This is a genomic window from Kribbella sp. NPDC050124 (assembly GCF_044460355.1).
Lineage (GTDB): Bacteria > Actinomycetota > Actinomycetes > Propionibacteriales > Kribbellaceae > Kribbella.
Genome location: NZ_JBITJU010000010.1, coordinates 1 through 55,687 on the forward strand (window position 1 = coordinate 1; position 55,687 = coordinate 55,687).

58 protein-coding genes, 1 tRNA gene and 1 pseudogene (1 of these 60 cut by a window edge) are annotated in these 55,687 nt (G+C 68.3%); 33 read left to right on the forward strand and 27 right to left on the reverse strand.

Annotation, left to right across the window (positions count from 1 at the left end; translation table 11 throughout):
• Positions 1–480: 480 nt before the first annotated feature.
• The 3 genes and pseudogenes from ACIBL3_RS22885 to ACIBL3_RS22895 all read left to right on the forward strand — a co-directional run.
• Complete coding sequence (locus ACIBL3_RS22885) at positions 481–2,400, forward strand: tetratricopeptide repeat protein (protein WP_396355546.1); 1,920 nt, start codon at positions 481–483, stop codon at positions 2,398–2,400.
• Between the two features lie 45 nt (positions 2,401–2,445).
• Positions 2,446–3,081 carry a hypothetical protein gene (locus tag ACIBL3_RS22890; RefSeq protein WP_396355547.1) on the forward strand — a complete coding sequence of 212 codons (636 nt, stop codon included), beginning with the start codon at positions 2,446–2,448 and terminating at the stop codon, positions 3,079–3,081.
• Positions 3,082–3,689: 608 nt separating this feature from the next.
• Positions 3,690–4,560, forward strand: a pseudogene (locus ACIBL3_RS22895) (IS256 family transposase); the annotation flags it as partial.
• Positions 4,561–4,566: 6 nt separating this feature from the next.
• On the opposite strand, the gene ACIBL3_RS22900 reads toward ACIBL3_RS22895, so the two are convergent.
• The 3 genes from ACIBL3_RS22900 to ACIBL3_RS22910 all read right to left on the reverse strand — a co-directional run bounded on the left by ACIBL3_RS22900 (position 4,567) and on the right by ACIBL3_RS22910 (position 5,933).
• Positions 4,567–4,647: transfer RNA gene (locus tag ACIBL3_RS22900), tRNA-Leu, on the reverse strand.
• Between the two features lie 234 nt (positions 4,648–4,881).
• Entirely contained in the window at positions 4,882–5,430 is a 549-nt protein-coding gene (locus ACIBL3_RS22905) for a peptide deformylase (protein WP_396355548.1), read from the reverse strand.
• Positions 5,427–5,933, reverse strand: coding sequence for a glycine cleavage system protein R (locus ACIBL3_RS22910; protein ID WP_396355549.1), 507 nt, complete (start codon positions 5,931–5,933; stop codon positions 5,427–5,429). The genes ACIBL3_RS22905 and ACIBL3_RS22910 overlap by 4 nt, the downstream gene beginning before the upstream one ends.
• A 104-nt stretch (positions 5,934–6,037) precedes the next feature.
• On the opposite strand from ACIBL3_RS22910, the gene ACIBL3_RS22915 reads away from it, so the two are divergent.
• The 4 genes from ACIBL3_RS22915 to ACIBL3_RS22930 are packed head-to-tail and all read left to right on the forward strand — an operon-like array spanning position 6,038 to position 9,797.
• On the forward strand, positions 6,038–7,162 hold the full coding sequence (locus ACIBL3_RS22915) for a sensor histidine kinase (protein WP_396355550.1): 1,125 nt from the start codon (positions 6,038–6,040) through the stop codon (positions 7,160–7,162).
• Complete coding sequence (locus ACIBL3_RS22920) at positions 7,159–7,818, forward strand: response regulator (protein WP_396355551.1); 660 nt, start codon at positions 7,159–7,161, stop codon at positions 7,816–7,818. The genes ACIBL3_RS22915 and ACIBL3_RS22920 overlap by 4 nt, the downstream gene beginning before the upstream one ends.
• A gap of 17 nt (positions 7,819–7,835) precedes the next feature.
• On the forward strand, positions 7,836–9,359 hold the full coding sequence (locus tag ACIBL3_RS22925; RefSeq protein WP_396355552.1) for a GH92 family glycosyl hydrolase: 1,524 nt from the start codon (positions 7,836–7,838) through the stop codon (positions 9,357–9,359).
• A gap of 15 nt (positions 9,360–9,374) precedes the next feature.
• Positions 9,375–9,797, forward strand: a complete 423-nt coding sequence (locus ACIBL3_RS22930; protein WP_396355553.1) for a GNAT family N-acetyltransferase — start codon at positions 9,375–9,377, stop codon at positions 9,795–9,797.
• 20 nt (positions 9,798–9,817) lie between these two features.
• Here the strand turns inward: ACIBL3_RS22930 and ACIBL3_RS22935 are convergent, their stop codons facing one another.
• Complete coding sequence (locus tag ACIBL3_RS22935; RefSeq protein WP_396355554.1) at positions 9,818–11,125, reverse strand: NAD(P)/FAD-dependent oxidoreductase; 1,308 nt, start codon at positions 11,123–11,125, stop codon at positions 9,818–9,820.
• A 260-nt stretch (positions 11,126–11,385) separates the two neighbouring features.
• The gene (locus tag ACIBL3_RS22940; protein WP_396355555.1) at positions 11,386–12,393 is read right to left on the reverse strand and encodes a hypothetical protein; all 1,008 of its coding nucleotides are present in this window, start codon (positions 12,391–12,393) and stop codon (positions 11,386–11,388) included.
• Positions 12,394–12,449: 56 nt separating this feature from the next.
• Here ACIBL3_RS22940 and ACIBL3_RS22945 point away from each other — a divergent pair, with 56 nt between their 5' ends.
• Positions 12,450–12,665, forward strand: coding sequence for a hypothetical protein (locus tag ACIBL3_RS22945; RefSeq protein ID WP_396355556.1), 216 nt, complete (start codon positions 12,450–12,452; stop codon positions 12,663–12,665).
• Between the two features lies 1 nt (position 12,666).
• Here the strand turns inward: ACIBL3_RS22945 and ACIBL3_RS22950 are convergent, their stop codons facing one another.
• On the reverse strand, positions 12,667–13,857 hold the full coding sequence (locus tag ACIBL3_RS22950; RefSeq protein WP_396355557.1) for a GNAT family N-acetyltransferase: 1,191 nt from the start codon (positions 13,855–13,857) through the stop codon (positions 12,667–12,669).
• 252 nt (positions 13,858–14,109) lie between these two features.
• Here ACIBL3_RS22950 and ACIBL3_RS22955 point away from each other — a divergent pair, with 252 nt between their 5' ends.
• Together ACIBL3_RS22955 and ACIBL3_RS22960 are read left to right on the forward strand one after the other, a co-directional pair.
• The gene (locus ACIBL3_RS22955) at positions 14,110–14,853 is read left to right on the forward strand and encodes a DUF4118 domain-containing protein (RefSeq protein ID WP_396355558.1); all 744 of its coding nucleotides are present in this window, start codon (positions 14,110–14,112) and stop codon (positions 14,851–14,853) included.
• A 260-nt stretch (positions 14,854–15,113) separates the two neighbouring features.
• The gene (locus ACIBL3_RS22960; protein ID WP_396355559.1) at positions 15,114–15,959 is read left to right on the forward strand and encodes a Bax inhibitor-1/YccA family protein; all 846 of its coding nucleotides are present in this window, start codon (positions 15,114–15,116) and stop codon (positions 15,957–15,959) included.
• Between the two features lie 139 nt (positions 15,960–16,098).
• Here the strand turns inward: ACIBL3_RS22960 and ACIBL3_RS22965 are convergent, their stop codons facing one another.
• Positions 16,099–16,329 carry a DUF4287 domain-containing protein gene (locus tag ACIBL3_RS22965; protein WP_360534161.1) on the reverse strand — a complete coding sequence of 77 codons (231 nt, stop codon included), beginning with the start codon at positions 16,327–16,329 and terminating at the stop codon, positions 16,099–16,101.
• 115 nt (positions 16,330–16,444) lie between these two features.
• Entirely contained in the window at positions 16,445–17,473 is a 1,029-nt protein-coding gene (locus ACIBL3_RS22970; protein WP_396355560.1) for an SGNH/GDSL hydrolase family protein, read from the reverse strand.
• Between the two features lie 76 nt (positions 17,474–17,549).
• Between ACIBL3_RS22970 and ACIBL3_RS22975 the strand changes: the two genes are divergently transcribed.
• Positions 17,550–18,920 carry a cystathionine beta-synthase gene (locus ACIBL3_RS22975; RefSeq protein WP_396355561.1) on the forward strand — a complete coding sequence of 457 codons (1,371 nt, stop codon included), beginning with the start codon at positions 17,550–17,552 and terminating at the stop codon, positions 18,918–18,920.
• Positions 18,921–19,315: 395 nt separating this feature from the next.
• Here the strand turns inward: ACIBL3_RS22975 and ACIBL3_RS22980 are convergent, their stop codons facing one another.
• Both ACIBL3_RS22980 and ACIBL3_RS22985 read right to left on the reverse strand, forming a co-directional pair.
• A complete protein-coding gene (locus tag ACIBL3_RS22980) occupies positions 19,316–20,773 on the reverse strand; it encodes a flavin-containing monooxygenase (protein WP_396355562.1) in 1,458 nt (485 codons plus the stop codon).
• 35 nt (positions 20,774–20,808) lie between these two features.
• Positions 20,809–22,038 (reverse strand): lactate racemase domain-containing protein, encoded by a 1,230-nt coding sequence (locus tag ACIBL3_RS22985; protein WP_396355563.1) that lies wholly within the window; start codon positions 22,036–22,038, stop codon positions 20,809–20,811.
• A 179-nt stretch (positions 22,039–22,217) separates the two neighbouring features.
• Between ACIBL3_RS22985 and ACIBL3_RS22990 the strand changes: the two genes are divergently transcribed.
• Complete coding sequence (locus tag ACIBL3_RS22990) at positions 22,218–23,618, forward strand: FAD-binding oxidoreductase (RefSeq protein ID WP_396355564.1); 1,401 nt, start codon at positions 22,218–22,220, stop codon at positions 23,616–23,618.
• On the opposite strand, the gene ACIBL3_RS22995 is transcribed toward ACIBL3_RS22990, so the two are convergent.
• Complete coding sequence (locus ACIBL3_RS22995; RefSeq protein ID WP_396355565.1) at positions 23,607–24,167, reverse strand: hypothetical protein; 561 nt, start codon at positions 24,165–24,167, stop codon at positions 23,607–23,609. The two genes, ACIBL3_RS22990 and ACIBL3_RS22995, sit on opposite strands and share 12 nt — an antisense overlap.
• A 224-nt stretch (positions 24,168–24,391) precedes the next feature.
• On the opposite strand from ACIBL3_RS22995, the gene ACIBL3_RS23000 reads away from it, so the two are divergent.
• The gene (locus ACIBL3_RS23000; protein WP_396355566.1) at positions 24,392–25,291 is read left to right on the forward strand and encodes an NUDIX hydrolase; all 900 of its coding nucleotides are present in this window, start codon (positions 24,392–24,394) and stop codon (positions 25,289–25,291) included.
• Between the two features lie 153 nt (positions 25,292–25,444).
• Here ACIBL3_RS23000 and ACIBL3_RS23005 read toward each other — a convergent pair whose 3' ends face one another.
• Entirely contained in the window at positions 25,445–26,230 is a 786-nt protein-coding gene (locus ACIBL3_RS23005) for a DinB family protein (protein ID WP_396355567.1), read from the reverse strand.
• Between the two features lie 131 nt (positions 26,231–26,361).
• Here ACIBL3_RS23005 and ACIBL3_RS23010 point away from each other — a divergent pair, with 131 nt between their 5' ends.
• The gene (locus tag ACIBL3_RS23010; protein ID WP_396355568.1) at positions 26,362–27,831 is read left to right on the forward strand and encodes a M28 family metallopeptidase; all 1,470 of its coding nucleotides are present in this window, start codon (positions 26,362–26,364) and stop codon (positions 27,829–27,831) included.
• Between the two features lie 49 nt (positions 27,832–27,880).
• Here ACIBL3_RS23010 and ACIBL3_RS23015 read toward each other — a convergent pair whose 3' ends face one another.
• Positions 27,881–28,705, reverse strand: a complete 825-nt coding sequence (locus tag ACIBL3_RS23015; RefSeq protein ID WP_396355569.1) for an alpha/beta fold hydrolase — start codon at positions 28,703–28,705, stop codon at positions 27,881–27,883.
• A 148-nt stretch (positions 28,706–28,853) separates the two neighbouring features.
• Here ACIBL3_RS23015 and ACIBL3_RS23020 point away from each other — a divergent pair, with 148 nt between their 5' ends.
• Positions 28,854–29,387, forward strand: coding sequence for a DinB family protein (locus ACIBL3_RS23020; RefSeq protein ID WP_396355570.1), 534 nt, complete (start codon positions 28,854–28,856; stop codon positions 29,385–29,387).
• 49 nt (positions 29,388–29,436) lie between these two features.
• Here ACIBL3_RS23020 and ACIBL3_RS23025 read toward each other — a convergent pair whose 3' ends face one another.
• Complete coding sequence (locus tag ACIBL3_RS23025) at positions 29,437–29,769, reverse strand: hypothetical protein (protein ID WP_396355571.1); 333 nt, start codon at positions 29,767–29,769, stop codon at positions 29,437–29,439.
• Between the two features lie 173 nt (positions 29,770–29,942).
• Here ACIBL3_RS23025 and ACIBL3_RS23030 point away from each other — a divergent pair, with 173 nt between their 5' ends.
• Positions 29,943–30,788, forward strand: a complete 846-nt coding sequence (locus ACIBL3_RS23030) for a BTAD domain-containing putative transcriptional regulator (protein WP_396355572.1) — start codon at positions 29,943–29,945, stop codon at positions 30,786–30,788.
• On the opposite strand, the gene ACIBL3_RS23035 is transcribed toward ACIBL3_RS23030, so the two are convergent.
• The gene (locus tag ACIBL3_RS23035) at positions 30,727–32,094 is read right to left on the reverse strand and encodes an FAD-binding oxidoreductase (RefSeq protein ID WP_396355573.1); all 1,368 of its coding nucleotides are present in this window, start codon (positions 32,092–32,094) and stop codon (positions 30,727–30,729) included. The genes ACIBL3_RS23030 and ACIBL3_RS23035 overlap by 62 nt on opposite strands.
• Positions 32,095–32,202: 108 nt before the next feature.
• On the opposite strand from ACIBL3_RS23035, the gene ACIBL3_RS23040 reads away from it, so the two are divergent.
• From ACIBL3_RS23040 to ACIBL3_RS23050, 3 genes are all read left to right on the forward strand, one after another.
• On the forward strand, positions 32,203–32,883 hold the full coding sequence (locus ACIBL3_RS23040; protein ID WP_396355574.1) for a winged helix-turn-helix transcriptional regulator: 681 nt from the start codon (positions 32,203–32,205) through the stop codon (positions 32,881–32,883).
• A 63-nt stretch (positions 32,884–32,946) separates the two neighbouring features.
• Entirely contained in the window at positions 32,947–33,447 is a 501-nt protein-coding gene (locus ACIBL3_RS23045) for a GNAT family N-acetyltransferase (protein WP_396355575.1), read from the forward strand.
• A gap of 17 nt (positions 33,448–33,464) precedes the next feature.
• Positions 33,465–34,061 (forward strand): DinB family protein, encoded by a 597-nt coding sequence (locus ACIBL3_RS23050; protein ID WP_396355576.1) that lies wholly within the window; start codon positions 33,465–33,467, stop codon positions 34,059–34,061.
• Between the two features lie 15 nt (positions 34,062–34,076).
• Here the strand turns inward: ACIBL3_RS23050 and ACIBL3_RS23055 are convergent, their stop codons facing one another.
• A complete protein-coding gene (locus ACIBL3_RS23055; RefSeq protein WP_396355577.1) occupies positions 34,077–34,436 on the reverse strand; it encodes a YciI family protein in 360 nt (119 codons plus the stop codon).
• Positions 34,437–34,781: 345 nt separating this feature from the next.
• On the opposite strand from ACIBL3_RS23055, the gene ACIBL3_RS23060 reads away from it, so the two are divergent.
• The 5 genes from ACIBL3_RS23060 to ACIBL3_RS23080 all read left to right on the forward strand — a co-directional run bounded on the left by ACIBL3_RS23060 (position 34,782) and on the right by ACIBL3_RS23080 (position 37,998).
• Positions 34,782–35,714 (forward strand): DUF4333 domain-containing protein, encoded by a 933-nt coding sequence (locus ACIBL3_RS23060; protein WP_396355578.1) that lies wholly within the window; start codon positions 34,782–34,784, stop codon positions 35,712–35,714.
• 60 nt (positions 35,715–35,774) lie between these two features.
• On the forward strand, positions 35,775–36,422 hold the full coding sequence (locus ACIBL3_RS23065; protein ID WP_396355579.1) for a histidine phosphatase family protein: 648 nt from the start codon (positions 35,775–35,777) through the stop codon (positions 36,420–36,422).
• Between the two features lie 70 nt (positions 36,423–36,492).
• The gene (locus ACIBL3_RS23070; RefSeq protein ID WP_396355580.1) at positions 36,493–36,702 is read left to right on the forward strand and encodes a bacterioferritin-associated ferredoxin; all 210 of its coding nucleotides are present in this window, start codon (positions 36,493–36,495) and stop codon (positions 36,700–36,702) included.
• Positions 36,689–37,177 carry a bacterioferritin gene (gene bfr, locus ACIBL3_RS23075; protein WP_396355581.1) on the forward strand — a complete coding sequence of 163 codons (489 nt, stop codon included), beginning with the start codon at positions 36,689–36,691 and terminating at the stop codon, positions 37,175–37,177. Before ACIBL3_RS23070 ends, bfr begins: the two co-directional genes overlap by 14 nt.
• Before the next feature lie 59 nt (positions 37,178–37,236).
• Entirely contained in the window at positions 37,237–37,998 is a 762-nt protein-coding gene (locus ACIBL3_RS23080; RefSeq protein WP_396355582.1) for a class I SAM-dependent methyltransferase, read from the forward strand.
• Positions 37,999–38,054: 56 nt separating this feature from the next.
• On the opposite strand, the gene msrA is transcribed toward ACIBL3_RS23080, so the two are convergent.
• Both msrA and ACIBL3_RS23090 read right to left on the reverse strand, forming a co-directional pair.
• On the reverse strand, positions 38,055–38,693 hold the full coding sequence (msrA, locus tag ACIBL3_RS23085) for a peptide-methionine (S)-S-oxide reductase MsrA (protein WP_396355583.1): 639 nt from the start codon (positions 38,691–38,693) through the stop codon (positions 38,055–38,057).
• Positions 38,694–38,914: 221 nt separating this feature from the next.
• The gene (locus tag ACIBL3_RS23090; protein ID WP_396355584.1) at positions 38,915–40,354 is read right to left on the reverse strand and encodes a PLP-dependent aminotransferase family protein; all 1,440 of its coding nucleotides are present in this window, start codon (positions 40,352–40,354) and stop codon (positions 38,915–38,917) included.
• 62 nt (positions 40,355–40,416) lie between these two features.
• On the opposite strand from ACIBL3_RS23090, the gene ACIBL3_RS23095 reads away from it, so the two are divergent.
• The gene (locus ACIBL3_RS23095; protein ID WP_396355585.1) at positions 40,417–41,076 is read left to right on the forward strand and encodes a YitT family protein; all 660 of its coding nucleotides are present in this window, start codon (positions 40,417–40,419) and stop codon (positions 41,074–41,076) included.
• Positions 41,077–41,169: 93 nt separating this feature from the next.
• Here the strand turns inward: ACIBL3_RS23095 and ACIBL3_RS23100 are convergent, their stop codons facing one another.
• Positions 41,170–43,329 carry an MMPL family transporter gene (locus tag ACIBL3_RS23100; RefSeq protein WP_396355586.1) on the reverse strand — a complete coding sequence of 720 codons (2,160 nt, stop codon included), beginning with the start codon at positions 43,327–43,329 and terminating at the stop codon, positions 41,170–41,172.
• 110 nt (positions 43,330–43,439) lie between these two features.
• On the opposite strand from ACIBL3_RS23100, the gene ACIBL3_RS23105 reads away from it, so the two are divergent.
• From ACIBL3_RS23105 to ACIBL3_RS23115, 3 genes are all read left to right on the forward strand, one after another.
• Positions 43,440–44,027 (forward strand): TetR/AcrR family transcriptional regulator, encoded by a 588-nt coding sequence (locus ACIBL3_RS23105; RefSeq protein ID WP_396355587.1) that lies wholly within the window; start codon positions 43,440–43,442, stop codon positions 44,025–44,027.
• 36 nt (positions 44,028–44,063) lie between these two features.
• Positions 44,064–44,363 (forward strand): DUF1905 domain-containing protein, encoded by a 300-nt coding sequence (locus ACIBL3_RS23110; RefSeq protein WP_396355588.1) that lies wholly within the window; start codon positions 44,064–44,066, stop codon positions 44,361–44,363.
• A gap of 94 nt (positions 44,364–44,457) precedes the next feature.
• A complete protein-coding gene (locus ACIBL3_RS23115) occupies positions 44,458–45,678 on the forward strand; it encodes an endonuclease/exonuclease/phosphatase family protein (protein WP_396355589.1) in 1,221 nt (406 codons plus the stop codon).
• Here the strand turns inward: ACIBL3_RS23115 and ACIBL3_RS23120 are convergent.
• The 3 genes from ACIBL3_RS23120 to ACIBL3_RS23130 form a co-directional block, all read right to left on the reverse strand.
• A complete protein-coding gene (locus ACIBL3_RS23120) occupies positions 45,675–46,055 on the reverse strand; it encodes an ArsR/SmtB family transcription factor (protein ID WP_396355590.1) in 381 nt (126 codons plus the stop codon). The genes ACIBL3_RS23115 and ACIBL3_RS23120 overlap by 4 nt on opposite strands.
• The gene (locus tag ACIBL3_RS23125; RefSeq protein WP_396355591.1) at positions 46,045–46,476 is read right to left on the reverse strand and encodes an SRPBCC domain-containing protein; all 432 of its coding nucleotides are present in this window, start codon (positions 46,474–46,476) and stop codon (positions 46,045–46,047) included. Before ACIBL3_RS23125 ends, ACIBL3_RS23120 begins: the two co-directional genes overlap by 11 nt.
• 459 nt (positions 46,477–46,935) lie before the next feature.
• Entirely contained in the window at positions 46,936–47,283 is a 348-nt protein-coding gene (locus tag ACIBL3_RS23130) for a hypothetical protein (protein WP_396355592.1), read from the reverse strand.
• Between the two features lie 102 nt (positions 47,284–47,385).
• On the opposite strand from ACIBL3_RS23130, the gene ACIBL3_RS23135 reads away from it, so the two are divergent.
• Positions 47,386–47,772, forward strand: a complete 387-nt coding sequence (locus ACIBL3_RS23135; protein WP_396355593.1) for a hypothetical protein — start codon at positions 47,386–47,388, stop codon at positions 47,770–47,772.
• A 6-nt stretch (positions 47,773–47,778) separates the two neighbouring features.
• Positions 47,779–48,477 (forward strand): hypothetical protein, encoded by a 699-nt coding sequence (locus ACIBL3_RS23140; RefSeq protein ID WP_396355594.1) that lies wholly within the window; start codon positions 47,779–47,781, stop codon positions 48,475–48,477.
• Here the strand turns inward: ACIBL3_RS23140 and ACIBL3_RS23145 are convergent.
• Positions 48,474–49,055 carry a hypothetical protein gene (locus tag ACIBL3_RS23145; protein ID WP_396355595.1) on the reverse strand — a complete coding sequence of 194 codons (582 nt, stop codon included), beginning with the start codon at positions 49,053–49,055 and terminating at the stop codon, positions 48,474–48,476. The genes ACIBL3_RS23140 and ACIBL3_RS23145 overlap by 4 nt on opposite strands.
• Positions 49,056–49,239: 184 nt before the next feature.
• Here ACIBL3_RS23145 and ACIBL3_RS23150 point away from each other — a divergent pair, with 184 nt between their 5' ends.
• Genes ACIBL3_RS23150 through ACIBL3_RS23160 form a run of 3 tightly spaced genes read left to right on the forward strand, consistent with a single transcriptional unit; the run spans position 49,240 to position 53,047 of the window.
• A complete protein-coding gene (locus ACIBL3_RS23150; protein ID WP_396355596.1) occupies positions 49,240–50,394 on the forward strand; it encodes a cystathionine gamma-synthase in 1,155 nt (384 codons plus the stop codon).
• Positions 50,395–50,397: 3 nt separating this feature from the next.
• On the forward strand, positions 50,398–51,759 hold the full coding sequence (locus ACIBL3_RS23155; protein WP_396355597.1) for a glutamate mutase L: 1,362 nt from the start codon (positions 50,398–50,400) through the stop codon (positions 51,757–51,759).
• A gap of 31 nt (positions 51,760–51,790) precedes the next feature.
• Complete coding sequence (locus tag ACIBL3_RS23160) at positions 51,791–53,047, forward strand: AI-2E family transporter (protein WP_396355598.1); 1,257 nt, start codon at positions 51,791–51,793, stop codon at positions 53,045–53,047.
• A 56-nt stretch (positions 53,048–53,103) separates the two neighbouring features.
• On the opposite strand, the gene ACIBL3_RS23165 is transcribed toward ACIBL3_RS23160, so the two are convergent.
• From ACIBL3_RS23165 to ACIBL3_RS23180, 4 genes are all read right to left on the reverse strand, one after another.
• The gene (locus tag ACIBL3_RS23165) at positions 53,104–54,285 is read right to left on the reverse strand and encodes a hypothetical protein (RefSeq protein WP_396355599.1); all 1,182 of its coding nucleotides are present in this window, start codon (positions 54,283–54,285) and stop codon (positions 53,104–53,106) included.
• 8 nt (positions 54,286–54,293) lie between these two features.
• Positions 54,294–54,875, reverse strand: coding sequence for a hypothetical protein (locus ACIBL3_RS23170; protein ID WP_396355600.1), 582 nt, complete (start codon positions 54,873–54,875; stop codon positions 54,294–54,296).
• 81 nt (positions 54,876–54,956) lie between these two features.
• Positions 54,957–55,289: a hypothetical protein gene (locus tag ACIBL3_RS23175; RefSeq protein WP_396355601.1), complete on the reverse strand. Its 333-nt coding sequence runs from the start codon at positions 55,287–55,289 to the stop codon at positions 54,957–54,959.
• A protein-coding gene (locus tag ACIBL3_RS23180; protein WP_396355602.1) for a hypothetical protein crosses the window boundary here: on the reverse strand, positions 55,286–55,687 show its 3' portion. Its footprint extends 192 nt past the window's final position; only the last 402 of its 594 coding nucleotides appear in the window; its start codon lies beyond the right edge, outside the window — the gene reads right to left on this strand; the stop codon is at positions 55,286–55,288. The genes ACIBL3_RS23175 and ACIBL3_RS23180 overlap by 4 nt, the downstream gene beginning before the upstream one ends.

Below are 55,687 nucleotides of genomic sequence, written 5' to 3' on the forward strand. Positions count from 1 at the left end.
GTTCGAGAACGGCAAACTCGTCGAACGACCCGACGAATCAGGAGGTGATCAACAAGCTGCGTGACACGCCAATCCACAGGTCTTGACTATTCCTCGCGTGCCGGACCGTCCCTTCCATGATTGCTAGCGGGGCGATGCGGGAACCCAGCAACAGGCTGGCGGCGAGCGTCTGGACCCAACGGCGCGTGGGAGTAGCCGGCCGTTTCGGCTTTTGCTCGTCATATGCGTGTAGCGCTTGGTCACTGCCAACCGCTCAGGCTCGCGCAGGGTGCACTGCGGGTGGCACTGGCAGCGCCTGCCCAGGAGTGGGAAGCGTTGGCTGACGCGTTGACACCGAACGAAGCCTGTGTCGGAATATGTCATGAAGGCACCCATCCGTGCTTCTCATGAACCTACCGCGAAGGCGACTGCTGGGGAATTGAGTTCGCAGTTGGCCTCCGAAACAGGTACCACGCGAAGAGCATTCAGGGGGACCTCGAAGTGTATGCCAAAGTGCCGGGTTTCGTTGCCGACAATGCCATCCTGTGCGCTGGAATTGTCACATTGCTGCTTGTGGGCTTGGCGTGCTGGCACCTGGAGGCTCGACGCCACGAAAGCGACTTCTGGGCAGGTATTACGGCGGGCCTCTTGATGATCTTCGTGCTGGCGCTGCCGGCCTGGCTTGCATTCTGGGAGCAGACGCTAAGCCCCGCAGTCTTCTGGTGGACCTTCGGGCTGATCGCGCTCGCCTTTTGGATCGCCGCGACCGAATGGCTGCGGCGAGCGCTTCGAGTTGCTGCTCTATTTGCCGTGGCCGCAATGTCGATACTATTGCTGAACATAGGGCAACCGGACGCTAGCTCTTCATGGACCACGGCCATCCAGCAAGGAGCAGATAAGGTCACGTCAGCAGCCCTGAAATTGCTTCCGGGCCTTACGACACCGAACAAATGGCTGTACATCTTGATCGGCGTATCCGTTCTCGGACTCTGGAGACTGGTGGAGCGAACGAGCAATTCGGAGGTTGCTGGTCCGGCCCACGTCAGTTTCACCGGCGCGGAACGGACAAAATCGGCAGACTCCAAGGACACCAATGATCCGGACAAAGCAGCCCAGGAAGCCCTATTCACCACCGCCCTAAGCAAGAACCTCCGAGAACCAGGGTCTACGCCCGGAGCCACACCAGCCTCGACGCTAACCGATCTCGAAGAGATAGGAACTGTCGAGCCAACCAAGATCCTGAAGGCGATCGTGACCGCACTCAGGAACACACTCAACGCTCCCCGCGGCAGCAACGTACATGCGCAGGTGCTCACTCCACTTGATGGACGCCAGAGCTGGCGCGTCTGGGTGCGCGTCGCGGACACATCGACCGGCCGGTCCGTTTCTTCCAAGGAGGTCACAGGAGATTCGCTCGCCGCTGCATGCGGAGCGGCAGGTTACTGGGCCGCAGCGACCATTCTGAGTGATAGCTCACGTATTCCGGTCTGGGCACGGTGGTCTCCCTCAACCGCAGAGGCGTTCTCGCAGTACGACACCGCCGTCGAACCCTCAGAGGCAGACCTCCGCGAAGCCCTCGAGAAGGCTCCTGCCAGCGGGCTCATCCTGCACAAGCTGGGAGACACCTTAGCGATGCGAGGTAATTCCGCGCCGGCACTCGAGCTCTACGCCAGAGCAGTAGCCATCGACCCTACTCACCAAACCGCCACCTACCGCCTTGCGGCCACGCTCGCCGCGCTGTCTCACGACTCAGAGGACTGGTCGCACTTACCTCAAAGCAGTCGGCACCGACTGATCGCATCGGTGAACCAAGCCTGCGGTCAAATAGGTATCAAACCGACCTTGACCAATGCCGCTAAGCCTGATGATCTCAAGCGCATCGCGTTTAAGGTCTTCAACTATCTCCAGCGAGATTTGAAGATAGGGATAACGCTGCGCACATACTTGCGCCGGGATCAACGTGAAGCGATCGGTCCTCTCCGTTCCGTGCTCTCCGCATACGGCGACAGAAGACGTACCCGCTTTATGGTGCGCGCTGCCGCGCTAACGGTGTACGCGCGTGACCGCGGACGGATGACCAGACTGCTCCTGCGCATCCAGAAGGCCGATCTGCAGACCCGCGACAAGCGGCACAAGCGCATTGCCGAGAAGAAGGAGGAAAGGGAAGTAAGGAGAGTAGAAGCCTTCGCTGCGAAGCCGCGCTCCGGCTGGCAAACGTGCTACAACCTCGCATGTTACTTCGCATTGAACAAGAGAGAACAGGTTGCAATCTACTGGCTTGAGCGAATGATAACCAGGCCCGGGATCGAGCAACTGGCCGGCAAATGGATATCACGAGATCAGGACCTCGTCTCACTTCACGGCCTCCCGCGCTTCACGCATATCGTCCAATCAATTTCCAAGACGACAGAGAAGGTATGACATATGGACGATCACCTGGCCGATAGAATGGGTAGAGTCTGGACTGTGATCGAGAAAGCGTTCCAGGACGGGGCCAAGAAACACGCCTTGCCAGACTTTCTGCGGGTCGAGATCAATGAAGAAGCCGAGCCAGTCCGAGCTAGCGTTGCATTTCCACCTGACCTTGACCAACTCGTCACGGCACCTGCGAAAACAGTGGTCGCATTTCGATTTGCCCGAAACCTAACCATCGATCCAATCGGTGACGGGAACGACGCGCTACGCGAGAATGCACATGAGTTCGGTGATAAAACATCCGCACACTATATATCCGTGGTTCTCCTACATCTGGTGAGCGAGGCTGGCTCGACTCCGGGCCTCATACCAGACGAGCGTGAGCTAGCGGATCGAGCGGATAAACTCGGGCCACCATGTCGCCTCATCGCTGGCAGGAAGATCTTCAGGCAATTTGAAAAATGGTCGGATGACACCATCGAAAAGGTGAAGCACGCTCACGGTTGGCCTGATACTAGGGCACTGCTCATGTCGACTCGCTCAGGGCCATGGATCGAACAGCTTGAGACGACATTCGACCTCTCCTGGATGGCCTCAGACGGCGATCCAAAGATCCAGAAAGTTGACCTGACCGCCGCACGCCGACTGTACATTAACAACCCGAAGAGCGGCTACCGGTATGGCTGAGAACCATAACGGACGAATCAAGGGTTGTAGATCTCATTTGGCGCAATCAGCCTGCTCTCGGGTATCCCTAGACTGTACGTCGGATTGGTTTCTCACAGGCTGTGGCCCCGCTATCTTAACCATCACTAACACCTGACGGACGGCTTGTCGTACGTCACCCGACGGTGGGCAGGTATCGACGGTCCCCCTGTCGTGACAGGACATCCCCTGTCGCCTGACAAGCTTCTCTACGTCTTCAAGACGGGCCCTCCAGGGCCCGAGAGCGCGCCGCCACCACAGGGCGGGCCGCCTGGCCGCCGCTCCGCTAACGCTCCGCTAACGCTCCGCTAACGCTCCGCTAACGCTCCGCTAACGCTCCGCTAACGCTCCGCTAACGCTCCGCTCTGGGCGCGTCCCTTGGCTAGGCGCGCACGTGCCAATTGGGCGCCGGTCGACGACAGCAGAACTCGCCATCGATGCCGGACACCTTGTCTGTGGCTGCTCGCCGAAACAGTTGAGCAGAGTGGTGTACGACGAGATCCCGGTGGCGCGTCGCGGGGAACGTGAACGCGGTCATCGGGTGATCCTTCGAGTGATCTCTCACAACCGACTCGAAGAAGGAAACCGCGATGACCGCTGGCTCCAGTATCGACCCTGCTGAGTTCTTGCACGAACACCTGACTGAGGCGAGCCCTGATCTGCTCCGGGAGTTGATGCAGGGCTTCATCAACACGCTGCTGTCTGCCGATGCCGACAGCGTGTGCGGAGCGGCGTATGGCGTCCGCGACGAAGCGCGGACCGGTCGCCGCAACGGGTATCGGCACCGCGAGCTCGACACCCGCGTTGGGACGCTCGACGTCGCGATCCCGAAGCTGCGGGAGGGCACGTACTTTCCCGAGTGGCTGCTGGAGCGGCGCCGGCGCGCGGAGGCGGCGCTCACGTCGGTAGTGGCGACGTGTTACCTGCTCGGGGTGTCGACACGGCGAATGGATCGGCTGGTGCAGTCCCTGGGGATCACCGGCCTGTCCAGGAGCCAGGTGAGTGTGATGGCCAGGGATCTGGACGAGTTGGTCCGCGACTTCCGCGAACGGCCGCTGAACGATGGGCCGTACACGTTCCTGGCCGCGGACGCGTTGACGATGAAGGTCCGCGAAGGCGGCCGGGTGATCAAGATTGCGGTCATGGTCGCCACCGCCGTGAAACGCCGACGGGTTCCGCGAGATCCTCGGCGTCGCCACCAGTACGGCCGAGTCCGGGGCCGGCTGGAACAGCTTCTTCAAGGATCTGGTCGCCCGCGGCCTGAACGGCGTCGCGCTGGTCACCAGCGACGCGCACGCCGGCCTGGTCGACGCGATCGGCGCGGCACTACCAGGAGCCAGTTGGCAGCGGTGCCGCACGCACTACACCGCGAACCTGATGAGCATCTGCCCCAAGCACGCCTGGGGTGGGGTCAAGGCAATGCTGCACTCGGTCTTCGACCAGATCGACGCCGCCGCGGTGAGGAAGTGCCCGGGACGGGATTCGAACCCGTATGCCTTTCGGCCGCGAGGTTTAAGCTCGCTGCGTCTGCCGTTCCGCCACCCGGGCTGTGCGGCAAGGACTGACCTTACAAGCTGAGTGCGCCCGATGGGTGGTTCCGAGGGTAGCGGGGGCCTTTGACGGCTGCGGGCTGTGCCGACCACGCTGCGGTCGATTGGCGAGCAGCCCGAGCGTGCCGCGAGTGGAGCGAGCTGATCTAGCGAGCGGGGCGAGCGTGAACAGGGTGGGTGGGGCTGGCGGCGTAGGTCGCGACGTGGGAGCCGGCGTAGCGGCCTGCGAGGGTTATTTGTAGACCTTGCGGGGGTAGATGGCGTGGGCGCCGGCGGCTCGGTCCAGGAAGAGTTTGCCGTTGCAGTGGTCGATCTCGTGTTGGAGGGCGCGGGCTTCGAAGGCGTCGGTGGTGACGGTGACCTGTTCCGTCGTACCGGGGAGGACGCCGGTGACCGTCAGCCGGGTGGCGCGTTTGACGTCGCCGGTGAAGTCGGGGACGGACATGCAGCCTTCGCGGCCCTTCTCCTGGCGTGAAGCCTCGACCACGACCGCGTTGCACAGGACGAAGACGCCGTGGCACGTCCGCGTCTTCGGGTGGTTGCTGACGTCGAGGGAGAACATCTGCGCCGCGACGCCCACCTGCGGCGCCGCGAGTCCGACGCAGCCGGGGGAGACGCGCATGGTCGCGACCAGATCGGCCGCGAGCTGGATCGTCAAAGGGTCGAGTGGGTCCACGGTCGCGCCCTCGGTGGCGAGGACGGGATGCGGAGCACGCAGTACGTCGAGCACCGTCCCCTCGACACCGAGTTCCAGAGGGGACCAGGCGGCGATGACGGTCACAGTTCGTCGCTCTCCGCCGAGCGCAGGGTGACGCCGACGCCGAGCTCTTCGGCGGTGATCTCCAGGGCGCGGTTGAGCATGTCCAGCTCCGCGGTGAGCGGCAGCTCGACCTCGGCGGTCAGCACGTACAGCTCTCCGCTGAGCCGCGTCGTCAGGTCGGTGATCGTGCCGCCTGCGGACGCGATCATCCGGGTCACCGCGGCGACGATCCCGGGCCGGTCGGCGCCGTGCACGCTCAGGATGTACGACGGTCCGATCGGTGCGTGCTCGTGTTCGGGGCCGACCTTGCGGACCGTGATCACCAGTTCGCCACGCAGCGGCGCAACCGCGGCCTTGACCTCCTCGAACGGCCCGGAGCAGACGATCATCATCGCGAAGTGGCCGCGCAGCAGCGTCATCGTCGAGTCCTCGAGGTTGACTCCGGTACCGGCCAGCGCCTCGGTGACGTCCGCGATGATGCCCGGGCGGTCGGGGCCGATGACGGTGACTGCGAGCTGGCTCATGCCCGGCAACCTACCGTCCGACCTAAGTAGCCGATGACCCGACTTCGGTATCCGGACAGCCGGAAACACCGCGGAGAGCGCTTACGCGCCGCTACATTCGATCCATGACCGAGTCGGCACGGCAGCGCCGCAGTGTGCGGGACTGGATCGTGGACTCGCTCGTCTTCGTGGTCGCGGTGTTCTGCGGTTTCCTGCTGTACGACGAGGGCAGCAAAGACCCGATCAGCCCGGGGCTGCTCGCGTTCGACTTCTACTTCGGGATGGCGCTCTGCCTGGCCCTGTGGTTCCGGCGCCGCTGGCCGGTGCAGCTCGCTCTGATCGGTGCGGCCATCGGGACCTTCTCCGACTCAGCGGGTGCCGCGAGCGTGGTGCTGATCCTGACCGTGGCGATCCACCGCCCGCTGCGGGTCTCGCTGGGCGTCTTCGTCGCCAACGCGGTGAGCCTGGCCGTCTACATCGAGGTGCGGGACAAGCCGGACGACCCGGCGGCCGTCGTCATCGCGGCAGTGTCCATGTACGTGGCGACCGTCGCCTGGGGCCTCTACATCCGGTCCCGTCGCCAGCTGGTCCAGACTCTGCGCGACCGGGCCGAGCGGGCCGAGGTCGTGGCCACGCTGCAGGCGGAGCAGGCCCAGCTGCGGGCCCGCGAGGAGATCGCCCGCGAGATGCACGACGTACTCGGCCACCGGCTGTCCCTGCTCAGCGTTCATGCCGGAGCGCTCGCCTATCGCCCCGACGCGTCCACCGAGGACGTGGCCGGCGCCGCCGAGATCATCCGGGCCAGCGCGCACCACGCGCTGCAGGACCTCCGAGAGGTGATCGGCGTACTGCGAGCTCCCGTCGGAGAGCTCCCGCAGCCGACGTTCGCCGACCTCCCGGTGCTCGTCGAGGGCTCGCGAGAGGCGGGCCTCCCGGTGGAACTCGTGCTCGACGCTCCCGGCCCGTTGCCGGACCACGTCGGGCGTACGGCGTACCGGATCGTGCAAGAGGGACTCACCAACGCCCTCAAGCACGCGCCCGGCGAGTCGGTACACATCAGCGTGACCGGTGCCCCAGGCAACGGTCTGGAGGTGGAGGTGCGCAACGCGGCCCCGAACCGCAGACGTGGCGACGGCAAAGGCTTGCTGGGCCTCACTGAACGCGCCGCGCTCGTCGACGGCCGGATCGAACACGGACGCACCTCCGAAGGCGAATTCCGCCTCTTCGCTTGGCTACCGTGGCCCGCATGACCATCCGGGTTCTTATTGTCGACGACGATCCCTTGCTCCGCGCCGGCCTCAAGTTGATGCTCGGCGGCGCGCCCGACGTCCGCGTGGTCGGGGAGGCGGGCGACGGTAGCGGCGTCCAGGGGCTGATCGACCGGCTCGCGCCCGACGTCGTACTGATGGACATCCGGATGCCCGGCACCGACGGCCTGACCGCGACCGAAGCGGTACGGCGTCGCCCGGACGCGCCCGAGGTCGTCATCCTCACCACCTTCGACGCCGACGAGCACGTTCTGCGGGCGCTCCGGGCCGGCGCGGCCGGGTTCGTGCTCAAGGACACCCCACCGGCCGAGATCGTCGAGTCGGTACGGCGAGTGGCCGGCGGACAGCCCGTGTTGTCGCCGGCCGTGACCAAGCGCCTGATCACCCGGGTCGCGTCGTCCGGCACCGACCAGCGCAAGACCAAGGCGCTGGACCGGCTGGGCCAGCTCAACGACCGCGAGCGCGAGATCGCCGTGGCCGTCGGCGAGGGCAAGTCCAACGCCGAGATCAGCTCGACGCTCTACCTCAGCGTCCCGACCGTGAAGACGCACGTGTCCCGCATCCTCACCAAGCTCGACCTGAACAACCGCGTCCAGATCGCCCTCCTCGTCCACGACGCCGGCCTGCTCCACGACTAGCTCGCGCAGGCGGTTACGTGACCTTCAAGCCCGGCGCGCAGGTCCGGACGCGGATCGGTATCTCGTACGTCAGCCTGGCCAGCGCCGAGCAGAACCTGCGTGCCGAGGTCCGGCCGCAGGCCACGGTCGATCGCGTCGCGGCCGACGGGTATCGCGAGTGGCGGCGCGAATTGGACAACGTGCGGGTGACCGACGGCACCGACGCGCAGCGGACGACCTTCTACACCGCGCTCTACCACGCGATGCTGCAGCCGAACATCTTCAACGACGTGGACGGCCGCTACCTGGGCAGCGACTTCCAGGTCCACCGGCTGGCGCCCGGGCAGCGAGCGCAGTACGGGACGTTCTCGGGCTGGGACCAGTACCGTGCCCACATCCAGCTGCTGGCGCTGCTGAAGCCGGAGATCGCGGGTGACTTCGCGCAGTCGATGTACCAGTTCGCCCAGCAGAACAAGGGGATCTGGGATCGCTGGCTGCACAACAACGGGCCGACGCATGTGATGACGGGCGACCCGGCTGCGCCGACGTTGGCGACGTTTGCGGCGATGGGTGTGCGGAACTTCGACGTACGCGGCGCGTATGACTCGCTGGTGCGCCAGGCGACCGTGCAGAACGCGGACGCGGAGAACGATGGTGGTTGCCCTGGGCAATGCACTGGGCAACGACCGGCGCTGAACATGTACCTGGCCAAGAACTATGCGCCGCAGGACGCCTGCCATTGCTGGGGCGGCGCGGCGGAGACGCTCGAGAACTCGCTGGCCGACTTCTCGCTGGCCCAGTGGGGCGCGCGGCTCGGAGCCGACGTCGAGGCACTGAAGGACCGCGGCTCCTGGTGGAAGAACACGTACGACCCGGCCGTCGGCTACCAGCGGGCCCGGAAGGCGGACGGCACCTGGCAGCCCGGCTTCACCCCGTCGACGGATGTCGGGTTCGCTCAGGGGCCCAGTGCGACGTACACCTGGATGGTCCCGCAGGACGTTTCCGGGCTGGCCGCTGTCATGAACGGCGCGGCGGTCGAGCGGCTCGACGGGTTCTTCCACGACGCGAACGGCAACTGGGCCGTCAAGGGCGGCAGCGCACTCCGCTACGACCCGACCAACGAGCCGGGGCTGCACACGCCGTGGCTGTACAACGGGCTTGGCGTCGCGTGGAAGACCCAGGCGACCACGCGCGAGATTGTCGACACCGTGTACGGCGTGGGGCCGTCGGGCCTCCCGGGGAACGACGATCTCGGGACGCTGTCCGCCTGGTACGTGTTCGCCGCCATCGGCCTGTTCCCGCAGACTCCGGGGCGCGCTGAGCTCCTGGTCGGCAGCCCACTGTTCCCGCGCGTCGACGTCCGCCGGAGCAACGGCGTACGGCTCACGATCGAGGCACCGGCGACGTCGGACACCAACCAGTACGTGCAGTCCCTGGCCCTGAACGGTCGTCAGCGTGCTGAGTCCTGGCTGCCGGAGTCGTTCATCACGCGCGGCGGTCGGATCGTCGTACAGCTGGGAGCGGAACCCACCACATGGGGCACACCACCCGTCGACCGCTGAGGCATACTCGGCGTCGTGACTGCGAACCTCACCGTTGGTGAACACGACGCCGAGCTCGAGCAGCGACTGAGCCAGGAGCTCGACGACTTCAACACGGCCGCCACTGGCGCCGGCGACCGCGGTGCGTTCTCGATCAAGGTCGCCGACGAGGTCGGCGAGCTGGTCGGCGGACTGGCTGCGTGGACGTGGGGTGGTCTGTGCGGGATCGACATGGTGTGGATCCGCGAGGACAGCCGGAAGGACGGCTGGGGGAGCAAGATCCTGCTGGCCGCAGAGGCGGAGGCCCGGCGGCGCGGGTGCAATCGGATCGCCGTCTCCTCGTTCACCTTCCAGGCGCCCGGGTTCTACCAGCGGCACGGGTACGTCGAGACCGGCCGGACGCTGGGGATCCCGGGCGGCAACGAGGACGTCCACATGTTCAAGACGCTCGAGTCCTGAACATGTGGACGCAGTAGGGGTTAGGAGCGGGTTGCTCGGCGGAACTCCTCGTGGGGCATCTGGAGGCTGCCGAGGCTGGTGACCTCGCGGCGGAAGAACAGGGCCAGCGTCCAGTCGAGGATGACGCGGGCCTTCCGGTTGAAGGTGGGGACGCGGGACACGTGGTAGGTCCGGTGCAGGAACCAAGCCGGCCAGCCCTTGACCTTCACGCCGTACAGCTGGGCGACGCCCTTGTGCAGGCCGAGGCTCGCGACCGAGCCGACGTACTTGTGCCGGTAGTCCTCCGGCGCCTTGCCGTCGACGACGCGCAGGATGTTCTCGGCCAGCAGGCGCGCCTGCCGGACCGCGTGCTGCGCGTTCGGGGCGCAGTACGCGCCGTCGTCGGAGGTGAGGTCCGGTACGGCGGCGTTGTCGCCGGCGGACCAGGCGTCGTTCACGCCCTCGATCCGGAGGTTCGCCAGGCACTTGACCCGCCCGCGCTCGTCCAGCGGGAAGTCGGTCGCCGCGAGCGCCGGGTTCGCCTTCACGCCGGCGGTCCAGACGATCGTGTCGGCGTCGAACTCCTCGCCGTCGCTGAGGATCACGTGACCCTTCTCGCAGGACTCCAGCCGGGTCTCCAGCTTGATGTCCATGTTGCGCCTGCGCAGCTGGTCGACCGTGTACCTGCCCAGCTCCTCACCGACCTCCGGCAGGATCCGGCCGGTCGCCTCGACCAGCACCCAGCGCAGGTCCTCGGGCTTGATGTTGTCGTAGTACCGGGTGGCGTAGCGGGCCATGTCCTCCAGCTCCGCGAACGCCTCGACACCGGCGTACCCACCGCCGACGAAGACGAAGGTCAGCGCCGACTTACGCAGCGCCGGGTCCGGCTGCGACGAGGCCACGTCGAGGCGGTCCAGCACCTTGTTGCGCAGCGCGATCGCTTCCTCGACGTTCTTGAACCCGACCGCTTCCTCGGCCAGACCGGGGATCGGCAGCGTCCGGGCGATCGAGCCGAGCGCGACCACGACCTGGTCGTAGGCCAGTTCGTACTCCGGGCCCTCCTCGGGCATCACCTTGGCGACCTTGTTCTCGTGGTCGATCCCGGTCACCCGGCCGGTCACCACCCGGCAGCCCTTCAGCGTCTTGCGCAGCGGCACCACCACGTGCCGCGGTTCCACGGACCCGGCCGCCGCCTCGGGCAGGAACGGCTGGTAGGTCATCACCGACCGCGGGTCGACCACGGTGACCCGGATCTTGCCTTTCCGGGCCGCGCGGCGCAGTCCGTACGCGGTGTACATCCCGACGTAACCGCCTCCGACGACGAGGATGTGCGGCACCTGGGCTGTCATGCGCTTCACTCTCCCTGAGTGGATCTCCGACTTCATGTCGACTTCAGGTTACGCACTCGTGAAAACTTTCACAAACCCTCTCGAGCGTGATCTCACCTGCCGGAACACTCCCTCTCCAGAGGGATTTCGTCATGTACCGATGGTCCCCCCTCGAGCACCGATTCGCCGAGCCCTCACCACCCCCTTCCGACTGGCCCGACGGGGCCGGCGCTCGTCAGCGTGGCGGCGCTGCTCTACCTGAGGCCGTCCCGCCCACGCGTTCAGCGACGTCCGTAGAGCGCCCGCATGCCGAGTACGTCGCCGCGGCCCAAGGTGCGGACGTGGCCGGTGCAGCGTCGTACGCCGGGGTACATCGTCAGGTTGATGTCCTCGTCGGCACTCAGGTTGACGAGCCCGTAGACGTGGCCCATCTCGTGGGTCAGCACCGACTCCACGTCGTACCGCCACCGGTCCTGATCCGGTGGCTGGGCCGGGATGCACGCGGGATCGCGGGTCGGGTTGTACGTCCACTTGTAGTCGCCGTTGTTCATCCGGATGTCGGCCGAGACGGCCTGCGTCACCCCGTGGCGAGTCTCGGCCCAGGTGCACGTCCAGGCCAGCGTCGCCTCGAGGAAGCCGCCTGGCAGGTCCCCCGCGTCGATCACGCTGTGGCCGTCGGATGCACCGCAGGTCGTCTGGCCGTCCGCGTAGACGAAGTTGCCGCCCCTAGAGGTATGGCCGATCAGCGCGCCGGATGCGCCGGTGCCCTCTCGCATACCGCAGGTGTTGCGGCCTCGGGTCATGTTGACCACGGACCTGCGGGCGGCCGCGTCGAAGTCGGCCTGACTGCCGTTGGTGAGCGCCGTTCCCTTGGTCGTCCGGAACAACCATGGCCGGTACCACTTGTACGAACGGAGGATGTAGGTGTCGCGCTCGCACGCACTCGGACCGGGCAGGTCCGGGAAGCGATCCCGCATTACCTGCACGCCGGTGGTCACCATTCCCTTGTCGTCCGTGGCCAGGCTGTAGGTCCGGGCCTCGTTCGGATACAGCATGTCCAAGGTGACGCTGCTGCCCGGCGGTTGCACCTGCAGCGGTACGCCATCCCCGGCGTCGACGAACCGGCCGACAGCACCGCACTCGATCGCGGAGCGCGTAGCCAGGTCACTCGCCTTCAGCACCCCTCGTGGCAAGCCGCACGGATCGGCCGCGACAGCGCCTCCGGTCGTCAGCTGCCCGACGCCGAGCGTCAGGCTGATCAAGATCGTGATTGCACGCGTGGACTTCATCGATACTCCCCCTCGAGCAGACGCCCCTATCCGATAGAGGGACCGGACGACGCCCAGTGATACCGGCCGGATTTCAGCTCGACCGCTTACGGCTGGTGCCGCCGGTCTTCGTGCCGCAGCGGATGGCACAGCTCGTCGAGCTCGGCCGTGAGCCGGTGTACCGCGATGTGCGGCTGGAGACGACGATCGGCGGATTCCGGTCCGCGCTGCCGACGTACGTCTCAAGGCCGACGCGGAGCGTTCGCTGCTCGGCCGAATCCGCGCGTACCTGACCTACTCGCGCAGCCGGTAGACGGAGACGTGGGACGGGGAGTCGGCGGTGAAGGGGGATTGGGACCAGTCGGCGTGGCGGGATTCGAGGGTGAAGCCGGCCAGTTGGGCCATCAGGTCGAGCTCGGCGGGCCAGATGTAACGGTGCGGGCTGCGGAAGAGCTCGGCGCGGGTGCCTTCCGCGTCGAAGTGGAAGTGGTGGGAGACGACCTGCTGGTGGAGTACGTCGTACGTGTCGAGCAGGATGTAGCCGGGCTCGGAGACGCCGACGGTGGCCGGCGAGCCGGGCGCGAGGCGGCGGAGCTCGGGGACCCAGAGCTCGATGACGAAGGCGCCGCCGGGGGACAGGTGGCGGGCAGCGTTCCGGAAGCAGTCGATCTGCGCCTCCTGGGTGAGCAGGTTGGAGATCGTGTTGAAGACCAGGTAGACCAGCGCGAACTCGCCGGGCGCTCGCACGCTCGCCATGTCCCCGATGACGACCGGGATCTCGTCCTCGCTCACCTTGGTCCGGAGCTGGTCGACCATCGCCTGTGAGTATTCGATCCCGCTCACCGGCACGCCATGCTCCGCCAACGGCACGGCAACCCGCCCGGTGCCGATCGCGAACTCGAGCGCCCGCCCGCCTCCGGCCAACCCCGCCAGCCGCTCGACCGTCGGCCCCAACACCTCCGGCGCAAACATCCCCGTCCCCGGCGTGTCATACCTCCGCGCGGTGTCCGCGTCCCAGATTTCGTCGCCCACAGCCGTCACCTTCCGCTCGGTCCAGCGCAGTTTGTCCTCCGCCTCTGACTCGCCGACCTTCGCGAACCCGAGCCGGTCATAGAGACGGCGAGCGTCCGGGTTGTCCTTCTCGACCCCAAGCTCGAGCGGTACGCCGCTCACTGCCACCTCGTCCTGCAGTCCGCGGATGATCGCCGTACCGATCCCGCGATTCTGTACATCGGCACGCAACTGGATTCCGCAGAGCTCGACGATCTCCGCGGTACGCCGGATCCGCAGCCGGCCCACGCGCTTGCCGGACACCTCGACGACTGAGGTGTCCGCGAGTGTCTCAACCGTCCACTCGGCAAATCGGGCCCGCCACTCCACCTCGTCGAACCCGGCCGCCTGGCCCCGGCTCGTCGCCAGCGCGACATCGGCGAGGAACTCCAGGTCGTCCGGGGTCGCCGGACGAATTCGGTACGGCTCCACCATGGTTCGCCAACCTACGCAGCCGGAGCGCAATCGACCACGGATTTACGGCGGCGCGGCGTACGGCTCGACAGGTAGTGCACCGGCGAGACACCGTTCCGGCCGGACAGTCCACGCTCAGGAGCGCTGTGGAGCGCCGGGCACCTCCTGTCGGGCTGTCCGTCGAACACCTGGGAGCCGACCCCAACCGGAGGGTGTTGATAGACGTTTGTGAGAAATGTTGATCGGGGGTGGGTGGGGAGGGTGAATGGAGGGGTGGAGAGTTACCGCAATCCGGTGCTGGTGGCGGCGGTGGTTGTGCCTCCGGCGGTGTGTGCGCTGCTGATCCCGTTCCGGGACAACTTCGACAACGCCAACCTCGCGCTGCTGCTGGTGGTCGCGATCGTCGCGATCGCCGCGTTCGGGGTCCGGCCGGCCGGCATCCTGGCGGCGGTGTCGAGCGCGGTGTGGTTCGACTTCTTCCTCACGCCGCCGTACAACTCGTTCGAGATCCGGCACCGCGACGACATCGAGACGACGATCCTGCTGGTGGTGATCGGCGCCGCGGTCACCGAGATCGCGATCTGGGGCCGGCGGCAACAAGCCCGGGCGTCGCGGCACCGCGGGTACCTGGACGGGGTGATCACCACCTCGCAGGCGGTCGCGGCCGGCGGGTCCACCGACGAGCTGATCGACCAGGTGCGGGCCGAGCTGATCGCCGTACTGGGGATCGACGGGGCGAAATTCGTTGCTAGTGGCAAACTCTCGGGGGCCCCGGTGCTGAACGCGGACGGCACGGTGACGCGCGGCGGGCGGGTGCTGAGGGTCGAGCGCGACGGCCTGCCGACGAACGCCGAGATCGAGCTCGCCGTGCAGCACGCCGGCGAGGTCCGCGGCCGCTTCCTACTCACCGCGGCGGCCCGGATCGCCCGCCCCGACCTCGAGCAGCGCCTGGTCGCCGTAGCCCTTGCCGACCAGGTCGGCGCCGCCCTCACCACCCACCAAACCCTCCACCCCTGACCGCCCTGCGGGAGCACCACGTCCCGGGTGGCCACGACCCCGGCGTCGTACCTGCCCACCCAGCTACGACGCCGAGCCGTGTTCATACCCTGTCCGTGCGCAGCCAGAAGCCTTTGGATCGCAAACCGATTGAGTCGTGCAACCGTTTGCCGAATGGGCGGTTTCGGTTGGGGAACAGGTGACTGTTCCTCAGGCGTTGTTAAGGGTGGGACCGTAGTATCTCTGTACGGCCCCGGATGTGGGTCACCAGGAGGATGACAATGCAGAGCAGTAACCCGGTCCTGAACCGGTCGAGTGCGTTTGCGCCTGGCCAAGGCCAGGCTTATCCGGGGGCCGCTCCGTACGGTCAGCCGGGTCCCTATGGATACGGTCAGCCCGGCCAGTACGGCGGACCCGGTGTGCCGCCCCAGCAGTACCAAGGCGCGCCGGCCGGAAGCCGCCCCATGACGATGGACGACGTCATCGTCCGGACCGCCGCCACTCTGGGTGTCGTGGTGCTGGTCGCCGCGATCGCCTGGTTCGCCATCCCGACCACCCTGGTCACCCCGGCGTTCCTGGCCGGTGCGCTGCTGGCGTTCGCGCTCGGCCTGGTGCTGTCGTTCTCCCGCCGGGTCAACCCCGCGCTGGTGATGGTGTACGCCGCGGCCGAGGGTGTGTTCCTCGGGATCGGCAGCAAGTTCATCGCCAACTGGGTCGGTGACTCCGGGATCATCGTGCAGGCGGTGCTCGCCACGATGGTGACGGCCGGTCTCACGCTGGCGACGTACAAGTACTTCGCGATCAAGGTGACGCCGCGGTTCACCAAGATGGTCATCATCGCGACCATGGGCTTCGCCGGCGTGATCCTGATCAACTTCATCGCCAGCCTGTTCGGCTTCAACTCCGGGATCGGCGGCTTCGGCGCCATGGGCCTGGTGTTCGCCGCGCTCGGCGCCGGCCTGGCGGTGTTCAACCTGATCCTCGACTTCGACATGATCGAGCAGGGTGTCAAGCACGGCGCCCCGCAGAACGAGGCCTGGCGGGCCGCGTTCGGCCTGACCGTCACGCTGGTCTGGCTGTACTGGAACCTGCTGCGCATCCTCGCCATCCTCCGCGGCGGCGACTGATCACGCACCAACCCGAAGGGCCGGTCCAGGTGGGCCGGCCCTTCGGCCTGTCTGGGGCGAAGCAAGCCCCCACAACAAGGAAGACCTGCCCCTCCACCTGAGGGGGCAGGTCTTCTGCGTTGGACTCCTGTTCGGCTCGTCAGCCCATTCGGCGGTGCGCTCGGCGCAGGTCGTACTCGTGAACGATGGCGGTCGCGTGCCCGTGCGCGAGCTCGTACTCGCTGGAGAGCCATCTCACTCTGTCGTCGAAGCGCAGGAACGACGGTCCGTCGTTCATCAGCTGGAACCACTCGGTCATCTCGCGTCCGGTGCACCCGGGCACCCTCTCCACCAAACGCTGGTGCGTCTCCTCGGAGTGGTTCAAGCCCATCTTCGCCTCCCGTCATCGGGGTACCGCGTAGTTATCGACTGTGCACCACACAGCCGCCGCTAGGCAAGACTCTCTTCATGAAAGGTGCCCTCAGCGGACGCACAACGAGGTAAAGCTACTGCCCGACCGGAACGGCGTCCGGGGACTCCGGGCTCTCCTCGTCGACCCGCTCGACCTCGGCCTTCGGATGCCGGCGACGGTGCCGCAGTGCGGCCCAGCGGCCCCGCGGACCGCGTTCGCGCCCGGCGACCTCGGTGGCCGCGACCTCCGTGCCGGCCGTCTTGGCAGCCTGTACGGCGGCTTCCGCGATCGGCAGGATCGCCTCGCCCCGGAACGGTTCCGGGTGCACGAACGACTCCGGCCCGACCCCCATCGCGGCCGCGACCGACGGCAGCAGCGCGGCCGACGCGGCGGCGTACCCGATGGCCGAGGGGTGGAAGTTGTCGCGCCCCCACATCGACGGGTCGGTCCGGAACACCTTGCCGAGCAGCGACCCGAGCGACACAGTTCGGCCGCCTGCCTCGACCACTGCGATGGTCTGAGCGGCGGCCAGCCGGCGGCTCCAGGACCGGGCGACCTGCCGCAGCGGCGGCATGATCGTCCGGACCGCACCGAGGTCCGGGCAGGTACCCACCACCACCTCACAGTTCGCGGCCCGCAATCTGCGGACCGCGGCCGAGAGCAGCCGAACCGAGGTTGACGGTGGCATCTTCGACTTCACGTCGTTGACGCCGATCAGGATGACCGCCACGTGCGGCCCGGCCTGCAGGGCGGCATCGACCTGCGCCGCCAGATCGGTCGACTTCGCCCCGGTCTTCGCCACGTCGACCAGCCGCACCGGCCGTTTGGCCAGCTCGGCGAGCCCGGAGGCGAGCAGCACCCCGGGGGTCTCGTCCGGCGACTCGGTGCCGTACCCGGCGGCGCTGGAGTCGCCGATCATGGCGAACGTGATCGGATGTCCTGGATACCGGCCGTACAGGCCGTTGCCCGGAGTCGGGTAGTACCGCATCGGTCCGATCACCCGTTTCGCGTACTCGGCCTCAGCGGTCAGTACGCCGTAAACAGTGGCACCGATGAGTCCGAGTCCCCCGCCCCCGAAAGCTGCGGCCTGGGCCAGCTTCTTGGCTGCCCTGGCTCTACTCATGAGTCAAGGATTACACGCAGTCACGACAGCGCAAGTGAAAATAGGGGAAAGCCGCGCGTATCACTACAGTAAAGATGTGCGCTACGCAGACTCTCTCCTGGACCTGGTCGGCAACACCCCGCTCGTGAAGCTGGGCAAGACCACGGACGGGGCCAAGCCCCTCGTGCTCGCCAAGGTCGAGTACTTCAATCCGGGCGGTTCGGTGAAGGACCGGATCGCGGTCCGGATGGTCGAGGCGGCCGAGGCCTCCGGCGACCTGAAGCCGGGCGGCACGATCGTCGAGCCGACCTCCGGCAACACCGGCGTCGGGCTGGCGATGGTGGCCCAGCAGAAGGGCTACAAGTGCGTCTTCGTCTGCCCGGACAAGGTCAGCGAGGACAAGCGCAACGTGCTCAAGGCGTACGGCGCCGAGGTCGTGGTCTGCCCGACCGCGGTGGCCCCCGAGCATCCGGACTCGTACTACAACGTCTCCGACCGCCTGGTCCGCGAGATCGAGGGCGCCTGGAAGCCGAACCAGTACGCCAACCAGAACAACCCGCGGTCGCACTACGAGACCACCGGGCCGGAGATCTGGGAGCAGACCGAGGGCAAGATCACCCACTTCGTGGCGGGTGTCGGCACCGGCGGCACGATCAGCGGCACCGGCAAGTACCTGAAGGAGGTCTCCGGCGGGAAGGTGCAGATCATCGGCGCCGACCCGGAGGGCTCGGTGTACTCCGGCGGCAGCGGCCGGCCGTACCTGGTCGAGGGCGTCGGTGAGGACTTCTGGCCGGAGACGTACGACAAGACCATCTGCGACCGCGTCATCGAGGTGTCGGACGCGGACTCGTTCGCGCTGACCCGGCGGCTGGCCCGCGAGGAGGCGATGCTGGTCGGCGGCTCGGCCGGGATGGCGGCCGCGGCGGCGATCCGGCTCGCGCATGAGCTCGACGACCCGGACGCCGTCATCGTCGTCCTGCTGCCGGACGGCGGCCGCGGCTACCTGACCAAGGTCTTCAGCGACGACTGGCTGGCGCAGTACGGCTTCCTCGGCGCGCGCCAGGGCACGACGCTCGGGGACCTCCTGGCCCGCAAGGACGGCAGCATGCCGCCGCTCGTCCACACCCACCCGCACGAGACGATCGCCGAGGCGGTCGCCATCCTGCGGGAGTACGGCGTCTCGCAGATGCCCGTGGTCCGGGCGGAGCCGCCGGTGATGGCGGCCGAGGTGGCCGGCGCGGTGTCGGAGCGGACGCTGATGGACGCGCTGTACACCGGGAAGGCGCGGCTGGCCGACATGGTCGAGCAGCACATGGACCCGGCGCTGCCGTCACTGGGCGCCGGCGAACCGGTCGCGAAGGCGGTGCAGCTGCTCGAGGATCGGGACGCCCTGATGGTGCTGGACGACGGCAAGCCGGTGGGCGTGCTGACCCGGCAAGACCTCTTGGTCCACCTGTCCGTCGACTGACTCTCCGAGGAGAGCCTTACCGGTCTACGACCGAAGGCACGATGGCGAGCAGGACCGTGACCACGATGCCGATCACGATGACCGCTGCGCCGGCGATCTGAAGGATTTCCATACCTCAAGGATCCTTCGGCGCGGGCCTGCGGACATCGGCCCGAGGACCGGTCTTGCCTTCATCCCAAGGTCGTACCCCCGAGACCCCGCGCTCCTACTTCAGGAGTGCGGGTAAACCCCGAGGTCCTGTCTGCTCATCCCCCGCCTACTGCGCGGCACACGGCACGGCACCTCGCCGCACTGGCCCGAAGGCCACGATGCTCCGCATCGAGACCTCCGTTCCAGCACGCCGATGCACCGCACCGAGCACCTGCTCGCTACGGCGCGGGATGAGCAGACAGGACCTAGTGGACCAGGACAAAGTCCGCGGGATCGAGGCGGCGGGTGCGGCGCCAGTAGGAGACCGTCCACTCGGGCCAGATGGTCGAGTTCCGGCCTGCCGAGTCCAGGTACCAGCTGTTGCAGCCGGACTGCCAGACGGTGTCGCCGAGCTCGCCCTGGATCCCGCCGACGAACTGCTCCTGCGCGTCTTCGCGGACCTCGACGTACGACGCGCCGCGCCGCCGGAGCAGGTGCAGTGCCTGCATCACGTACCGGACCTGGGCCTCGATCATGAACACCATCGACGAGTGGCCGAGGACGGTGTTCGGGCCGACCAGGAGGAAGAGGTTCGGGTAGCCGGCCACGCTGATGCCGAGGTGGGCGCCGATGCCGTTGCGCTTCCAGTGGTCGGCCAGGTCGACGCCGTCCTTGCCGAGGATCGGCATCCGGGTCAGGTTGGCCGAGACGTCGAATCCGGTGCCGAGCACGATCGTGTCGCAGGACCGCTCGGTCCCGTCGGTCGTGACCACGCCGGTCGGGGTGATCCGAGCGATCGGGGTGGTGACGAGGTCCACGTTCGGGCGGGCGAGTGCGGGATAGTAGTCCTTGGAGTACAGGATCCGTTTGCAGCCGATCTGGTAGTCCGGCGTCAGCTTGGCCCGGAGCTCGGGATCGCTGATCTGCTTCTGGAGCTGGCGTTTCGCCAGTAGCTCAAGGGGTTTCATCAACTTCGGGCTCGCTGCGAAGCCGGCGCCGCGGCCCTCGAGACCCCAGTAGATGACGTCGCGGATCATTCGCTGCCCGGCCGGGAGCCGTTCGTGCAGCTTGCGTTCCCAGTGGCCGATCGATCGATCGGGCTTGCCCATGACCCACGGTGCGGTCCGTTGGTAGACGTCGAGTTGTGCGACCTCCGGGGCGATCTCGGGGACGAACTGGATCGCGGACGCCCCGGTGCCGATCACGGCGACGTTCCGCCCGCGCAGGTCCTGGGAGTGATCCCACTGGGCCGAGTGGAACGCCGTACCGCCGAACGAGTCGAGGCCCGGGATGTCGGGGAGCTTGGGCTGGTGCAGGCTGCCGACGCCCGCGACCAGGGCCTGGGTCTCGATCGTCTCGGCGTCGTTGACGGTGACGGTCCACCGGCCGGTTCCCTCGTCGAACACGGCTTCGGTGACCTCGGCGCCGTACCGGATCTTCTCGGCGACGCCGTACTTGTCCGCGCAGTGCTTGAGGTAGGCAAGGATCTCGTCCCAGGGCGCGAACATCCGGGTCCAGTGCGGGTTCTGCTCGAACGAGAACGAGTAGAGGTACGACGGGATGTCGCAGGCGCAGCCCGGATACGTGTTGTCCCGCCAGGTGCCGCCGAGGTCGTCGGCCTTCTCCAGGATGACGAAGTTCTCGCAGCCCGCCTGCCGCAACTTGATCCCCATGCACAACCCGGCGAACCCGGATCCGACGATGACGACCTCAGCCCCAGTCATAACTGCATACGTTACCGACGGGTCACCTCGCCGGGCTAGTGCTTGAGCCGGTGCAGGATCTCGCCGGCGTTCGGGATCACCAGGGTGTCCGGGTCCTGCTCGTACGCCGTGAGGTCGACGTCGGCGGGGTCGAGGTAGGCGAGGTTGGCCCGCCGTACGACGTCTTCCGGGATGCCGGTCGCGAGCGTCACGTGAACCCGGAGGTGCTCGCCGGTCGCCGGGTCCCAGGTTCCGGCGCCGCGGAGGTGGGTGGAGTGCGCCAGGACGCCCCAGTGCAGGTCGCGGAAGTGGTCCCACTGGCCGAGGAAGTAGTCGCGGCAGTGGTAGCCGATCTCCTCGATCTCCGGGTGCATCGCGGCCAGTTGGGTGACGTGCGGCGCGTAGAGGATCACCTCGCCGCCGTCGGCGACGATCGGCTCGACCTTGTAGAACCCCTTCGCGGCGGTCCAGATGTCGGCGTACTTGGGCGGCATCACCGACACGACCCGCTGCACCGGGTGATCGAGGTACTTGACGTGGGTCTGCGCGGAGATCTCCGCGGCCGCTCGCCAGGACGAGATCGTGTCGCCGAACGCGACTGCGTGCAACGCGTCCGTGCCGGACTGTGCGACCACCGACAGGGCGAGCTTCTCCGCCGGGATCATCGCGGCTGCCTCGTCGATCAACGCCCGGACCGGTGTGATACCCGGCGTACCGATGATGTTCGCGCTGGTGATCAGCGCGCCGAGCCAGTGCGAGAAGTCGATGACCTCCTGGCCGGCGACACCGGGGAAGAAATACTTGTTGCCGCCGGAGAAGCCGACCACCTCGTGCGGGAACACCGGGCCGACGACCAGGGCGACGTCGTGCTCGACCACAGCGCGGTTGAGCTTCACCGGCACCTCGTCGCGCAGCATCTCATCGGAGATCTCGCCGACCCGGTCCGCGCCGATCGTGCCGAGGTCGGCGAAGGTGTCCGGTTTCCACCACTCGTGGTTCAGGACGCCGTCGTACTCGCCGCCGAGGTGGGCGCGGAGCTGGTCCGGCGTCATCTCCGCATGGGTGCCCAAGGCAACCAGGATGGTCAGCTTGGCGACCCGGCCGTCCAGGGCCTGGTGGACCGCCTTCAGCAGCAGCGGTAGCGGGCAGCTGCGGGTCGCGTCCGGGACGATCACGCAGACGCTGCGCCCGTCCAGCCCGGCCCCGCTCAAGGCATCGCCGACGAAGCTGGTCACCTCGTCGTCGGTCAGCACCTGCCCTGGTCCACCGATCACGGCCGCATCCATGCCGTCCACCTTAGGCCCTGTCCCCTGGTTCCGACCCGTGATCGGGCGGAAACCGCTGGTAGACAAGGGATCGCGTCACCGGGAGGTAAGGCCCGAGTGGTTGACCGCAGGCCCCGCAGCGGCGCACGATCGGCGGTGTCAGCTGGGGGAGCGAGCTGAGCAACGAGGGGGAAAGTGCTATGTCCGACACCATCGAGCGGCCGGCGGGGGCGAGACCGGAAGGCTTCGGCGGCGTCGTGCTGACGGGCGCGGAACCGGCGTACGACGAGGCCCGCACGGTGTTCAACGCGATGATCGACAAGCGGCCGGCGATGATCGCGCAGTGCGAGTCCGCGGCCGACGTCGTGGCGGCGGTGAAGTACGGCGTCGCGCAGGAGCTCGAGATCGCGGTCCGGGGCGGTGGTCACAGCGTCGCCGGGGCCGGGGTGAGCGAGGGCGGCCTGGTAGTCGACCTGCGCCGGCTGAACAGCGTCCAGGTCGACCCGGACGCGCGGATCGCCCGAGTCGGCGGTGGCGCGACCTGGGCCGACTTCGACCGGGCCTGCCAGCCGCACGGGCTGGCGACCACGGGCGGCCGGGTGTCGACGACCGGCGTCGCGGGCCTCACCCTCGGCGGCGGGTCGGGGTGGATGGAGCGGAAGTTCGGGCTGGCCTGCGACAACCTGGTCTCGGTCGAGCTCGTCACCGCGGACGGGCGGCTGCTGATCGCCGACGAGACGAAGAACACCGAGCTGTTCTGGGCGCTGCACGGCGGCGGTGGCAACTTCGGAGTCGCCACGTCGCTGACCTTCCGGCTGGATGAGCTCCCGACGACCACGCTGGCGATGCTGCTCTGGCCGGCGGAGGCGGGTCCTGCGGTGCTTCGCGCGTACCGGGACATGATCGAGGCCGGGGCGTCCGACAACCTCGGCGGGGGCGTGCTGTTCCTGACCGGGCCGCCGGAGCCGTTCGTCCCGGAGCATCTGCAGGGGCAGCGGATCGTGGCGGCGGGGGCGATGTACGCGGGGCCCGAGGCGGAGGCGCGGGATGCGTTCGCGCCGATGTTCGCGCTCGATCCGGCGGGTGAGCTCGTGGCGGAGATGCCGTACGCCGATCTGAACTCGGCGCTGGACGATCCGCCGGGGTATCGCAACTACTGGTCGGCTGAGCACCTGTCGTCGTTCCCGGACGCCGCCGTACAGCTGTTCTGCGACCGGTCGGCGGACATGGTGGTGCCGTCGCCGTCGCAGCAGATCACGATCCCGTGGGGCGGGGCGGTACTGCGGGGCGCCGACGAGTGGCCGTTGCCGTACCGGAAGGCCGCGTGGGTCGTGCACCCGTTCGGGCTGTGGTCCGATCCCGCAGACGACGCGCGGGGAAGGCAGTGGTCGCGGGATCTGTGCGCCGACATGAAGGAATGGGCGACCGGGTACGTGTACCTGAACTTCATCGGCAACGAGGGCCAGGACCGGGTGATCGCCGGGTTCGGGCAGGAGAACTACGAGCGGTTGTCGAAGGTGAAGTGCGAGTTCGACCCCGAGAACGTGTTCCACCTCAACCAGAACATCCTCCCCGGCTGGCCGGACAGCTCAGCGGGTTGAGTGATGCGCCGTTCGGTGGTCCCGTTTGTTGTGGGGTAGGCGGGACCACTGGACGGCGGTGACAGCCGCGTACGTCGCCGCGGCCAGCGGCACCGACCACAGCCGGAAGAACGGCAGCTGCCCGGTGACCGCGGTCGCCGCGAAGATCACGCCGAACACGGTCAGGCCGGCCGTGGTGCCTCGGCGGCGGCTGTGGAGCGCCGTACTCGGGAGTGGGCCGGTGTGGCGGTCGAGGACGACGGCGAGGGCGCTGAGGCCGACCATCGCGGTGAGGGCGAACAGGATCCCGCCGGGGAGGTCGCCGAGGATGATCGCGACCGCGTTGCCCGCCGCCAGCACGGCGACGACGACCGCGATGTCGAACGCTCCGAACGCCAGGTGGTTGCGCCGCCGCTTGGTCAGGTCGACGCCGTCCGCGGTCCTAGCCGGACCGGGGTCGCCGGTCAGCCGCCGTACGGTGAGAACTAGACCGAGGATCAGCAGGACGGCGATCAGCGCGCCGGATACGGAGAACACCACCGACTTGGTGGGCGAGATGAAGTCCCGCACGTCCCCACCCCCGAAATCACAAGTCGCCCGCGGCGGAAACCATCCGGTGTCCACGTCCACCCCGGCACTGTCCGCCCCACCGAACCGCAGCGCACAATCCTCAGCGGGATCAAACCAACTGGGCATGGAGCTACTGACCACCACCGCCCACGCCAGCCCCACCACCAACCCACCAGCCAACAAACTCCCCGCACGCTTCTTCACACCTGCAACCCTCTCATTGGGTGCCGAGCGACAGAAGGTACTCAGCCGCCACAGCTCCTCCCACGCTCGGCGCGCCCCCTCAGCGTCCCGCCACAGCACAGACCTCCTGTCCGTCCGCACCCATAGTTGACGCATGGAGCCGGGACTCCGGGTTGTGGGAGCTCCCAGCCGGAGCCGCCGAACCAGGCGGGAGCTTCCGCACCACAGCAGCACGCGAGCTCTTCGAGGAAACCGGGCTGAAGGTCGTGCCGGTCGGGGCGGACTCCCGGGTGGGCGGGAGTGTGGTCCCTGGTGGTTTTGCGGGGGTGGTTCTTCAATCGGAGCAGGAGAGGGGAGGGACCATGACTGGACGACAGGATTTCCTCGAGTGGGTGACGACGCGACTGCGGGATGCGGAGGTCGCGCTCCACAACGGTGACGCCGAACCGCGGCGGGCGCTCTGGTCGCGACAGGACCCGGTGACCGTGCTCGGAGCCTGGATGACCGGGACGGCCTGGGCGGAGGCGGAGGGGATTTTCGGGAAGCTGGAGGAGAGCTTCTCGGACTGTACGTCGTACACGCATGAGGTGATTTCGGCGGATGTGTACGGCGACATCGCGTACACGGTCGGGTACGAGCACACGAGTGCGAGCTGGCAGGGGGAGCCGCGCAAGTACACCTTGCGGTCACGCAGCTCTACCGCCGCGAGGACGGCCGGTGGAAGGTCTTCCACCGGCACGCCGACACGGTGCAGACGACAGACTGATCGCCCGGCCAAGCTCCTCCGCCCACGAAGCTCCAACCGCTTGCTGCCAGCAACCACGTGTGTCCGATTCGTTCAAGACGTGGGGTGCGTGGGCTGTCTACGTTGCTGGTGTGGACAAGAGGAGCGGTGTCACGAGGGTTGGGGGTTGGGTTGCCAGCGGCGGTGTCTGGGCTGACGAGTACGTCCGGCACTACTACGGCGACGCCTACTTCGACTTCGCCCGCGCGGACACGCTCACGAGCCCGGGGCAGATCAGCGACCACTTGGCGCGGCTCAGCGAAGCCGGTGCGACAGATGTCGTGCTCTACCCGGCGTCGGCGGACCTCGATCAGGTTGGGCGACTTGCTGATGTGGTGTCTTCGAGCGCGTCGAGGTCGCGTTCCGCGTAGAGGCGGTGCTGCCACTCCTCGTTGAGGACGATGAGGAGGCACTCGCGGACCGGGTAGCTGTCCGGACCGGGCCAGCCGGGGTCGGGGACCGGGGTGGTGTGCGCGTCGAGACGGTCCACGGTCAGCTCGTCGACGTAACGCCGTACCGTCGCCATCCGGTCCTTGCGCAAGGCAAGCACCTTGTCGAGCTCCGGGCGTACGGCGCGATCCCACGGCACCCCCGGGACGTCGCCCATCCCGTCGAACGGGAGGTCGAGCGCGTCCCACGGATGCGGGTCGCCGAGGATGACCCGCCGTACCCAGGCGTCGGTCGCGAACAGCAGGTGGCGCAGCGTCTGGACGAACGACCACTCGCCGTCGACGCTCTCGTGCAGCAACTCCGGCGGCAGCGACCGGGCGCGGTTGACCGTCCCGTCCCACAGGCGTTCGAGGATGTCCCACGCCGTACGGAACCCGTCGGGGTCGGTCGGCCGCATCTTGGCCCGGTCCGGGTAGCGGCGGTCGAGCTCGGCGTACACGTACGGCGCGACGTCGACCCCGTTGATCACCAGGTCCTCGATGTCGCCGTCGATCGTCACGTGGCCGAGCTCCACGCCACGCATCCGCGTCCCGGTCAGCGTCACCTGCTCGAACCGCGCGTTCCGCAGATCGACGTGGCGGAGCATCGCGCCACTCAGATCCACCCGCTCGAGGCGCTTCCCGGTTGACCCGTCCATGAACCCCATGTCCTCACGGTAGAACAGGTTCCGGACGTTCCACTTCCGGAAAGCTGACCTCTGGTCGACCGCGGCCGCCCGGGTTACATTGCCAGGGCGTTGAGGCCTGGGGGATTGGTCTACTCGCTCGTGGGGGAACCATGCGTGTATTCCGTCGTGGCGCCATCGGCGCAATCAGTCTCGCCGCGGCCGTTGCTCTGGTCGCAGCCCAACAAGCACCGGCCGGGGCCGTCCCGATCGAGGAGACGTACGCCAAGCTCCTGGTCAAGAAAGTCACCGGAGAGAACGCCAGGCAGCACATGGTCGCCCTGCAGGCGATCGCCAATCAGAACGGCGGCAACCGGGCCGTCGGCACCCAGGGCTACGCCCAGTCGGCGGCGTACGTCGCGTCCCAGCTGAACCAGGCCGGGTACAGCGTCACGCTCGACCCGATCAACTTCGTCGAGAGCTGGGTGGAGAACAGCCCGCCGGTGCTGGAGCTCACGGCCCCGACGCAGAAGACCTACACGCCCGGCGTCGACCTCTTCACCTTCCAGCCGTCGCCCGCGGGTGACGTGACCGCGCCGGTGCAGGCAGTCGACGTGACGTTGCCGCCGACTCCGACTCCGACGTCGACCAGCGGCTGCGAGATGTCGGACTTCGCCGGGTTCACGCCGGGCAACATCGCGCTGATCCAGCGCGGCACCTGCCCGTTCGCCACCAAGGTGCGCAACGCCGGGTTCGCTCAGGCCGGCGGGATCATCATCTTCAACGAGGGCCAGCCGGGCCGGACCGACCCGTTCCCGCTGGACATCGGCGAGTGGCGGGCCGGCGTACCGATGGTGTTCGCCAGCTTCGCCGTCGGCAACGAACTCGCCAACACCCCGGGCGCGGTCGTGCACCTGAAGGTCGACTCCACGCTGACGCTCGGGACCGACTACAACGTGATCGGCGAGAGCCGCAAGGGTGACCCGAACAACGTCGTCATGGTCGGCGCGCACCTCGACAGCGTCCCGGCCGGACCGGGTATCAACGACAACGGCTCGGGTACGGCGGCCATCCTCGAGACCGCGCTGCAGATCGGGAACTTCCCGGTGAAGAACAAGGTCCGGTTCGCGTTCTGGGCGGCCGAGGAAGTCGGTCTGCTCGGCTCCGACCAGTACGTCGAGGGCCTGACCCAGGCCGAGCGGGACAAGATCCGGGTCTACCTCAACTTCGACATGGTCGCCTCGCCGAACTACGCCTACAAGCTGTACGACGGCGACGACTCCGACGCGATCGGCTTCCCGGCCGGACCGCCCGGCTCGGCGCAGATCGAGGACCAGCTCGAGGCGTTCTTCGCCGGCCGCGGCCTGGCCACCGTCGGCACCGACTTCGACGGCCGGTCCGACTACGGCCCGTTCATCGCGGCCGGCATCCCGGCGGGCGGCATCTTCACCGGCGCCGAGGGCATCAAGACACCGGCCGAGGCAGCCCTGTTCGGCGGTACGGCGGGCGTCGCGTACGACGTCTGCTACCACCAGGCGTGCGACACCATCGCCAACCCGAACCTGACCGCCCTGGACGTCAACGCCGACGCCATCGCCGACTCCACCGCCAGATTCGCCTTCAACCTGACCGCCATCCCATAACGGGCTGAACTGACAGCCCGGGGCCTGAACACCCCGGGCTGTCAGTGGTTCAGGACCTCAGGAACTCGAGGAGGTCGGTGTTGAGGGTGGTGGCGTGGGTGGTGGGGAGGCCGTGCGGGAGGTCTTTGTAGGTTTTGAGGACGCCGTTCTTGAGCAGTTCGGCCGACTTCGGGCCGGAGGCGACGTACGGGACGATCTGGTCGTCCTCGCTGTGCACGACCAGGACCGGGATGCTGATCTGCTTCAGGTCCTCGGTGAAGTCGGTCTGCGAGAAGGCGACGATGCCGTCGTAGTGCGCCTTCGCGCCACCCATCATGCCCTGGCGCCACCAGTTGGCGATGACCGCTTCGGACGACTCGACGCCGGGCCGGTTGAACCCGTAGAACGGGCCGGACGCGAGCCCGCGGTAGAACTCGGAGCGGTTCGCGGCCAGCTGGGCCTGGAGGTCGTCGAAGACCTCCTTGGGCAGCCCCTCGGGGTTGGCGTCGGTCTTCACCATCAGCGGCGGTACGGCGCACAGCAGCGCGGCCTTGGCGGCCCGGGACTCGCCGTGCCGGGCCAGGTAGTGGGTCACCTCGCCGCCGCCGGTCGAGTGGCCGACGTGGATCGCGTCGTGCAGGTCGAGATGTTGTACGACGGCCGCGAGATCGTCGGCGTAGTGGTCCATGTCGTGGCCGTCGGCGGTCTGCGTCGACCTGCCGTGACCGCGGCGGTCGTGAGCGATGACGCGGTACCCCTGCTGCAGGAAGAACAGCAGTTGCGCGTCCCAGTCGTCGGCCGACAATGGCCACCCGTGACTGAACACGATCGGCTGACCGCTACCCCAGTCCTTGTAGAAGATCTCGATCCCGTCGCTGGTCGTGACCGTACCCACAGTGTTGCCCCCTCCGAATCCGGAAAACCCTTGTGTACAACAGGATTGGGCGGCCCCACGCCACCCTAACCCTGCCGACGTCGTCGAGTCTCGCGGATCCTTCGAGTAGAGGACACAATCTGACCGCTACGGTTTCTAGGCTGGAGGTATGACAGTGAACGAGCAGCAGAGTGTGACGGGTGAGCGAGCCGACCTTCTGGACTTCCTCGGCAAGCACCGGCACTTCCTGCGGTACACCGCGGAGGGGCTGTCCGACGAGCAGGCGAACACCCGGAGCACCGTCAGCGCGCTGACGGTCGGCGGCCTGATCAAGCACGTCACTGCCGTCGAGCGCCGGTGGGCCGAGTTCGCCCAGAACGGAGGTGGCGAGGACACCCCCGAGGAGACCGAGTTCACCCCTGAGCTGATCGCCGAGTGGGAGAGCCAGTTCCGCCTCACCGAGGGCGAGACGCTGGCCGGCGTACTGGCCGAGTACGAGAAGGTCGCGGCCGACACGGACGACCTCGTCCGCACCCTCGATCTCGACACCAGCTACGAGCTCCCGGCCGCCCCCTGGCAACCCCCGGGCGTCTTCTGGTCCGTCCGCCGCGTCTTCCTCCACATCACCGCCGAAACCGCCCAGCACGCCGGCCACGCCGACATCATCCGCGAATCCATCGACGGCCAGAAAACCATGGGCTGAACCCCCGAGGGCGTCACCCATGCGGGGTGACGCCCTCGCCCGGTCCGCATCAGGTCGAGTGCAGGGCCGAGTGGTCCCGGCGGCGTTGCACGCCGAGGGTGATGCCGAGGCCGGCACCGCCGAGCGCGATGCCGCCGAGTGCGCCGAGGGCGACCGACGTCGCGTCGAGCCCGGCCTCGTTGACGCTGGGCTCCGGGTAGCGGGGGAGCGGGGTCGGCACCTCCGTCCAAGGGGGCTCCGACGGTTCGGCGGCGTTGGCCGCCGGGACCGCCGTGAACAGGGCGAGACACGCGAGGCCGGCACAAGCCGTCAGGCCGGTCAGCGTCCTCGTCGCGGTGCGCAGGTGCTTCCAGGCGCCGCGCGATGTTGCGTGGGTGGACATGACTTCTCCTCTGTCCGCCGTCCGGCGGGACTCACCTAGGCCGGCAAATCCGGGTACGCCTGACGATCGGTGACCTCGTTGTCGCACCGCGCGGTCTCGCGCCGGGAAATCCCGGTATTACCGCGGTATCGCGACCGTTGACGGCCGGTACCGCAGAGGTCGAAGGTCGAGTTGTGGGTATCGCCGTTCTCGGCCCGCTCACGATCGAGGGGGAACAGAAGGTCCTCGGACGACGTGATCGCGTCGTGCTCGCAGCATTGGCCGTACGCCCCGGAGAGGTGGTCAGCGCGGACGCGCTGGCCGACGTCCTGTGGGGCGAGCAGCTGCCGCCGTCCTGGGCCAAGATCATTCAGGGCTGCGTGATGCGGCTCCGCAAACTGCTCGGCAGCCGCGCGATCGAGACCGCGCCGCTGGGCTATCGGCTGGCCCTCCCGGCCGACGACATCGACGCGGCCCGGTTCGAGCGAGCGGTCGACCGGGCTCGTGAACTGGTCGCGACCGGAGACCCCGAGCGCGCGGCTCTGGTGCTGGCCGACGCGCTGACGTTGTGGCGGGGGAGTCCGTGGCCGGAGCTGGACGGATGGGATCCCGGGCGGATCGAGGCCGCCCGGCTCATCGAGCTGCGCCATCTGGCGGAGGAGCTGTACGTCGAGTCCGCGCTCCGAGCCGGCCGGCACGACCAGGTCCTGGACAAGGCGCTCGCCTTCGTCGGGGAGGCCCCGCTGCGCGAACGTCGGTGGATCCTGCTGGCGACAGCGCAGTACCAGGCCGGCAGTCAGGGCGAGGCGCGGCCGCGCCGTCGTGATCGCGTCGTACGACGACGGCGTGTACCACTGGGACACCCGCCTCGAGCACGCCCTCGACCACGCCTGCCGCATCGCCGGCCGCGACCTGACCCCCGAGGAGTGGCAGGAGAACTTCCCCAACCGGCCCTTCCGCCGCACCTGCCCCTGAGCATCAAGCGGGGCGGATGTTCCTGTTGTGGTGGAAGGTGTTGTCGGGGTCGTACTTGGTTTTGACTTCGGTGAGTCGGCGGTAGGTGGGGGCGCCGTACGCCTCTTGGATTCGGGTGGTGTCGTCGGCGTCCAGGAAGTTGACGTAGACGCCGGTGGATCGGTGCGCTTCGAGGGCATGGAGGAATCGGTCCGCCCACGCGGTCTCGGTGACGGCGTGTTCACCGGCTTCGTGCGGGCGCCACACGGCTTCGATGACGATGTTGTGGGCCACGGTCCGCCCGGGGTAGGCGGTGGCGTCGGCAGGGACTCGGGCGACGGCGCCGCCCAGGTGGAACATCACGACGCACGACCGGGGCGAGCCGGCGAGGTAGGCGTGGTCGGCGACGACGGAGATGGTGTCGTCGGACAGGCCGGTGAGGTTCGTGGACTTCCAGTGGTAGTGCCAGCCGTGGGGGACGGTGTCGTCGATGGTTGCCTGATGGGCGACGTACGGCGTGGGTCCGACCAAGTCCACGAGTGGCGTCCCGAACCGACGTAGGCTCCGCACCACGCGCTCGCCGTCGTTGACGGCGCCGGCGTAGGAGCAGGCGACAGCAATGGCCGGCCGCCAGTGCAGGTGCTCGGGGACGACCGGCCAGGGCGGGATCGTGCCGAGCCGGATCACGCTGCCGAGCTCGTCGGGCGCTTCGGCAATGAAGTCCCGGTAGAAGCGCATCACCTCGCCGGTGTCCTCCGCCGCCCAGAACACGGCACCGGCGAGGATCTCCGGACCGAGGCGGTGCAGCGCGAACCGGAACGACGTGACGATGCCGAAGTTGCCGCCCCCACCTCGCAATGCCCAGAACAGGTCGGGGTGTTCGTCGGCGGATGCCTGAACGACGCTGCCGTCGGCGGTGACCACCTCAGCGGCCAGCAGGTTGTCGACAGCGAGGCCGTACTTGCGCATGAGCCAGCCGAGGCCGCCGCCAAGCGTCAGCCCGGCGACGCCGGTGTGGCTCACGATGCCGCCGGTGGAGGCCAGGCCATGGGCCTGCGTTGCGTGGTCGACGTCGCTCCACAGCGCGCCGCCCTGCACTCGGACGGTGCGACCGGCTGGGTCGACCGACACGGTTCGCATGGCCGACAGGTCGATCACGATCCCGTCGTCGCACACCGCCGTACCGGCGACGTTGTGTCCTCCGCCCCGTACGGCGATCTCGAGGTCGTGGTCGCGGGCGAAGCGCACTGCGGCGACCACGTCGGCGGTCCCGTCGCAGCGAGCGATCAGCTGGGGACGCCGGTCGACGGCGCCGTTCCAGACAGCTCGGGCAGTGTCGTACTCGGACTGGTCAGCAATGATCAGCCGGCCTTGGAAACCTTGGATGTCCATCGCGCTACCTCCATCGCATCGACGCCTCCATCGGACCGCCGTCGGCGCCGGCGGTGAAGTAGAGAATCTGGACTTCACACCCGAAGACCGCGGCCAGACACTGGCGGTGTGAGGACATACGGCCAGTACTGCCCCATCGCACGCGGCGCCGAGATTTTCGCCGAGCGCTGGACGCCGCTGATCATCCGCAACCTGCACCTGGGCTGCGGAAGCTTCAGCGAGATCCTGGAGGGCGCGCCCGGGCTCTCGCGCACGCTGCTCTCGCAGCGGTTGAAGCAACTCGAACGGTTCGGCATCGTCCGGTCGTCGCTCAAGCCCGACGGGCGCGGGCACCACTACGAGCTGACGCCCGCGGGTGAGGACCTCTTCAAGGTCTGCATGTCGCTCGGCGAGTGGGGTGCTGCCTGGCTCGAGATCGCCCCCGAGCACCTGGATCCCTTCGTGGCGCTGTGGTCGATGTGCAACGTGCTCCACCAGGATCGGCTCCCGGACCGGCGCGTCGTCATCCGCTTCGACTTCACCGGCGGCCCGCGTCCGGAACGGTACTGGCTGCTGATCGAGCGCGGCGAGACCGAGATCTGCAAGACGTACCCAGGTCTCGACGAGGACCTCTACATCACCGCGGAAGCCGACGCCTTCGTCAAGTGGCACGCCGGTCGGCTCAGCTGGGCCGAGGCCGTCCGCAACCGCCGCATCCAGCTTCACGGTCCGTCCCCGCTCGTACGGGCGTTCCCCACCTGGAACGCCCGCAGCGCCTTCGCCCACGTCAAGCCAATGGTCGCGGCGTGAAAACCGGGTGACCCTTCGTTGCCGGGGAGCTAGCCTCTGGGCGGCTGGATTGGAGGGCTTCTCATGGGCTACGCGATCAGGGCGTTGCGGGAGGACGATCCGGAGGTGATCTCGGAGGCGTTCAGCGCAATCGGGTGGAACAAGCCGGTGTCGCAGTACGAGAAGTACCTGGCCGAGCAGCGTGCCGGGGTGCGGGACGTTTTGGTGGCGACGGTCGACGAGGAGTACGCCGGATACGTCACCGTCCGATGGGAGTCGCCGTACCAGCCCTTCGACGGGATCCCCGAGATCCAGGACTTCAACGTGCTGCCGAAGTTCCGCCGGCGCGGGATCGGCACCGCCCTGATGGACGCGGCGGAGGCGCTGGTCGCGGAGCGGTCCGACGTGGTCGCGATCGGCGTCGGACTGTACGCCGACTACGGGACGGCCCAGCGGATGTATGTGCGCCGCGGCTACATCCCCGACGGGCGCGGCATCCTGTACAACCTCGAACAGGTCCCACCGGGCGAAATGGTCCGCAACGACGACGACGCGATCCTGATGTTCAGCAAGTCCCTCGTCTGAGATGGCAAGCTGCGCTCGTGATCGACGTTGACGCGAAGCAGACTCTGCACACCTACCTGCGGTCGGCCCGTGGGGCGCTGGTCTGGAAGCTCGAGGGGTTGTCCGAGTACGACGTACGGCGGCCGCTGACTCCGACCGGCACGAATCTCCTCGGGCTCGTGAAACACCTGGCGATCGTCGAGGCCGGGTACTTCGGCGAGACCTTCGACCGCCCGTACCCGGAGCACCTGCCCTGGTGGGACGACGACGCCGAACCCAACGCCGACGCCTGGGCCACCGAGGACGAGACCCGCGCCGACATCGTCGACTGCTACCGGCGCGTCTGGGACCACGCGGACGCGACGATCGACGCCCTCGACCTCGACGCACCCGGCCGAGTGCCCTGGTGGCCGGAGGGCGACGTGACCCTGCACCGGATCCTGGTGCACGTCCTCGCCGAGACGAACCGCCACGCCGGCCACGCCGACATCGTCCGCGAACAACTCGACGGCGCCACCGGCCTCAACCCCGCCTACAGCAACATGCCCGACCACGATGCAGCCTGGTGGCAATCTCTCCACACCCGGATCGAACAGGCCGCCAAGACCGCCCAGGCGAGATCTACTACCACCTGAGCGCCAGGGAGTTCGTCAGCTTGGGGTGCCGAAGTCGGTGCGCCGGAAGGGGAAGAACTCGCGGACGTCTTGCGCGCAGCGGCAAACGACGGCGACCTTCGCGGCCCATTTCAGCGCGTCGTCGAAGGTGGGTACGTCGACGACGAGGATGCCGCCGATGAGCTCCTTGCTCTCCGGGTACGGGCCGTCGGTGATCATCCCGTCGGTGTCGACCACGGCGTGCTTCGCGCGATAGTCCACCCCGCCCGTGAACACGAGCACGCCGGCGTCCTTGGCCTCCTGGACGACCGCGTGCGCCTCATCGGCCACCCGGGGCAGGTCCTCCTCCTTGACGTCCATCGCTCCGTCTTCGAACGAGATCAGGTACTGCGTCATCGCGTCACTCCTTGTCCCGACGGCCACCCTCCAGCCGCCTCTCACCCCTGCAACGAACACCCCACCCCGAATCCGACAGCCGCCGCCAAATCTCCCAGCCACGCTACCGCGGTGCCGGGGAAGTTCGAGGCGATGGCTGGGGCTGCCGCCGCGGAGTAGTGTTCAAGACGAGGACTGTGGACCGCGACGCGAGGGAGCCGCCGCCCATCTGATTGGCGGGGATGCGTCGCCATGGAGGTCGCTGCAGCTGCGGCCCGGGCCGCTGTCTCGGCTGTTGCCGGGCCAGGATCAAACGTATGTCGCGGGCCCGCGACCCTCGCCGCGTCGCACCGCCGGGGGGACGTCGTGCGAACAATCATCCATCCCTGGTCGGCAGTCGTGCTGGCTGCGGCCCTGCTGGCAGGCTGCTCCGCCGACGTCACCGTCGGCGACGGCACGGTCGATTCGGACCGAACCGCAGACGCGGTCGGCACGTACCTGCGCGAGCAAGTACCCGCGCTGCAGGTGGACAGCGTCGCCTGTCCCGAAGGCGTGAAGGTCGCCGAGGGAGCGACCTTCAAGTGCACCGCCGAGGTGGCGGGCAACCAGCTGCCGGTGACTGTGACGCTCAGCCATGTGACAGACGGCGATTACACCTACGAGCTCAAACCGGCCAAGGCGATCATCGACACCGAGAAGTTGGTCACGGAGATCCGGTCAAGGCTGCCGGCACAGGCCGCAGCTGCCAAGGTCGACTGTGGCACGTCCCGCGTGCAGGTCGTCGATGTCGGCGGAGTGATCCCGTGCACCCTCTCCTTGGGGAGCAGACGACAGGTCGTACGGGCCATGGTCGACAACCTTGCCGGGACGGTGCACTTCGATCCGGCCACGGTGTGGCCGGCGACGCCGACGACTTCAACCGGCAAGATCGGCGACAAGCTGACGGTGTACGACGAGGCGGGTGTCGCCCAACTCGAGGCCACCGTCGCGCGGCTGAAGTTCGCTGCCGGCGACGAGGTCGACACTCCGGAGCATGGTCTGTACATGGGCGCGTACGTGACGCTGCGCGCACTCGCGGACGGGCAAGACTTTGTGGAGTTCACCGCGCTGGTGGGCGGCCACAAGTACAGCGGAGACGCGGTCATCACCTCGACTGCGTTCGATCCGCTCCTCGATCCGGTGATCCTCGACCAGGGTGAGCAGGCCGCCGGGTGGTTGGTGTTCGACGTCCCTGCCCGGCACGGCCAATTGGTGATGCACGACCTGGACGGGCGCCAGCTCGCGGCCTGGAAGTACTGACGGGTTCCGTTGGCGAGGACGGTCGCGAACCAGTGGAGGGCGTACGGCGTCCACCACAGGATGGACGAATCGCGAACGGCCACCACGGCCACCCGCTACCTCTACCTCGCTCGGCACGCCGAGGCCCTCCCCGACGAGAGCGGACTGACTGAGCGCGGTCGTCGCCAGGCAGTCCTCCTCGGCCGACGACTGCAGGACATCCCCTTCTCCACCGTCCACCACGGCCCCCTTCCGCGAGCAGCCCAGACCGCGCACCTGGTCCACGAGCAACTGAAGACGACGCCGCCACTGGAGGTCTCAGAGGAGGCCGGAGACTACGTCCCCCATGTACCGGAGAGAGACGAGCTACCAGCGGACTCGGCCGACCACCTGCTCCGCTTCGTCCACCAGGCCACACCCGAGGAGCTCAGGCACGGCCCCGAGTTGGCCCGCCTAGCCCTGGAACGCTTCACAGGCCCAGTCGACGGCGACGACGTACGGCACGAACTGCTGATAACCCACAACTTCCTGATCGCCTGGCTGGTCCGCCACGCCCTAGACGCCCCCGCCTGGCGCTGGCTAACCCTCACCCACTGCAACGCCGCCCTGACAATCCTCCGCTACACCCCCACCCACCCCTCCTCAATCCTCCTCTACAACGACATGCACCACCTGCCCCCAGACCTCCGCTGGACCGGCTTCCCCACCGACCTACGTCCGGGGGAGTAGAGGCGTCAGTAGGTGTCCCATCTTGAGACTGCTGTATTTGATCGTGGGGCGGTTAGGGTAGCCTCACCTTGTGATTGTCTGCCACTGCGAGGTCGTCAGCGACCGCGAGGTCCGCGAGAGCATCGACCGCGGCGCTCGTACGGTCGCGCAGGTGTGCGGGGCGACCGGGGCAGGGCGGAACTGTGGCGCCTGCGTCTTCTCCGTGAAGCGATTGTTGTGCGAGCATGGGAGGTCGGTCTCGGCAACCTCGTTCACGGAGGTGGCAGGTGCAACCGGTTAACCCACGAGTCGTCGTACTGCTCAATGAGGCACTGACGCTCGAGCTGACCGTCATCAACGGGTACTTCCTGGAAGCCAGGATGCTCGAGAACTGGGGATTCAGCCGGCTCGGCAAGGTCTTCTACGACCTGTCCATCGACGAGATGAAGGACGCCGACGAGCTGATCAACCGCATCCTGCTGTTCGACGGTCACCCGAACCTGCAGAAGCTCGGCGCCGTCACGGTGGGTGAGGACGCCCAGGAGATGCTCCGGCTGGGGCTCGAGGGTGAGCTCGCCGCGGTGGCGCAGTTCAACGCGTCCGCGAAGGAGTGCCACGACCTCGGTGACCACGGCACTGCCGCCGTCTTCGAGGAGATGGTCCGCGACGAGGAGAAGCACGTCGACTGGTTCGAGAGCCAACTCGACGCGATCGAGCGCGTCGGCGTCCAGCAATACCTCGCCCAGCAGATCGACCCGGGCGAATCTCCCGGCTGAACCGCTTCGTCGGGAAAAATGACAAGCGCTGGCGGCGTGGAACGTGCCAGCATGCCGGCATGGTTGCGCGGGCATTGAGCTTCGGGGCGGTCGCGGAGGCGTACGAACGGTTCCGGCCCGGGTATCCCGTGGAACTCCTCGATCTGGTGATGGCGTACGCCGGTGGGCCGATCCGGACCGCCCTCGAGATCGGCGCCGGGACAGGCAAGGCAACGCGCCTGTTCGCGCAAGCAGGAATCGCGGTCACGGCGAGCGAGCCCGACGCGGCCATGCTCGCGGAGCTGCGCAAACACCCCCAGGCAAACGTCACCACCGTGCAAGCCGCCTTCGAGGACCTGCCGCTGGATTCGTCGTACGAGCTGGTGTATTCGGCTGCCGCGCTCCATTGGACCAAGCCTGAAGGTCGGTGGGACCGCATGGCCGCACTCGTCCAACCGGGTGGCGTATTCGCCTCGTTCGGTGTGCCGATCCAGCTGGCCGACCCAGCCCTCCAGGAGGCCGCGCGCGCGGCACGTGCGCCGTACCTCGAGGATGACGGCGTCCCGTCGCCCGACGGCACACCCGCGGATCGCCCGATGCAGTGGCCCGGCACCGAGCTCCAGCAGTCCGAGTGGTTCTCCGACGTCCGGCAGGCGGTGATCGAACGGCGCCTGACGATGAGCGCCCACGACTACATCGGGCAACTCTCGACGGTCTCGGCGTACGTGATGCTCCAGCCTGCCGACCGAGACCAGGTCTTCCGCCAAATCCTCCAGGTCCTCCCTGAAACCGTGGAACTCAACGCCGAGGTCCACGTCCACCTCGCCCGCCGCCGCCCGTAGCCAACATGAGGCGAGGGCACCACCGGGGAGGTGGTGCCCTCGCTCAGTTGCGTGGGTCAGGCCGGGAACGGTACGCCGGTGTTGCTGTGGCACCGGTAGCCGTTGGGCACCTTGTGGAGGTACTGCTGGTGGTAGGCCTCGGCGTAGTAGAAGGTGGTGGCGGGGGCGATTTCGGTGGTGATGTCGCCGTAGCCGAGGGGCTTGATGACGGGGGCGTAGAGGTCTCGGGTGCGCTCGGCCTCGGCGCGCTGGGCGTCGGTGGTGTAGTAGATGGCCGAGCGGTACTGGGAGCCCAGGTCGTTGCCCTGGCGCATGCCCTGGGTCGGGTCGTGCGTCTCCCAGAAGACCTTCAGCAGGTCGGTGAAGGTGGTCTTGGTGGGGTCGTAGACGATCCGGACCGCCTCGGTGTGGCCGGTGCCGCCGGTGCAGACTTCCTCGTACGTCGGGTTCGGCGTGTACCCACCCGCGTAGCCGACCGCGGTCGTGTAGACCCCGGGCAGCTGCCAGAAGATCTCCTCGGTACCCCAGAAACACCCAGTGCCGAACCAGACCTCCTCGAACCCCTCGGGCGCTGCGGCGGTCTGCGGCGTACCGAGAACAACGTTCTCGTCCGGTACGGCGAATCCGGGCGAAGGCCGGCCCGGCAGTGCGGCCTCGGGCTCGACCAAAGCTGTGTTGCGCTTGAAGAACGACATCTCACGCCTCTCGCAGAATGACTCTCATAGTCTCCCAACACCCCCTCTCAGGCGAACCTTCCCCCAGCCGATTACGGGAAGCGAACGTCAGGTGGTGCATTTCGACAGGAGGTGTCGGCGATCGCGCCGGATCCCCTGCTGTGGGACGGCGGGTGGTTGCGGGCAGTGGGCGTATACGTCCTGTCGAGCTGTACCCGAACCCGACCGCGTTGGCCTGCAGGTCAGGCGATCATGGCGGCTGTGCGGCGTACTGGGGTGGGGGTGGTGAGGCTGGCGTAGGCGGCGGCCAGGTGGCGGACGCCGTCGTGGAGCGCGTCCGCATCGAGGGTGAAGGGGAGGCGGGTGAACGACTCGAGGCCGCCATCCGGGGAGAAGCGGGAGCCCGACACCAGGAGTACGCCGTTCCGTTGCGCAACGCCGACCAGCGACGACCCCACCGGCTCCGGCAGCTCGCACCACAGCGACAGCCCGCCAGCCGGCACCTGGAAGCGCCACGACGGCAAGTACGTCGTCAAAGCAGCAGCGAGCGCATCCCGGCGAAGCGCAATGTCCGCCCGCCGTTCGGGCAGGATCGTCGACCGCTGCCGCAGGAGCTCCGCGACGACCAGCTGATCCAGCACCGGCGCGCCCAGATCCATCGACGCCTTCGCGTCGAGCACGCGCGCGATCAGCGGCTCCGGGACCCGCATCCACCCGATCCGCAGGCCGCCCCAGAACGACTTGCTGACCGAGCCGACCGTGATCACCCCGACCGGGTCGTACGACGCGAACGGAGGCGGCATCTCCTGTCCGTCCAGAGAAAGCTCGAACAACGTCTCGTCCACGATCGCCGTCGTCCGGGCCCGCGCGAACGCGACCGCCAGCCGCTGCCGGTCCGCCGCCGACATCGACCACCCGGTGGGGTTCTGGAAGTCGACCACCATCCACGCGGCCCGCGGCGCGGTCTGCCGGATCGTTGCCTCCAGCAAGGGGAGGTCCCAGCCGCCGGGACTCATCGGCACCGCGACGACCCGGCACCCGCTGCGCCGGATCGCGTCGACCGAGTTCGGGTGGGTCGGGCTCTCGGTCAGCACCCGATCGCCGATCTGGGTGATCGCCCGGACCGCGATCGACGTCGCCGCCAGCGCGCCGCCGGTGATGATGATCTGGTCCGCGGTCGTCGGCAGCCCGCGTTCCTCGTACGCCGCCGCGATCTCCGCCCGCAGCTCCGGCAGCCCCTGCGGGTGATACCCCGGCGTCGCCAGGTGCACCGGCAAATCCGCTGCTGCCGACGCGACCGCCGTACTGATCCCCGGTACGGCGCTCGGCGCAGCGCACGTGAAGTCGTACAGCCCGTCCGTGTCGATCCCCGGCGCATGGTGCCGGCCAAGCTCCGGTTCGACCCGAGTGGGGAGTGCGGTCACGCTGCCAGAACCGCGGCGCGACTGAAGGTAGCCGCTGTCGCGCAGCTCGCGGTACGCCGAGGCCACCGTCGTACGGCTGACACCCAGCGCGTCCGTCAGCTCACGCTCACTCGGCAGCCGCGACCCGGGCATGATCCGCCCGTCCGCGATCAGCAGCCGGAGTCGCTCAGCCAGCAGCCGGTACGCCGGACCGGTCCCGTCGGCCCAGGCGTCGAGCAGACCGGAGAGCGTGCTGGCCGGGAGATATTGCCCCTTCATGCAGTCCACTATCGCGCAATTGGCTATCGAACACCAGGCCACTTGCTCGCAAACTGAAGAACGTGACCGCCACTTCCGAAGCCCCACCTCGCCAGCTCGCCGCGCTGAACCCGATTCAGCAGCTGAAGGCGGGCCACCTTCCGCGCCGTCTGGTCCAGCTGTACGTCGGCCTGACGCTGTACGGCTTCTCGATGGGCCTGATGATCCAGGGCAACCTCGGCCTCGACCCGTGGGACGTCCTGCACTCGGGTATCACCAAGCACCTGCCGCTCAGCTTCGGCGCCGTCGTGATCGCGATGAGCTTCGTCGTCCTGCTGGCCTGGATCCCGCTGCGCCAGTGGCCGGGGCTCGGGACGATCAGCAACGCGATCGTGATCGGCCTGGTGACCGACCTGACGCTGGCCACGGTCGACCGCCCGGACGCGCTCTGGGTCAAGATCGTCTTCATGCTCGCGGGCGTCGTGGTCAACGCCCTCGCCGGCGCGCTCTACATCGGCGCCCAGTTCGGTCCCGGTCCGCGCGACGGCCTGATGACCGGCCTGGTACGGCGTACCGGCCTCAGCGTCCGCCTGGTCCGTACCACGATCGAGGTGACCGTCCTCGCGGTCGGCTTCCTGCTCGGTGGCGTGGTCGGTGTCGGCACCGTGGTCTACGCCCTGTCGATCGGCCCGCTGGTCCACTTCCTGCTACCGATCTTCACCGTCCGCCTCAAGACACCGTGAACCACCAGGACTCCCTGAAACAGCAGCGTGCCCCGGACCCACCTGAGTCCGGGGCACGCCGTCGCAGGACCCCTCAGCCTGCGAACTCGGGGATCAGCCGATCGGTTCCAGCTGACGATCCTGCTCAGCGCTGGCGCGCGGCTTAACCCGCCGCGGCCACCAGGCCTTGTGACCGAGCAGCGCGGTGACGCTCGGGACCAGGAAGATCGACATCAGGAACGCGGAGATCACGATGCCGGCCGCGACCGAGAAGCCCATCTCGGTGAGCAGCGCCATCCCGGCCAGCATCAGCGACGAGAACGTGCCGGCCAGGATCAGCCCGGCCGCCGCCACCGACGGACCACCGTGCTCGATCGCGAGATCGGCGGCCTCCCGTGGCGACGTGCCCTGCTCGGCCTCTTCCCGCAACCGCGCGATCATCAGGATGTTGTAGTCGGTGCCGATGGCAACGACGAACAGGTAGAGCATGATCGGCAGCGAGAACGTCACGCCCGCGTGCCCGGCCGCTCCCTGGAACACCAGCACGGTCGCACCGATCGAGCTGAAGAAGCTCAGCACCACCGCGATCATCAGCACCAGCGGCGCCAGCAGCGACCGGAGCAGCAGCGCCAGGATGATCGCGATCAGGCCGCCGGCGACCGGGAAGATCACCGAGAGGTCCCGGCTGTTCGCGTCCCGGATGTCGGTGTAGCTCGCGGTGACCCCGCCGAGCAACGCCGTCGTACCGTCCGGAGCCTCCGCGTGCGCGACGTCCCGGAGCTTCCCGTCGACCAGGTCCAGCGACGAGGTCGCGTACGGCGCATCACTCAGTACGACGTTGATCTGGGCAACCGTCTTGTCCGGGTTCAGCAGCGCCAGACTGCCGTCCGCGCCGGCCGGGAGCACGGCGCCGACACCTTCCACCTTGGCGAGCTTCCCGGCGTACGTCGTGAGCTCGGCCGGGTCGAGCGCCGTACCGTCGGTGCTGCGCACGTAGACCGTGGTCGGGTTGAGCGCGCCGGCCGGGAAGCCGGCCTGCAGGTCCTTGACCGCGCGGGCGGACTCGGTGCCGTCGGGAAGCTGGCTGAACGCGTCGTAGTCGACCTTCATGCCGAGCGCGCCGAGCGCGAGCGCGACCATCAGGCCGCCGGACACCGTGGCCACGATGGCCGGACGGCGGGCGGTGAACCGGCCGAACCGCTTGAACATCGCGCCCTTCGGCGTCTTCTGCCACGACTTCGACGGCCAGAACACCTTCGGGCCGAGCAGTGACACCACCGCCGGGATCAGCGTGATCGCGGCGAACGCCATCACCGCCACGGCAATGGCCAGGCCCGGGCCAAGGCTCTTGAACCCGCCGAAGACAGCCAGCAGCAGTGCGCTGAACGCGACGATGATCGCGCCCGCCGCCGACACGATGACCTCGGCGACCCGGGCGGTCGCGTTGACCAGGGCCTCCTTCGACGGCTCGCCGGCGCGGAGGCGCTCGCGGTAGCGGAACAGCAGGAACAGGATGTAGTCGGTCCCGACGCCGTACAGCACGACGGTCAGGATGGTCTGCAGGTCCTGCGTCACCTGCAGGTCGAAGGCCTTCGCGGCCAGCGCGATCAGACCGGGAGCGATCGAGGCGACCAGGCCGACCGTGAGGATCGGGAGAAACGCGGCGACCGGGCTGCGGTAGATGAGCAGCAGCAGGCCGATGATCAGTACGACGGTCGCGATGCCGACGACCACGAACGCGTTCTCGAAGGCGTCCTGGTTGTCCAGGTAGAGCGCGGCGTCGCCGGTCACGCCGTACTGGAGGTCACTACCGGTCAGCGCCGGGCCGGTGACGTCGCGGATCTTCTGGACCGCGTCGAGCACCGCCTGGTCGTCCGGCAGGCCCTTGAGACCGACGCTGACGATCTGGACCTGCTTGTTCGGCGAGACCGCCTGTGGACCGGTGATCGCGCCGGTGACCCGGTCGATCTTCGCCGCGGTGATCTTGCTCGCGAGCTCGGTCACCTTGGCCTGGTCGGTCGCGGTCAGCTCACCGCCGGCGCCGCGCTTGACCACGATGCTCGCGGTCGCGTCGTTGGTCTGCCCGAAGGCGTCCGCGGCCAGCTTCTGCGCCTGCACCGACTCGTACTTGTCGGGCAGGAAGGCCGCCTGGTCCTTGTTCGTCACATCCGCGAGCGTCGGCGCGAAGGCGACCACGGCCACCGCCGCGATCACCCAGGCGGCGATCACCTTCCACGGGTTGTGGACGACGAATCGTCCGAGTTTGGTGAACACCCCGAACCCCTCCTGAGGGTCTGTCTACCTGCCGGTCGGTTGGTAGACTACCTGCCGGTCGGTAGGTGCGTGAAGCTGCCCGGCCCGAAGATCAGTGAGAGGGTGGTCACGTGCAGCACGCGACGAATCCCCGCGAGCGGGTGCGGGACACCAAAACCGAGATCCACCAGGCGGCGGTGCAGCTGTTCTCGACCCAGGGGTACGAGAAGACCAGCCTGCGCGAGATCGCCGAGCAGGTCGGCATCACCAAGGCGTCGCTGTACTACCACTACTCGTCCAAGCAGGACCTCCTCCGGGCGATCGTCGGCACCTTCCTGGACGACATCTTCCGCGTCCTCGAGCGGGCCGACGCGATGCCGTGGTCACCGGAGGCCGAGCGCGAGCTGCTCGGCGCGTACGTCGACGTCGTGATCGAGCACCGCTCGACCGGACCCACGCTGCTGCGTGACATCGCCGCCGTACTGGCCGCGTTCGGGGACGACCTGGACAAGCTGATCGCGCAGAGCCGGCGCTTCCAGCTGTGGCTGGCAGGCCCCGACCCGACCCCCGCCGACCGCCTCCGCGCCGCCGCCGCGGTCGAGACCGTCGGCGCCGCGATGTCCGTCGAGCTCGACCTGGGCGTCACCGACGCCGAGATCCGCGCCGTCCTGATCGACGCCGCCACCGCGATCCTGGCTCGCCGCGGCAGCCCCGCCTAGCGAGTTCCTGTCGGTAGGCGGCGCTACGGTCGGTCAGTGAGCAGCTTCCAGTTCTCGGCGCCACTGTGGCAGTACCCGGGGGAGAGCGGCTGGCACTTCATCTCGGTGCCGCCGGAGATCAGCGACGACATCGCCCACCTGGCGGCCGCGACCCGGCATGGCTTCGGCTCGGTCCGCGTGGTCGCGACCATCGGCTCCACCACCTGGCAGACGTCGGTCTTCCCGGACAGCAAGTCCGGCACGTATCTCCTCCCGGTCAAGAAACCCGTGCGCACCGCCGAGCACCTGAGCGCCGGCGTCGATGTGGAAACCCGCTTGAAGCTGGCTGAGTTGTAGCGGCCGACGGCTCGGGAGAGTTCACTTGGCGTTCAGGTGGGGCGAACGCTGCGGTGGTTAGCGTTTGGGCATTCAGTCTGAGCGGAGGGGTGTCATGCGCAGGACGAGCAGATTGCTGGTTGCGTTGGGTGTGCTTCTTGGCGCCGGTACGGCGGGAGTCGTGCCTGCGGATGCCGGCGGGGGACATGAGTCGGTGCGGTTCGCGACGTACAACGCGAGCCTGAACCGGGCTGCCGCCGGTCAGTTGGTCGCCGACCTCAGCACCGGGACCAACGCGCAGGCCAAGGCAGTCGCCGAGGTGATCCAGCGGACGCGGCCCGACGTACTGCTGATCAACGAGTTCGACTTCGTGCCGAACCAGCAGGCGGCGAACCTGTTCCGGACCAACTACCTGGAGGTCGGGCAGAGCGGCGCGCAGCCGATCCAGTACCCCTACGTGTACGTCGCGCCGTCGAACACCGGGATCCCGAGCGGCTTCGATCTGAACAACGACGGGCAGATCGCGGGTGGGGACGACGCGTTCGGCTTCGGCGCGTTCGAGGGCCAGTTCGGCATGGTCGTGTACTCGCGCTACCCGATCGACACCCGGCACGTGCGGACCTTCCAGCTGTTCAAGTGGAAGGACATGCCGGGCGCGCTGCTGCCGGACGACCCGGCGACCGCGGCGCCGGCCGACTGGTACTCGCCCGCCGAGCTCAACGTCTTCCGGCTGTCCAGCAAGTCGCACTGGGACCTGCCGATCCAGATCGGCAAGCGCACCGTGCACTTCCTCGTCTCGCACCCGACCCCGCCGACCTTCGACGGCGCCGAGGACCGCAACGGCCGCCGGAACCACGACGAGATCCGGTTCTGGGCCGACTACGTGCAGCCGGGCCAGCGGTCGTCGTACATCTATGACGACAACGGCCGGTACGGCGGGCTGCGGCCGGGCAGCGCGTTCGTCATCGCGGGCGACCAGAACAGCGACCCGGTCGACGGCGACTCGGTGCCGGGGTCGATCCAGCAGCTGATCGAGCACCCGCGGATCATCGACCCGCTTCCGACTTCGGCCGGCGCGGCGGAGGCCGCCGTACTGCAGGGTGGGGCGAACCTGGCGCACCGGGGCGACCCGAAGTACGACACCGCCGACTTCAACGACAACCCGGCGCCGGGCAACCTGCGGGCGGACTACGTGCTGCCGTCGCGACAGTTGCGGCCGGTGGGCGCGGGCGTGTTCTGGCCGGTGCAGGCGGATCCGCTGTTCCGGCTGACCGGGGTCTTCCCGTTCCCGACCAGTGACCACAGGCTGGTTTGGCTCGACACCCGGGTCCACTAGCGCTCGAGGTGGTCCTTGAGTGCGTCGAGGCGGGAGTCCCAGTCGCGGGCCATCGCGGCCAGGAACTGCTGGGCGACCTGCATCGGCGCCGAGTGCAGGCGGAACCGCACCCGCCTGCGCTCACCGTGCTCCGCGACCACCAGGCCGGCGTCGGACAGCAACGTCAGATGCTTGGCGATCGCCTGCCGGGTGATCGGCAGGCGATTCGCCAGATCCGTCGCCGTCGCCGGCCCGCCCGACGCCAGCGCAGCCAGGATGCTCCGCCGGCTCGGGTCGCCCAACGCCACGAACACCTGCTCGGCCACCCCCTCCATGTCGGCTCGGCTCATGCCGCCGGCTGGAGGGGTCGGCCCGGGGTGCTGACTGTCAGGCTGCATCGAGGTATTCGATCAGTTCGTCGATCTCGGACGCCCACCCCTGGGTGTTCCCGTCGAACGCCTTCCGGTACTCGTCCTCCGGCAACTGCGCGAACCCGGTCTCGACCACGGTCAACCGGGTGCCGGCCCCGACGGGCTCGAGCGTGAACTCGACATAGGTACGGCGGGGGTCGTCCGCAGGCAGCCCGTAGATGTGCCAGGTGAAACCGAACGCGGTCGGCTCCTCGACCCGCTCGATCCGCATCTCGGCCTGGTCGCCGCTGGTCCACGACATCTGCGCGGACCCACCCGGCCGCAGGTCGATCGTCGCCTGATGCCCGAACCACGTCCCCAGCCCTTCGGCTGTGGTCAACGCCGCCCACACCTTCGCCGGCGGCTGCCCGATCTCCACAGTCCGCTCGATCCGATCCGGAAACCCCATCACAACCTCCAAATAGCAACCATCCAGTTGCCACAAACCTATAGCAACCAACCAGTTGCGTCAACCACTCCCGTCATCCCCTCCGCCGACCCGCTGGTGGTCCCCCCGTCCCCCGTCCCCCGTCCCCCGTCCCCCGTCCCCCGTCCCCCGTCCGCTCGACCGTCACGGTGGCCGGTGGCGGGTTGTTGCACGGCTGGCGGGTTGCAGAGCCTGTTGCAAAATGGATTTGGGGCTCTCTGTCCACACCAACACGCCGCGACTTTTCTCGCCGATCGGCCGTCCGCGCTCCACTCAGACAGTGAATTCGGGGTCGATCGGCGCACTGTCCCCACTGAGCTCGATCGGTCGGTGATTCTGCAACAGGCTCTGCAACTGCCCAGCGGTCGAACAGCCAGCCAGCGGCCGCGAACCTCAGGTGTTCGGAGCGGGTGCGGGTGTGCGCCTGCGGGGTGGTGGGGGTCAGCGTTCCTGGGTGGGTTTGCGGGTGGTGGACGGGCCTTGGGTGCGGTGGTGTTCGCTGCCGGTCGGGCGTTCGCCGGCGTCGGTGGACGGGCCTTCGGCGGAGACGCTGGGCGGGGCCTGGCCCGTCCAGGCTGCGTGGGCCGCGAGGCTCACGTCGCTCTTGAGGTCGGCCTGGTTCTGTGGTGACACGCCGGCGGTCTGGAACTCCGCCGGAGGCTGCCAGCCCTGGTTGGCCGCGGCGGCCTCGTCCTCCGGGGTGGCTGCCTGCTGTGGGTCGCCTTGCTGGGCCGCGGGTTGCTGGAGCGGGACAGGCTGTTGGACGCCGTTCCCCGACCCCGCCGCCACCCAAGCCTCCGGCGAATCCGGCGCAGGAGCCCGCCCCTCCGCCCCCTCCACCGCAGCCGCAACCTGCGGCTGCTGCCCCTGAGGCTGCTGCCCCTGAGGCTGTTGCGCCTGAGGTTGCTGTGCCTGGGGCTGTTGTGCCTGGGGCTGCTGTGCCTGGGGCTGTTGCGCCTGAGGCTGTTGCGCTTGGGGTTGCTGGGCCTGCGGCTGTTGCGCCTGGGGTTGCTGGGCCTGCGGTTGCTGCGCTTGGGGTTGCTGGGCCTGCGGCTGGTGCGCCTGCGGCTGTTGCGCCTGAGGTTGCTGTGCTTGGGGCTGTTGTGCCTGAGGTTGCTGTGCCTGGGGCTGTTGTGCCTGAGGTTGCTGTGCCTGAGGTTGCTGTGCCTGGGCCTGTTGTGCCTGCGGCTGTTGCGCCTGCGGCTGTTGCGCCTGCGGTTGCTGCGCTTGGGGCTGCTGGGCTTGGGGCTGTTGGGTGTGGGCGGCTTGGTTGGCTAGTTGGGTTTGGAGGGACTGGATGGCTACCTGCATTTGCAGGGATTCCAGTTGGAGGCGGGTTTGTTCGTGTTGCAGGCGGGCGAGCTCGACCTGTTGCTGGGCCTGCTGCAGCGGGTCGAGGTCGGGCTGCTGCTGTTGCTGTGGTTGTTGCTGTTGTTGAGCCTGCTGACCGGGTGGAGCGGCGCCGGGGATGCCCTCGGGGCGGATGACCTCTCGGATGTGGTCCATCGCCATATCGGACAGGTCAGCGGCGGTGAATCGGCGCTGCCCGGCGTGCTGCCGAACGTTGCCGTCCATGTTCTTGACGTCCTTCGCCGCCTGCGTGAGGGCCGCGGTCAGCGCCTTCGTGCCGCGCCGCCGGTCGAACCACCGGGAGATCCGGTTGCGCCGCCCCGGACCCGCGGCCTGGATCCGGTCGGAGATGGTCTGCTGGACCAGCGCGGACCGGTCCTGCCCCTGCTGGCTCCCGAAAGAAGCCGCATAGTGGCTCTCAACCAGCTCCTGCAGCTGGGCCTGGGTCAGCCGCGCGCGACCGATCTGCTCACGAAGAGCAGGATTCGTCCGCGCAGCCGTGTTGGCGGCCAGCGCGAGCCCGGCCTTCATCTGCTTGGTGCCGCGCCGGGTGTCGCGCCACCGGGAGACGTTGTTCGACGCGCGGCGGAGCCGGGACGGTTCGGGGGCAGGCGTGCTCATCGGCTCTCCTAGTCGATGTAGACCGCGTAGTTGACCCCGACCGACGTCGTCAGCGGGTCCTTGCTGGGCTTGTTGCTGTACAGATGCAGCTGCGCCCCCGGCCGCAACCACACCGCCAGGTGCCGTCGGCCCGCCCCGGCACCGGGCTCCCACTCGTCGGCGAACATCGGGCTGTTGTCAGAGCCGATGTAGTCCGCCGGGCCCCAGTGCCGGGTCGCGAGCGCGAGGTGCTCCGGCCAGTGCGCGTCCAGGCCGGCTTCGGCGGCGGCGACCTCGTCCGGCCCGATCTCGTACGCCGACCAGCCGCTGTCCGGGCAGTCGGAGAACACCAGTCCGTCGAACACGATCATCGTCGTACCCCTCGGGGTGGTGAATCCCCAGGAGACCATCTCGTCCGCGATCACCTCACCCGGCTGGAGCGGCCACGGTTGCCAGGGTGTGTGCCTCATCACCCGGTTCACGAGCGCACGGACGACCTGCGGGCCGGAGTCGTCGTTGTCCGGACCGGCAATAACGGTCCAGTCCCGAACCTCGGCGAGGTCTGCCATCGCCAGGTCGTCCTGGTCGAGCGGCCTGGCTTGTGTCTTCATCCGGCGCGGTCGTCCTTCCCGTTCCACGTGTTGACCACGGCAATCACTGACCGCAACGGTAGAGCCCGGCACGGGTCAGTCGCCAGCGGGTTCGACGCGGCTGTGGACAACCTGGATCCCTCGCTTCGTCTCAGCTGTGGACGGCGGGCGCGAGCATTACCAGACCAGGCCGTACGCTGGTCCGGTGAACACGAAACACCACTACGGCTTCGAGACGCTCGCCATCCACGCCGGGAACGAGCCCGACCCCACCACCGGTGCGGTGGTGCCGCCGATCTACGCGACCAGCACCTACAAGCAGGACGGCGTCGGCGGGCTCCGCAACGGCTACGAGTACTCCCGGTCGGCGAACCCGACCCGGACCGCGCTCGAGGAGTGTCTGGCCGCGATCGAAGGCGGCAACCGCGGGTTCGCGTTCGCCAGCGGTCTCGCCGCCGAGGACACCCTGATCCGCTCGCTGTGCGTGCCGGGTGACCACGTGGTGTTCCCCGACGACGCGTACGGCGGCACCTTCCGCCTGTTCGCCCGAGTGCTCGGCAACTGGGGTGTCGAGATGACGCCGGCTGCGGTCACGCACCCGGAGGCGATCCGCGCCGCGATCCGCCCGGGCAAGACCAAGGTGGTCTGGCTGGAGACCCCGACCAACCCGCTGCTGAACGTCGCCGACATCGCCATCGTGGCCCAGATCGCCCACGACGCGGGTGCGTTGCTGGTCGTCGACAACACCTTCGCCTCGCCGTACCTGCAGCAGCCGCTGGAGCTCGGCGCGGACGTGGTCGTGCACTCGACCACGAAGTACATGGGCGGGCACTCCGACGTCGTCGGCGGCGCGCTGATCGTCCGCGACACCGAGCTGGCCGACAAGATCGCCTTCCACCAGAACGCGATCGGCGCGGTCGCCGGTCCGTTCGACTCGTGGCTGGTGCTGCGCGGGATCAAGACCCTCGGCGTCCGGATGGACCGGCACAGCGACAACGCCGAGCGGGTCGTCGAGTTCCTGCAGCGGCACCAGTCCGTCACCCAGGTGCTCTACCCGGGTATCGACGGTCACCCCGGTCACGAGACCGCCGCCAAGCAGATGAAGCGGTACGGCGGCATCGTCTCGTTCCGCGTCTCCGGCGGCGAGGAGCAGGCGATCGACATCTGCAACAAGGCCGAGGTCTTCACGCTGGGCGAGTCGCTCGGCGGTGTGGAGTCGCTGATCGAGCACCCGGGCAAGATGACGCACGCCTCGGTCGCGGGCACGCCGCTCGAGGTGCCGGCCGACCTGATCCGGCTGAGCGTCGGCATCGAGACGATCGACGACCTCCTCCAGGACCTCGACCGCGCGATGTCCTGATCGATGGGCCTTCTGGTCGCGGTCGACTTCGGGTCGACGTTCACGAAGGCGATCGCGGTGGACTCCGGCTCGGGCGACTTGATCGCCCGGGCCGAGCACCGCACCACGATCGGCACCGACGTGATGGACGGCTGGCACGCCTGCCGGGCCGCGCTCGAGGACGTCGATCGCGGGGTGGCCAAAGCTGAGGTGCTGGCCTGTTCCAGCGCGGCCGGCGGTCTCCGGATCGGTGTCGTGGGCAACGAAGAGCTCGTCACCGCGGAGGCCGGCCGCCGGGTCGCGTTGTCGAGCGGTGGGCGAGTGGTTGCCGTGGTCAACGGTGGACTCACCGCGACGTCGCTCAAGGCGCTCCGCAAGGACCGGCCGGACGTCGTGCTGCTGCTAGGCGGCACGGATGGTGGGAACTCGGCCGTCCTGCTCAAGGCGGCCGAGACGCTGGCGAAGTACAACTGGCGCCGCCCGGTTGTTGTCGCCGGCAACATCGACGCGCAGGCCGAGGTCGCCGCGATCCTCGCCGACGTGCCGCACGTCCTGGCGGACAACGTCGTACCGGAGATCGGCGTGTTCGCGCCGGACGGGGCGCGGGCGGCGATTCGCGAGATGTTCCTGAAGCATGTGATCGGCGGGAAGAACCTCTCCAAGGACCCGGCGTTCGCGCAGATGGTCCGAGCCGCCACGCCCGACGTCGTACTGCGAGGTGTCGAAGTGCTGGCCAGGTTGCACGGCGACGTGGCGGTCGTGGACATCGGTGGCGCGACCACGGACGTGCACTCGGTGATCGAGCTCGACCCGGAGGACGCGAACCTCGGACGCGAGGTGGTCGCGACGCACCCGGTCACGCGCACCGTCGAGGGCGACCTCGGCATGCGCTGGAGCGCGGTCCCCGTGGTAGCCGCCGGCATCGAGGCCGGCCTTGTCCAGGACGACGGGCTCCAGGCGGCTGCGACCCGCCGGCACGACGACCCGTCGTACCTGCCGGATTCACCGACAGAGGCGTCGTACGACGAAACACTCGCAAGCATCGCGGCCACGGTGGCGATCAGGCGGCACGCGGGTCGGCAGCGGATCGTGTTCGGACCGGGTGGACGGGTGATCGAGCGCTCCGGGAAGGACCTGCGCGAGGTGGATCTGCTGGTCGGATCCGGGGGAGTGCTGCGGCACAACGGCCCAGAGGTGGCCGAGCGGATCCTCGGCTCCGTGGCGGTGAACGCACAGGCGGAAGGCTGGCTGGTCCCCGAGCACGCCGCGATCGCCGTCGACCAGGACTACGTACTCGCCGGCGTCGGCCTCCTCGCCGACCTCGACCCACAGGCCGCCCAGGGCCTCGCAGCCCGCATTCATGGATCGGTCCGGACCGGGCACTAGTCTCGACACCACGGCGAGTTGCGGAGGTGTGATGAGCGACGCGGGGCGGGACGACGAGGGCGACGTGCCTCAGGCGGATGTTCCTGAGGTGGGCAGTGACAAGCCGAGTCCGGTAGCGGACAACGACGTGCTGGACTCGGCGGGCACGGACGAGCACCTGGTGGCCGCGTCGAGTCGGGGGCGGGTGGACACCGGTGTGACGCCGGCGATGCAGATCGCGTCTGCCTGGTCCTGGCGGTTCCTGGTCATCGTGGCCGCGGTGCTCGTGGTCGGGTACGGGATGCGCTACCTGTCCGAGGTGGTCGTCCCGGTGACGGTCGGCGTCCTGCTCACCGCGCTGCTGGTGCCGGTGACGGACGGCCTGCAGCGCATGAAGATCCCACGCGGACCGTCGGCCGGGATCACCGTGCTCGCCACCATCATCGTGGTGTCCGGTCTGCTCACCCTGGTCGGCACCCAGATTGCCGGCCAGTTCGAGAGCCTCTCGACGCAGGTCGGCGATGGTGTGCAGAAGCTGCGGGACCTGCTCCGGATCAACTTCGGCCTCGACGACCGGGACATCACCAACGCCTTCAACTCGGTCCGGGACGAAATCACCTCCGGCGGCGCGCTCGGCCAGCGCGCGGCCGAGGTCGGGACCACCGCGACGCACGTGTTCGCCGGCCTGTTCATCGCGCTGTTCTGCCTGTTCTTCTTCCTCTACCAGGGCGACCAGATCTGGGCCTGGCTGATCCGGCTGTTCCCGCGGCAGGCGCGGGCGAAGGCCGACTCGTCCGGCCGGAAGGCGTGGGTGTCGCTGACCGCGTTCGTCCGGGCCACGGTCATCGTCGCGGCGGTCGACGCGATCGGCATCTCGCTGGGTGCGGCGATCCTCGGCCTGCCACTGGTCAGCGCGATCGGGATCCTGGTCTTCGTCGGCGCCTTCATCCCGGTGGTCGGCGCGCTGATCAGCGGCAGCGTCGCTGTCCTGGTCGCGTTGGTTGCCAAGGGCCCGATCGTCGCGATCATCATGCTGGCCGTGGTGATCGGCGTACAGCAACTGGAGGCGCACGTCCTGCAGCCGTTCCTGCTCGGCCGCGCGGTCGCAGTCCACCCGCTGGCCATCATCCTGGCGATCGCGACCGGTGTCGTCGTCGCCGGGATCGTTGGCGCGCTGATCGCCGTACCGACGGCTGCGGTCCTCAATGCCGTCGTCAACCATCTGGCCGGCAACGACGTCGATCCCGAACCACCCCGCCGCCAGCTACCCCGGCGCAGACAGCCGTCCCCCGAAGTGGCCGACGGCTAGCGGCCCAGGTACGACGAAGCGCCGCCGGGGAAGCCCCAGCGGCGCTGTCGTGAGAGTCAGCGGCCTTGGCCCTGCCCGCCGCGCTCCACCTTCGAGTTGAGACCCTTGCCCTGCGCGGTCGCAGCCTCGCCTTGCTCCGTACTCGCACCGGTCGTCTTGGCGGCCTCCGCGGCCACAACTGCGCGGCTCGCAGACGCCTGGGATCCGTCTTGCCCTAGCGCCTTCTGTTCCAGTCCCGCCTGCACCTCGGCGGCCTTGGGCAGCGTCGTCTCGGGCGAAGTGACCCCGTTGGCGGCCTCGGTCGCGGCCTCGTTGACCTGCCGCGGCTGGACACCCATGCGGGACAAGGCGTAGTCCACACGCGGGTCCGTCCGAGCGTGGTCGTAGAACTTCTTCGCACCCTCCATCGCGTTCCGGCCCAACTGCGCCAGCCGCGACGGAGCGTTCCGTACGGCGTCAGTCGTCGCCTGGACGGCCCCCCGGCCCCACCGGCTGGCAGCGTTGGCCGCCTGCCCGACCGCTTGCCGCAGTTGCGGCGTCGCGGCAACGACTGCGCCGGCTGCCAGCGCTGCGGTCGCGGCGGCATTTCCAGGGTTGGCGGCAACGGAGTCGGCGTACTGGCTGGCCCACGCTCCCACCGACTGGGCCGCGTTCGACACCGGCTCCGCCACGCTGTGCCAGGTCTCCACAGCCCAGCCGGACACCGCGCTGGCAGCGCTCTGCGCACCCTCCACGGCCGAGTTCCATTGCTGGCTCGCTTCACGGGCGAAGTCCTGGCCGAACTGCTGCACGCCCTCGACGGCGGAGTTCCACTGCTGGCTGGCTTCCCGCGCGACGTCCTGGCCGAACGCCTGCAGGCCGTCCTTGGCGGCGGTGTACTGCTCGCTGGCGTACTGCCCGAACGCAGCAGCCTGGTCACCAGTCCAGCGGCCGACATCGCCGATCACGGACTGGCCCTGGTCCGAGGCGACCGCAGCCGCTCCGGCCGCGGTGGCCACGAACGGCGCCGCCCGGCGGCCACGCCCGGCCTGCTGCGCCGAGGCCTGCTGCGCTGCGGCCTGCTGCGCCGCGATCTGCTGCTGCATGGCTTCCAGTCGCGCCTGCTGCTCCGCGAACAGCCCACGCTGGACCTCTGCCCACTGCACGAACACGTCCGCCTGCTCCGGCGTGAATCCCCTCTGAGCCAGTCCGTCGCGCAGGGCCTCCGTCGGCCCGGGACCTTCGGATGGGTTGCTCACATTCGCTCCTAGTCGAGGTAGACCGTGTAGTTGATGCCGACGGACGGCGACAGCGGGTCTGCGGTGGGCATGTCGCTGTACAGGTGGAACTGCGCGCCGACCCGCGGCCAGACCGCGAGGTGGCGCTTGTCGAAGCCGGCGCCCGGCCAGTACTCGTCGAGGAAGTTCGGGTTGCGGTAGTCACTGGCGTAGACCGGCGGACCCCACTTCTCGACCGCCAAGGCGAAGGCCGCCGGCCAGTGCTCGTCCAGACCGGCCTCGGCCTGCGGGATGTCCTCAGGCTGCAGGTCGTACGCCGACCAGCCGCTGTCCCGGACGTCCGCCAGCACCAGGCCGCTGAACACGATCATCGTGATGCCGCGCTGGGTCTCGAACCCCCACGACTGCAGCTTCTCGAACCCGTCGCTGGGCCCTTCGTCCGGCCACGGCTTCCAGCCGGTCGCGGCGGTGACCCGGTGGACCAGCGCCTTGACGACCTCGTACCCGGTCTCGCCGGTGTCCGGACCGGCGATCTTGGTCCAGTCGGCGATCTCGGCGAGATCCGCCATCGCGGCCGCGTCGTCCTCGAGCGGCCTGTCCTTGATCTTCATCGCAGGGTGCGTCCCCTTCGTCGTAGGCAAGCTGCCTGCGGTCGGAACAGTAGGTGCCGATCGGGGTCAGCCGGACCCGGTCTAACGCGCCGGTCCGTCCTTGCCCTTCGCGGCCTTGCCGCTGCCGGTCTGGGGGCGCTCGCCGGCGTTGGTGGTGCGTGGGTTCTGGCCTGGACCGGCCTGCGGCAGTGAGGCTGCGCGGAAGCTGGCCGCCAGGTCGCCTGACAGAGCGGTCGAAGGCCGGGCACTCGGAGCAGCGACCGCCGCGGCGCCGTGGGCGACCCGGGTCAGGGCCTCGGGTGAGACGGAGCTGTTCGCTCCGGTCCCGGGGCCGGTCTCGCTGAACGTCCGCTGGTCACGTAGGGCGGTCCGGAGGTTCCTCCGGGCCGTGACCTCGGGTGCTGCTGTCGTCATGTCCCCTCCTCGTTGAGGTAGACCGCATAGTGGATCCCGACCGACACCGACAAGGGATCCTTCCTCGGCTTGTTGCTGTACAGGTGGATCTCGGCGCCCGGTGGTGTCCAGACCGCCAGGTGGCGGCGGTCGAGCCCTGCACCGGCTGCCCACTCATCGACGAAATCGACCCCACTGTCGGTTCCGACGTACGCCGGATTTCCCCAGTGCCGGCGGGCCAGGTCGAATTTGGCCGGCCAGTTCTGGTCCAGGCCGGCCTCCGCGGCGGCCATGTCGGCCCGGCCGATCTCGAAGGCGATCCAGCCGCTGAACGGGCTGTGCGGCAGGATCTGGTCGTCGTACACAGCCATCTCGGTGTTGCGCTTGGTGAGGAAGCCCCAGCCGTCGAGCAGGTCGTC

Coding starts and splice junctions, on each gene's coding strand:
- ACIBL3_RS22910 (WP_396355549.1), bottom strand. CDS start 5,933: ATGAGCCAGCTCGCAGTCACCGTCATCGGCCCCGACCGCCCGGGCATC.
- ACIBL3_RS22915 (WP_396355550.1), top strand. CDS start 6,038: ATGACCGAGTCGGCACGGCAGCGCCGCAGTGTGCGGGACTGGATCGTG.
- ACIBL3_RS22920 (WP_396355551.1), top strand. CDS start 7,159: ATGACCATCCGGGTTCTTATTGTCGACGACGATCCCTTGCTCCGCGCC.
- ACIBL3_RS22935 (WP_396355554.1), bottom strand. CDS start 11,125: ATGACAGCCCAGGTGCCGCACATCCTCGTCGTCGGAGGCGGTTACGTC.
- ACIBL3_RS22940 (WP_396355555.1), bottom strand. CDS start 12,393: ATGAAGTCCACGCGTGCAATCACGATCTTGATCAGCCTGACGCTCGGC.
- ACIBL3_RS22950 (WP_396355557.1), bottom strand. CDS start 13,857: ATGGTGGAGCCGTACCGAATTCGTCCGGCGACCCCGGACGACCTGGAG.
- ACIBL3_RS22960 (WP_396355559.1), top strand. CDS start 15,114: ATGCAGAGCAGTAACCCGGTCCTGAACCGGTCGAGTGCGTTTGCGCCT.
- ACIBL3_RS22965 (WP_360534161.1), bottom strand. CDS start 16,329: ATGGGCTTGAACCACTCCGAGGAGACGCACCAGCGTTTGGTGGAGAGG.
- ACIBL3_RS22970 (WP_396355560.1), bottom strand. CDS start 17,473: ATGAGTAGAGCCAGGGCAGCCAAGAAGCTGGCCCAGGCCGCAGCTTTC.
- ACIBL3_RS22980 (WP_396355562.1), bottom strand. CDS start 20,773: ATGACTGGGGCTGAGGTCGTCATCGTCGGATCCGGGTTCGCCGGGTTG.
- ACIBL3_RS22985 (WP_396355563.1), bottom strand. CDS start 22,038: ATGGATGCGGCCGTGATCGGTGGACCAGGGCAGGTGCTGACCGACGAC.
- ACIBL3_RS22990 (WP_396355564.1), top strand. CDS start 22,218: ATGTCCGACACCATCGAGCGGCCGGCGGGGGCGAGACCGGAAGGCTTC.
- ACIBL3_RS23005 (WP_396355567.1), bottom strand. CDS start 26,230: ATGGGGTTCATGGACGGGTCAACCGGGAAGCGCCTCGAGCGGGTGGAT.
- ACIBL3_RS23010 (WP_396355568.1), top strand. CDS start 26,362: ATGCGTGTATTCCGTCGTGGCGCCATCGGCGCAATCAGTCTCGCCGCG.
- ACIBL3_RS23020 (WP_396355570.1), top strand. CDS start 28,854: ATGACAGTGAACGAGCAGCAGAGTGTGACGGGTGAGCGAGCCGACCTT.
- ACIBL3_RS23025 (WP_396355571.1), bottom strand. CDS start 29,769: ATGTCCACCCACGCAACATCGCGCGGCGCCTGGAAGCACCTGCGCACC.
- ACIBL3_RS23035 (WP_396355573.1), bottom strand. CDS start 32,094: ATGGACATCCAAGGTTTCCAAGGCCGGCTGATCATTGCTGACCAGTCC.
- ACIBL3_RS23045 (WP_396355575.1), top strand. CDS start 32,947: ATGGGCTACGCGATCAGGGCGTTGCGGGAGGACGATCCGGAGGTGATC.
- ACIBL3_RS23055 (WP_396355577.1), bottom strand. CDS start 34,436: ATGACGCAGTACCTGATCTCGTTCGAAGACGGAGCGATGGACGTCAAG.
- ACIBL3_RS23065 (WP_396355579.1), top strand. CDS start 35,775: ATGGACGAATCGCGAACGGCCACCACGGCCACCCGCTACCTCTACCTC.
- ACIBL3_RS23080 (WP_396355582.1), top strand. CDS start 37,237: ATGGTTGCGCGGGCATTGAGCTTCGGGGCGGTCGCGGAGGCGTACGAA.
- msrA (WP_396355583.1), bottom strand. CDS start 38,693: ATGTCGTTCTTCAAGCGCAACACAGCTTTGGTCGAGCCCGAGGCCGCA.
- ACIBL3_RS23090 (WP_396355584.1), bottom strand. CDS start 40,354: ATGAAGGGGCAATATCTCCCGGCCAGCACGCTCTCCGGTCTGCTCGAC.
- ACIBL3_RS23115 (WP_396355589.1), top strand. CDS start 44,458: ATGCGCAGGACGAGCAGATTGCTGGTTGCGTTGGGTGTGCTTCTTGGC.
- ACIBL3_RS23120 (WP_396355590.1), bottom strand. CDS start 46,055: ATGCAGCCTGACAGTCAGCACCCCGGGCCGACCCCTCCAGCCGGCGGC.
- ACIBL3_RS23125 (WP_396355591.1), bottom strand. CDS start 46,476: ATGGGGTTTCCGGATCGGATCGAGCGGACTGTGGAGATCGGGCAGCCG.
- ACIBL3_RS23145 (WP_396355595.1), bottom strand. CDS start 49,055: ATGAAGACACAAGCCAGGCCGCTCGACCAGGACGACCTGGCGATGGCA.
- ACIBL3_RS23155 (WP_396355597.1), top strand. CDS start 50,398: ATGGGCCTTCTGGTCGCGGTCGACTTCGGGTCGACGTTCACGAAGGCG.
- ACIBL3_RS23160 (WP_396355598.1), top strand. CDS start 51,791: ATGAGCGACGCGGGGCGGGACGACGAGGGCGACGTGCCTCAGGCGGAT.
- ACIBL3_RS23170 (WP_396355600.1), bottom strand. CDS start 54,875: ATGAAGATCAAGGACAGGCCGCTCGAGGACGACGCGGCCGCGATGGCG.
- ACIBL3_RS23175 (WP_396355601.1), bottom strand. CDS start 55,289: ATGACGACAGCAGCACCCGAGGTCACGGCCCGGAGGAACCTCCGGACC.